The 50,675-nt window shown below is 60.7% G+C and carries 54 protein-coding genes and 2 pseudogenes; 28 read left to right on the top strand and 28 right to left on the bottom strand.

The window, feature by feature from the left end; genetic code table 11:
• The first annotated feature begins 343 nt into the window (after window positions 1–343).
• Window positions 344–1,234 carry an EamA family transporter RarD gene (rarD, locus tag AC3WQN_RS18385; protein WP_103401724.1) on the top strand — a complete coding sequence of 297 codons (891 nt, stop codon included), beginning with the start codon at window positions 344–346 and terminating at the stop codon, window positions 1,232–1,234.
• A 60-nt stretch (window positions 1,235–1,294) separates the two neighbouring features.
• Here rarD and hppD read toward each other — a convergent pair whose 3' ends face one another.
• Window positions 1,295–2,371 carry a 4-hydroxyphenylpyruvate dioxygenase gene (gene hppD, locus AC3WQN_RS18380; RefSeq protein WP_103401712.1) on the bottom strand — a complete coding sequence of 359 codons (1,077 nt, stop codon included), beginning with the start codon at window positions 2,369–2,371 and terminating at the stop codon, window positions 1,295–1,297.
• 250 nt (window positions 2,372–2,621) lie between these two features.
• The gene (locus AC3WQN_RS18375; protein WP_103401711.1) at window positions 2,622–3,572 is read right to left on the bottom strand and encodes a DMT family transporter; all 951 of its coding nucleotides are present in this window, start codon (window positions 3,570–3,572) and stop codon (window positions 2,622–2,624) included.
• 268 nt (window positions 3,573–3,840) lie between these two features.
• Here AC3WQN_RS18375 and AC3WQN_RS18370 point away from each other — a divergent pair, with 268 nt between their 5' ends.
• The 3 genes from AC3WQN_RS18370 (at window position 3,841) to AC3WQN_RS18360 (ending at window position 6,975) form a co-directional block, all read left to right on the top strand.
• Complete coding sequence (locus AC3WQN_RS18370) at window positions 3,841–4,713, top strand: LysR family transcriptional regulator (protein ID WP_103401710.1); 873 nt, start codon at window positions 3,841–3,843, stop codon at window positions 4,711–4,713.
• Between the two features lie 115 nt (window positions 4,714–4,828).
• Window positions 4,829–6,364, top strand: a complete 1,536-nt coding sequence (locus AC3WQN_RS18365) for an EAL domain-containing protein (RefSeq protein ID WP_103401709.1) — start codon at window positions 4,829–4,831, stop codon at window positions 6,362–6,364.
• A gap of 248 nt (window positions 6,365–6,612) precedes the next feature.
• Window positions 6,613–6,975 (top strand): histone-like nucleoid-structuring protein, MvaT/MvaU family, encoded by a 363-nt coding sequence (locus tag AC3WQN_RS18360; protein ID WP_095079200.1) that lies wholly within the window; start codon window positions 6,613–6,615, stop codon window positions 6,973–6,975.
• A gap of 178 nt (window positions 6,976–7,153) precedes the next feature.
• Here AC3WQN_RS18360 and AC3WQN_RS18355 read toward each other — a convergent pair whose 3' ends face one another.
• Window positions 7,154–7,690: a DUF4946 domain-containing protein gene (locus AC3WQN_RS18355; RefSeq protein ID WP_103401723.1), complete on the bottom strand. Its 537-nt coding sequence runs from the start codon at window positions 7,688–7,690 to the stop codon at window positions 7,154–7,156.
• 176 nt (window positions 7,691–7,866) lie between these two features.
• On the opposite strand from AC3WQN_RS18355, the gene gloA reads away from it, so the two are divergent.
• A complete protein-coding gene (gene gloA / locus AC3WQN_RS18350) occupies window positions 7,867–8,388 on the top strand; it encodes a lactoylglutathione lyase (protein WP_103401708.1) in 522 nt (173 codons plus the stop codon).
• A gap of 144 nt (window positions 8,389–8,532) precedes the next feature.
• On the opposite strand, the gene ahpF is transcribed toward gloA, so the two are convergent.
• The 4 genes from ahpF to galU all read right to left on the bottom strand — a co-directional run bounded on the left by ahpF (window position 8,533) and on the right by galU (window position 13,327).
• Window positions 8,533–10,095, bottom strand: coding sequence for an alkyl hydroperoxide reductase subunit F (gene ahpF / locus AC3WQN_RS18345; protein WP_103401707.1), 1,563 nt, complete (start codon window positions 10,093–10,095; stop codon window positions 8,533–8,535).
• Between the two features lie 122 nt (window positions 10,096–10,217).
• The gene (gene ahpC / locus AC3WQN_RS18340; protein WP_095079203.1) at window positions 10,218–10,781 is read right to left on the bottom strand and encodes an alkyl hydroperoxide reductase subunit C; all 564 of its coding nucleotides are present in this window, start codon (window positions 10,779–10,781) and stop codon (window positions 10,218–10,220) included.
• A 214-nt stretch (window positions 10,782–10,995) separates the two neighbouring features.
• Complete coding sequence (gene gorA / locus AC3WQN_RS18335) at window positions 10,996–12,354, bottom strand: glutathione-disulfide reductase (RefSeq protein ID WP_103401706.1); 1,359 nt, start codon at window positions 12,352–12,354, stop codon at window positions 10,996–10,998.
• A gap of 133 nt (window positions 12,355–12,487) precedes the next feature.
• Complete coding sequence (gene galU / locus AC3WQN_RS18330; protein ID WP_095143532.1) at window positions 12,488–13,327, bottom strand: UTP--glucose-1-phosphate uridylyltransferase GalU; 840 nt, start codon at window positions 13,325–13,327, stop codon at window positions 12,488–12,490.
• A gap of 239 nt (window positions 13,328–13,566) precedes the next feature.
• Between galU and AC3WQN_RS18325 the strand changes: the two genes are divergently transcribed.
• Entirely contained in the window at window positions 13,567–13,755 is a 189-nt protein-coding gene (locus AC3WQN_RS18325) for a hypothetical protein (RefSeq protein ID WP_095143531.1), read from the top strand.
• Between the two features lie 127 nt (window positions 13,756–13,882).
• Entirely contained in the window at window positions 13,883–14,164 is a 282-nt protein-coding gene (locus tag AC3WQN_RS18320; protein WP_095143530.1) for a putative periplasmic lipoprotein, read from the top strand.
• Window positions 14,165–14,185: 21 nt separating this feature from the next.
• Here the strand turns inward: AC3WQN_RS18320 and AC3WQN_RS18315 are convergent, their stop codons facing one another.
• From AC3WQN_RS18315 to AC3WQN_RS18300, 4 genes are all read right to left on the bottom strand, one after another.
• On the bottom strand, window positions 14,186–14,416 hold the full coding sequence (locus tag AC3WQN_RS18315) for a hypothetical protein (RefSeq protein ID WP_007935641.1): 231 nt from the start codon (window positions 14,414–14,416) through the stop codon (window positions 14,186–14,188).
• 291 nt (window positions 14,417–14,707) lie between these two features.
• The gene (locus tag AC3WQN_RS18310; protein WP_103401705.1) at window positions 14,708–15,631 is read right to left on the bottom strand and encodes a c-type cytochrome; all 924 of its coding nucleotides are present in this window, start codon (window positions 15,629–15,631) and stop codon (window positions 14,708–14,710) included.
• A complete protein-coding gene (locus AC3WQN_RS18305) occupies window positions 15,628–16,275 on the bottom strand; it encodes a c-type cytochrome (protein WP_256587338.1) in 648 nt (215 codons plus the stop codon). Before AC3WQN_RS18305 ends, AC3WQN_RS18310 begins: the two co-directional genes overlap by 4 nt.
• A gap of 178 nt (window positions 16,276–16,453) precedes the next feature.
• Entirely contained in the window at window positions 16,454–16,804 is a 351-nt protein-coding gene (locus AC3WQN_RS18300; RefSeq protein ID WP_103401703.1) for a hypothetical protein, read from the bottom strand.
• A gap of 210 nt (window positions 16,805–17,014) precedes the next feature.
• On the opposite strand from AC3WQN_RS18300, the gene AC3WQN_RS18295 reads away from it, so the two are divergent.
• The 5 genes from AC3WQN_RS18295 to ada all read left to right on the top strand — a co-directional run bounded on the left by AC3WQN_RS18295 (window position 17,015) and on the right by ada (window position 20,210).
• Window positions 17,015–17,317, top strand: a complete 303-nt coding sequence (locus AC3WQN_RS18295) for a DUF1883 domain-containing protein (protein ID WP_095079212.1) — start codon at window positions 17,015–17,017, stop codon at window positions 17,315–17,317.
• A gap of 34 nt (window positions 17,318–17,351) precedes the next feature.
• Window positions 17,352–17,522, top strand: coding sequence for a hypothetical protein (locus AC3WQN_RS18290; protein WP_095079213.1), 171 nt, complete (start codon window positions 17,352–17,354; stop codon window positions 17,520–17,522).
• 112 nt (window positions 17,523–17,634) lie between these two features.
• Window positions 17,635–18,396, top strand: a complete 762-nt coding sequence (locus AC3WQN_RS18285) for a 2OG-Fe(II) oxygenase (protein ID WP_103401702.1) — start codon at window positions 17,635–17,637, stop codon at window positions 18,394–18,396.
• Window positions 18,386–19,063, top strand: coding sequence for a DNA oxidative demethylase AlkB (alkB, locus tag AC3WQN_RS18280; RefSeq protein WP_103401701.1), 678 nt, complete (start codon window positions 18,386–18,388; stop codon window positions 19,061–19,063). Before AC3WQN_RS18285 ends, alkB begins: the two co-directional genes overlap by 11 nt.
• A gap of 85 nt (window positions 19,064–19,148) precedes the next feature.
• Entirely contained in the window at window positions 19,149–20,210 is a 1,062-nt protein-coding gene (gene ada / locus AC3WQN_RS18275) for a bifunctional DNA-binding transcriptional regulator/O6-methylguanine-DNA methyltransferase Ada (RefSeq protein ID WP_103401700.1), read from the top strand.
• On the opposite strand, the gene AC3WQN_RS18270 is transcribed toward ada, so the two are convergent.
• Window positions 20,207–20,665 (bottom strand): GyrI-like domain-containing protein, encoded by a 459-nt coding sequence (locus tag AC3WQN_RS18270; protein WP_103401699.1) that lies wholly within the window; start codon window positions 20,663–20,665, stop codon window positions 20,207–20,209. The genes ada and AC3WQN_RS18270 overlap by 4 nt on opposite strands.
• Window positions 20,666–20,682: 17 nt before the next feature.
• A complete protein-coding gene (gene acuI, locus AC3WQN_RS18265) occupies window positions 20,683–21,666 on the bottom strand; it encodes an acrylyl-CoA reductase (NADPH) (protein WP_103401698.1) in 984 nt (327 codons plus the stop codon).
• Between the two features lie 316 nt (window positions 21,667–21,982).
• Here acuI and AC3WQN_RS18260 point away from each other — a divergent pair, with 316 nt between their 5' ends.
• From AC3WQN_RS18260 to AC3WQN_RS18230, 7 genes are all read left to right on the top strand, one after another.
• Window positions 21,983–23,047 (top strand): NAD(P)H-dependent flavin oxidoreductase, encoded by a 1,065-nt coding sequence (locus tag AC3WQN_RS18260; RefSeq protein WP_103401697.1) that lies wholly within the window; start codon window positions 21,983–21,985, stop codon window positions 23,045–23,047.
• Between the two features lie 232 nt (window positions 23,048–23,279).
• Window positions 23,280–24,047, top strand: a complete 768-nt coding sequence (gene modA / locus AC3WQN_RS18255; RefSeq protein WP_103401696.1) for a molybdate ABC transporter substrate-binding protein — start codon at window positions 23,280–23,282, stop codon at window positions 24,045–24,047.
• Window positions 24,048–24,728 (top strand): molybdate ABC transporter permease subunit, encoded by a 681-nt coding sequence (gene modB / locus AC3WQN_RS18250; RefSeq protein WP_103401695.1) that lies wholly within the window; start codon window positions 24,048–24,050, stop codon window positions 24,726–24,728. It begins immediately after the preceding gene.
• A 3-nt stretch (window positions 24,729–24,731) separates the two neighbouring features.
• A complete protein-coding gene (gene modC / locus AC3WQN_RS18245) occupies window positions 24,732–25,820 on the top strand; it encodes a molybdenum ABC transporter ATP-binding protein (RefSeq protein ID WP_103401694.1) in 1,089 nt (362 codons plus the stop codon).
• Between the two features lie 187 nt (window positions 25,821–26,007).
• On the top strand, window positions 26,008–27,651 hold the full coding sequence (locus tag AC3WQN_RS18240) for an ABC-F family ATP-binding cassette domain-containing protein (RefSeq protein WP_103401693.1): 1,644 nt from the start codon (window positions 26,008–26,010) through the stop codon (window positions 27,649–27,651).
• 96 nt (window positions 27,652–27,747) lie between these two features.
• A complete protein-coding gene (locus tag AC3WQN_RS18235; RefSeq protein WP_103401692.1) occupies window positions 27,748–27,972 on the top strand; it encodes a hypothetical protein in 225 nt (74 codons plus the stop codon).
• A gap of 150 nt (window positions 27,973–28,122) precedes the next feature.
• Window positions 28,123–28,353 carry a hypothetical protein gene (locus tag AC3WQN_RS18230; RefSeq protein ID WP_095143514.1) on the top strand — a complete coding sequence of 77 codons (231 nt, stop codon included), beginning with the start codon at window positions 28,123–28,125 and terminating at the stop codon, window positions 28,351–28,353.
• Window positions 28,354–28,420: 67 nt separating this feature from the next.
• On the opposite strand, the gene AC3WQN_RS18225 is transcribed toward AC3WQN_RS18230, so the two are convergent.
• From AC3WQN_RS18225 to AC3WQN_RS18200, 6 genes are all read right to left on the bottom strand, one after another.
• On the bottom strand, window positions 28,421–29,392 hold the full coding sequence (locus AC3WQN_RS18225) for an XdhC family protein (RefSeq protein ID WP_103401691.1): 972 nt from the start codon (window positions 29,390–29,392) through the stop codon (window positions 28,421–28,423).
• Between the two features lies 1 nt (window position 29,393).
• Window positions 29,394–30,641, bottom strand: coding sequence for a c-type cytochrome (locus tag AC3WQN_RS18220; RefSeq protein ID WP_103401690.1), 1,248 nt, complete (start codon window positions 30,639–30,641; stop codon window positions 29,394–29,396).
• Window positions 30,642–30,643: 2 nt separating this feature from the next.
• Window positions 30,644–31,183 (bottom strand): (2Fe-2S)-binding protein, encoded by a 540-nt coding sequence (locus AC3WQN_RS18215; protein WP_095143511.1) that lies wholly within the window; start codon window positions 31,181–31,183, stop codon window positions 30,644–30,646.
• Window positions 31,176–34,007, bottom strand: coding sequence for a xanthine dehydrogenase family protein molybdopterin-binding subunit (locus tag AC3WQN_RS18210; RefSeq protein WP_103401689.1), 2,832 nt, complete (start codon window positions 34,005–34,007; stop codon window positions 31,176–31,178). The genes AC3WQN_RS18215 and AC3WQN_RS18210 overlap by 8 nt, the downstream gene beginning before the upstream one ends.
• A gap of 245 nt (window positions 34,008–34,252) precedes the next feature.
• Window positions 34,253–34,483: a hypothetical protein gene (locus AC3WQN_RS18205; protein WP_103401688.1), complete on the bottom strand. Its 231-nt coding sequence runs from the start codon at window positions 34,481–34,483 to the stop codon at window positions 34,253–34,255.
• 248 nt (window positions 34,484–34,731) lie between these two features.
• A complete protein-coding gene (locus AC3WQN_RS18200; RefSeq protein ID WP_103401687.1) occupies window positions 34,732–34,974 on the bottom strand; it encodes a DUF1652 domain-containing protein in 243 nt (80 codons plus the stop codon).
• Window positions 34,975–35,246: 272 nt separating this feature from the next.
• On the opposite strand from AC3WQN_RS18200, the gene AC3WQN_RS18195 reads away from it, so the two are divergent.
• Complete coding sequence (locus AC3WQN_RS18195) at window positions 35,247–35,999, top strand: carbonic anhydrase (RefSeq protein WP_103401686.1); 753 nt, start codon at window positions 35,247–35,249, stop codon at window positions 35,997–35,999.
• A gap of 31 nt (window positions 36,000–36,030) precedes the next feature.
• Here AC3WQN_RS18195 and AC3WQN_RS18190 read toward each other — a convergent pair whose 3' ends face one another.
• Window positions 36,031–36,267: a hypothetical protein gene (locus tag AC3WQN_RS18190; protein WP_103401685.1), complete on the bottom strand. Its 237-nt coding sequence runs from the start codon at window positions 36,265–36,267 to the stop codon at window positions 36,031–36,033.
• Between the two features lie 691 nt (window positions 36,268–36,958).
• Window positions 36,959–38,011, bottom strand: coding sequence for a GGDEF domain-containing protein (locus AC3WQN_RS18185; RefSeq protein WP_103401684.1), 1,053 nt, complete (start codon window positions 38,009–38,011; stop codon window positions 36,959–36,961).
• A 185-nt stretch (window positions 38,012–38,196) separates the two neighbouring features.
• Here AC3WQN_RS18185 and AC3WQN_RS18180 point away from each other — a divergent pair, with 185 nt between their 5' ends.
• Together AC3WQN_RS18180 and AC3WQN_RS18175 are read left to right on the top strand one after the other, a co-directional pair.
• Window positions 38,197–38,388: a hypothetical protein gene (locus AC3WQN_RS18180; RefSeq protein ID WP_103401683.1), complete on the top strand. Its 192-nt coding sequence runs from the start codon at window positions 38,197–38,199 to the stop codon at window positions 38,386–38,388.
• A 90-nt stretch (window positions 38,389–38,478) separates the two neighbouring features.
• Window positions 38,479–38,871 carry a hypothetical protein gene (locus AC3WQN_RS18175; protein WP_103401682.1) on the top strand — a complete coding sequence of 131 codons (393 nt, stop codon included), beginning with the start codon at window positions 38,479–38,481 and terminating at the stop codon, window positions 38,869–38,871.
• A gap of 216 nt (window positions 38,872–39,087) precedes the next feature.
• Here the strand turns inward: AC3WQN_RS18175 and AC3WQN_RS18170 are convergent, their stop codons facing one another.
• Together AC3WQN_RS18170 and AC3WQN_RS18165 are read right to left on the bottom strand one after the other, a co-directional pair.
• Window positions 39,088–40,266, bottom strand: coding sequence for a cystathionine gamma-synthase (locus tag AC3WQN_RS18170; RefSeq protein ID WP_103401681.1), 1,179 nt, complete (start codon window positions 40,264–40,266; stop codon window positions 39,088–39,090).
• A complete protein-coding gene (locus tag AC3WQN_RS18165; RefSeq protein WP_103401680.1) occupies window positions 40,263–41,639 on the bottom strand; it encodes a pyridoxal-phosphate dependent enzyme in 1,377 nt (458 codons plus the stop codon). The genes AC3WQN_RS18170 and AC3WQN_RS18165 overlap by 4 nt, the downstream gene beginning before the upstream one ends.
• Window positions 41,640–42,117: 478 nt before the next feature.
• Here AC3WQN_RS18165 and AC3WQN_RS18160 point away from each other — a divergent pair, with 478 nt between their 5' ends.
• The gene (locus AC3WQN_RS18160) at window positions 42,118–42,468 is read left to right on the top strand and encodes a hypothetical protein (RefSeq protein ID WP_103401679.1); all 351 of its coding nucleotides are present in this window, start codon (window positions 42,118–42,120) and stop codon (window positions 42,466–42,468) included.
• Between the two features lie 195 nt (window positions 42,469–42,663).
• Here AC3WQN_RS18160 and AC3WQN_RS18155 read toward each other — a convergent pair whose 3' ends face one another.
• Window positions 42,664–43,704, bottom strand: coding sequence for a sterol desaturase family protein (locus AC3WQN_RS18155; RefSeq protein WP_103401678.1), 1,041 nt, complete (start codon window positions 43,702–43,704; stop codon window positions 42,664–42,666).
• Window positions 43,705–43,919: 215 nt separating this feature from the next.
• Here AC3WQN_RS18155 and AC3WQN_RS18150 point away from each other — a divergent pair, with 215 nt between their 5' ends.
• Window positions 43,920–44,237 (top strand): DUF2388 domain-containing protein, encoded by a 318-nt coding sequence (locus AC3WQN_RS18150; RefSeq protein WP_103401677.1) that lies wholly within the window; start codon window positions 43,920–43,922, stop codon window positions 44,235–44,237.
• A 151-nt stretch (window positions 44,238–44,388) separates the two neighbouring features.
• Here the strand turns inward: AC3WQN_RS18150 and AC3WQN_RS18145 are convergent, their stop codons facing one another.
• Window positions 44,389–44,904, bottom strand: a complete 516-nt coding sequence (locus tag AC3WQN_RS18145) for a hypothetical protein (RefSeq protein WP_492589244.1) — start codon at window positions 44,902–44,904, stop codon at window positions 44,389–44,391.
• Between the two features lie 165 nt (window positions 44,905–45,069).
• Complete coding sequence (locus tag AC3WQN_RS18140; RefSeq protein ID WP_103402381.1) at window positions 45,070–45,540, bottom strand: anti-virulence regulator CigR family protein; 471 nt, start codon at window positions 45,538–45,540, stop codon at window positions 45,070–45,072.
• 437 nt (window positions 45,541–45,977) lie between these two features.
• Between AC3WQN_RS18140 and sorA the strand changes: the two genes are divergently transcribed.
• The 3 genes from sorA (at window position 45,978) to AC3WQN_RS18125 (ending at window position 49,725) form a co-directional block, all read left to right on the top strand.
• Complete coding sequence (sorA, locus tag AC3WQN_RS18135; RefSeq protein ID WP_103402382.1) at window positions 45,978–47,219, top strand: SorA family sulfite dehydrogenase catalytic subunit; 1,242 nt, start codon at window positions 45,978–45,980, stop codon at window positions 47,217–47,219.
• Between the two features lie 10 nt (window positions 47,220–47,229).
• Window positions 47,230–47,853 carry a SorB family sulfite dehydrogenase c-type cytochrome subunit gene (gene sorB, locus AC3WQN_RS18130; protein ID WP_103402383.1) on the top strand — a complete coding sequence of 208 codons (624 nt, stop codon included), beginning with the start codon at window positions 47,230–47,232 and terminating at the stop codon, window positions 47,851–47,853.
• Between the two features lie 939 nt (window positions 47,854–48,792).
• Window positions 48,793–49,725 (top strand): universal stress protein, encoded by a 933-nt coding sequence (locus AC3WQN_RS18125; protein WP_103402384.1) that lies wholly within the window; start codon window positions 48,793–48,795, stop codon window positions 49,723–49,725.
• Between the two features lie 175 nt (window positions 49,726–49,900).
• On the opposite strand, the pseudogene AC3WQN_RS18120 reads toward AC3WQN_RS18125, so the two are convergent.
• Window positions 49,901–50,026, bottom strand: a pseudogene (locus tag AC3WQN_RS18120) (lysis protein); the annotation flags it as partial.
• Window positions 50,027–50,241: 215 nt separating this feature from the next.
• Here AC3WQN_RS18120 and AC3WQN_RS18115 point away from each other — a divergent pair.
• Window positions 50,242–50,465: pseudogene (locus tag AC3WQN_RS18115) on the top strand (hypothetical protein).
• On the opposite strand, the gene AC3WQN_RS18110 reads toward AC3WQN_RS18115, so the two are convergent.
• The coding region (locus AC3WQN_RS18110) for a hypothetical protein (RefSeq protein ID WP_492606949.1) at window positions 50,361–50,675 on the bottom strand (315 nt) is incomplete at its 5' end. The pseudogene AC3WQN_RS18115 and the gene AC3WQN_RS18110 sit on opposite strands and share 105 nt — an antisense overlap.

Genomic DNA, 50,675 nt, shown 5'->3' with positions numbered 1-50,675 from the left:
CGGTTTTGGGGCTGCTACACAGCCCAGCGCGAGCAAGCTCGCTCGCCACAGGTTCAGCTCGCACATTTTGTGTTCCCTCTGATCAGCGCCAATACAGGGTCTGCACATCGCTCCATCAGCAGTGAACACCGCACCGTGGCGAGCGAGCTTGCTCGCGCTGGGGGGTGAAGCGCCCCCGACAAGACTATTGCGGGGGTTCAGATAAACCGGGTGACCGGTTTTGGGGCTGCTACACAGCCCAGCGCGAGCAAGCTCGCTCGCCACAGGTTCAGCGCACATCCGCCAGGCAATCCACGCTATCCTCTGCCCTCTTGAATTTCCCCCCGTGCTTGGCGAGGACTGCGTGTCTAAAGGTATCGCTCTATCGGTGTCAGCCTCGGTGCTGTTCGCCGTCATGTATTACTACACCTCCCTGCTGTCGCCACTGGACGGCGTGGAGATCTTTGGCTGGCGCATGCTGCTGACCGTGCCGTGCATGACGGTGTTCATGCTGGTGTCCGGCGAATGGAAACGGGTCGTCGAAATTCTGCGTCGGGTCGCCGGCAAACCGGCGCTGCTGGGTGGCTTGCTGCTGTCGTCGGCCTTGCTCGGCGTGCAGCTCTGGCTGTTCATGTGGGCACCGCTGAACGGCCACAGCCTGGACGTTTCGCTGGGCTACTTCCTGCTGCCCCTGACCATGGTACTGACCGGGCGCATGGTGTATGGCGAACGGCTGTCGTATCTGCAGAAAATTGCGGCGTTCCTGGCCACCCTCGGCGTGCTCAACGAGTTGTATCAGGTGGGCAGTTTTTCCTGGGCGACGCTGCTGGTGGCCATCGGATACCCCACCTATTTCGTGCTGCGCCGACGCCTGGCGGCGGACAACCTCGGCGGTCTGTGGCTGGACATGGCGCTGCTGCTGCCCGTGGCCTATTGGGTCGTGCACCATGGCGAACAAGGCTTTGGGGTGTTCGATCAGCACCCGTGGCTGTCGTTGCTGATTCCCGTACTCGGGATCATCAGTGCGTCGGCGCTGGTGGTGTACATCATCGCCAGCCGCCTGTTGCCATTCAGCCTGTTCGGGCTGCTCAGCTACGTCGAGCCGGTGTTGCTGCTGGGGGTTGCGCTACTGCTGGGAGAGAGCATCAAGGCGGGGGAATGGCTGACCTACATTCCGATCTGGTTGGCGGTACTGGTGCTGGTATTCGAGGGCTTCAAGCATCTGGTCCGGCAACAACGAAAATCGATGTCATAAACCAGAACGCCCGGTCAGGCTTGAAACCTGACCGGGCGTTTTTTTTACAGCGTCAGAACCTTACTCGGTGGCCAGCACACCACGGCGGACCTGATCGCGCTCGATCGATTCGAACAGCGCCTTGAAGTTGCCTTCGCCGAAACCATCGTCGCCTTTGCGCTGGATGAATTCGAAGAACACCGGCCCCATCAGGGTTTCCGAGAATATCTGCAGCAGCAGGCGCTTGTCGCCGTCCTCCGAAGAGCCATCCAGCAGAATCCCGCGCGCCTGCAGCTCGCCCACCGGCTCGCCGTGGTTCGGCAAGCGGCCTTCGAGCATTTCGTAGTAGGTCTCGGGCGGCGCGGTCATGAAGCGCATGCCGATGCTTTTCAGGTGATCCCAGGTCTTGATCAGGTCATCGGACAGGAACGCAACGTGCTGGATGCCCTCGCCGTTGAACTGCATCAGGAACTCTTCGATCTGCCCCGCGCCCTTGGACGACTCTTCGTTGAGCGGGATGCGGATCATGCCGTCCGGCGCGGTCATGGCCTTGGAGGTCAGGCCGGTGTATTCGCCCTTGATGTCGAAGTAGCGGATCTCGCGGAAGTTGAACAGCTTCTCGTAGAAGTTCGCCCAGTAGGCCATGCGGCCGCGGTACACGTTGTGGGTCAGGTGGTCGATGATCTTCAGGCCCGCGCCGACCGGGTTGCGGTCAACGCCCTCGATGAACACGAAATCGATGTCATAGATCGAGCTGCCTTCGCCAAAACGGTCGATCAGGTACAGCGGCGCGCCGCCGATGCCTTTGATCGCCGGCAGGTTCAGCTCCATCGGGCCGGTCTCGATGTGAATCGGCTGGGCGCCAAGCTCCAGTGCCCGCTTGTAGGCCTGTTGCGAGTCCTTGACGCGAAACGCCATGCCGCACACCGAAGGACCGTGTTCGGCCGCGAAGTACGAGGCCACGCTGTGGGGTTCGTTGTTAAGGATCAGGTTGATCGCGCCCTGGCGATACAGGTGCACGTCTTTGGAACGGTGGGTCGCGACCTTGGTGAACCCCATGATCTCGAAGATCGGCTCAAGGGTGTTCGGGGTTGGCGATGCCAGTTCGATGAACTCGAAGCCCATCAGGCCCATTGGGTTTTCGTATAAATCTGCCATGGTTGGCGCCTCATCATGCTTTTTATGGAATTAACGGATCGTTAGTTTCGAGCAATGCTGAGTGCGACAGGTGGCGCGCAGGAGATCCCTCGCACACTGCGGGCGAGAAAATCACCGTAGATCAATTGGAACCCAAATATCTTCATTGTCGACCCAAGGCTTTTACGGGCGAGGCTTCTGCTGCCAGAAGACGTTATTCTTATATGCGTAACCCGATTCTACACAGCGTAAAACAGTTTGTCCGCCTTCTCTATAAAATCCCCCTTTTTCGCGCCCGTGCAAAGGGTTTGTTGCACAGGTAGATGCCCAGCAGAATCACCCCACCGCCCAGGTACATCGCGCCGCTCATCTGCTCGTCGAGCAACAGCGCGCCCAGGATCACCGCGGTCAGCGGGTTCAACGCGATAAACACCCCGGAGCGGGTGGCGCCGATCTGGCGGATCCCGTCGTAGTAGCCGATATAGGCCAAAGCCGACCCCAGCATGCCCAGGTACAACAGGCTCGACCACTGCCCCACCTGCAGGTCGAGGAGCGCCTCAAGGCTCACCTCACCCCGCACGGCACTGGTCGCCCAGAGCATCAGGGTACCCAGCACAATGGAATAAGTGACCGTGTGCAGCGGCCCCAGCGCCTGATTCAGCCCCCTGGAACACAACGAATAGACGCCCCACCCCAGCACGCAACCGAGTATCAGCGCATCACCCAGCCAGGTACTTGCCGCCGACCCGTCAAGCGCCGAGGGATCGCGCCCGAGAATGACCACGCCGGCGCCGACCAGGCACAGTGCGATGCCGACGACCTGGATCCTGTTCAGCCGCTCCTTGAACAACAACCACGAGGCCAGGCCAATCACGGCCGGGTTGAGCGCCACGATCAGCGACGCCCGCGACGCATTGATCAACTGCAAACCGTAAAAGAAGCACAGGTTATAGAAGAAGATCCCGAAGAACCCCAGCAGCGCCAATTGCCGCCACTGCCTGAATGTCGGGCGTACCAGCGGGATCCGCGCCACGGCCATGAACAGCAGCAGTGCCAGGCTCGCCAGCAGGAACCGCAAGCTGGCGGCCAACAACGGCGTCAGCCCGTCCGCCAGGAACCGGCCGGCCACAAAGGTGCCGCCCCAGATCATCGTGACCGCGGCCAGTTTCAGGTAGACGGGCACATCCGACTCACGGGAACGGCTCTGGACAAGGCTTTTCATGAGACTCCTGAGAAAAAAGGCGCGCTGATGGCGCAATGATGTTCAGTTAAGGAGCACAGGTCGCATTTGTAGGAGCAGCCGGTCGACGCTCGAGTGCTCGCGATGGACGTTAACGATTACGCGTGCTTTCTGAGTAACCACGTTGCCCTTGAGTTCATCGCGAGCGCGCTCGCTCCTACAAAAGTCGGCGTTCACTTAACTCACTGGCATTGCGCTGATGGCGTATTCTTTACCTCATGATCGATCATCGTAAAATGAGCATTCACTCATGACACTGACCCAACTCGAGATATTTTCCCGGGTGGCCGAACTGCAAAGCTTCACCAGCGCGGCCAACCGCCTGGGCATCAGCCAATCGGCGGTGTCCCACGCCATCAAGTCACTGGAGCAGGAGTTGGGCGTCGAGTTACTCAGAAGGCATCCGTCCCGGGTTGAACTGAGCGACATCGGCCAGCCGTTGCTGCTGCGTGCCCGGGCCATGCTCGGCCTGGCCAGCACCTTGCGCCAGGAGGCGGCGGATGCCCGTGGCATGAAACGCGGCACGCTACGCATCGGCTCTTTCGGCCCGACCGCTTCGATCAAGCTGCTGCCAATGATATTGCAGCAGTACCGCGCCACCTGGCCCGGGATCGAGGTACACATTGATGAGGGGCCTGACCGACAGGTCATGCAGTGGCTGGAGGAGCGGCGCATTGATGTGGGCTTTGTGGTGCTGCCCGAGGAACGCTTCGACACCTTTGCCCTGGTCGAAGACCAGATGGTGGCACTGCTCCCGCAACACCACCCCCTCGCCCAACGTGACAGCCTGCGTTTGAGCGACCTGTGCCATGACCCGTTCATCCTCACCGAAGCCGGCTCGGCGGAACTGGTGTCGCGCTTGTTCAGTGCGGCCCGGCTGACACCGGATATCCGCTATCGCAGTTCGCAGTTGCTCAGCACCCTGGAAACCGTCAGTCGCGGTGACGCCCTGACGATCGTTGCCGAAGGCTCGCTGCCCGATACCCCACAGCCACGCTATGTGAAGCGGCCACTGTCACCCGAGGTCAAGCGCCAGGTCGGGCTGGCCGTACTGGACGAGCGCCAGGCATCACCGGCCACGCTGGCGTTCATCAAGCTGGCACGGCAGCTGGATTACCGTTGAAAAGCACAAACGCCAAGCGCCATCTATCATCCCCGGTACCAACGTTCTGCGGGGGACACATGCCCTTGCCACGCCTGCATTTGATTGCCCTACTCCATCGTCACAGGTTTCACCCATGCCGCTGACCCTCAAGCCCCGCCGCAAACCCGCCGTTCGCACTGTCATCACCTTGTTGGCCGGCCTGGTTCCCGTGCTGTTGGGCGCGATCATTCTGCACATGCAAGCCGAATTCCGGCTGACACAAAACACCCATCAGACCGCCGTCGAAGCTGTGCGCCAGTTCGACCTGATGCTCGACAACACCGCCCACGCGGCCCAGGTGCTGCTGCCCCTGGCCGGACAGCCCTGCGCCGATGTCACGCTGGCCTTGCGTGAACAAGTCACGCGCCGGCCTTTTGTGCGCTCGACCAATCTGGTGTGGGACAACACCCTTTATTGCAGTTCATTGTTTGGCGACTTCAAGGAAAAGGTCGATCCGGGCGAGTACACCCAAGGCAAGTTATGGTTGATGAACGGCAATCCGGTCACTCCCGACACCGCACTGCTGGTGTATCGCCTGAGCGAGGGCCGGCAAGGCGCCCTGACCACGCTGGATGGCTATCACCTGAGCAATGTCCTGCGCCTGATCGGTCGCCAGACCTTGTTGCGGCTGCAAGTCGGTGACAGCTGGTTGACGGTCGATGGCAAGGTCCACGAGACCCCGCCTCCCGAGTTGCCGGTCGCCCGCAGCAGTCTGCAGTCCTCACGGTATGCCTATGGCGTGGAAGCCGGCTTTCCAGAGGGTGAAGTCTGGCGTTACATGGCCAGTGAATACCCGCCACTGTTCAGCCTGCTGATTTTCTTTGGCGTGATCGCCGGCACCATCGCCCACTGGCTGCAAAAACGCGCGTCGTCGCCCAGCCTTGAATTGCAGCGCGCACTGGAGGCCGGCGAATTCGTCCCCTACTTTCAGCCTGTGGTGCATGGCGACAACAAACAATGGGCCGGGGTCGAAGTCCTGATGCGCTGGAAGCATCCGAAAGAAGGCGTGGTGCCTCCCGACCTGTTCATTCCATTCGCCGAGCATTCGGGCCTGATTGTTCCGATGACGCGCTCGCTGATGCGCCAGACCGCCGCCTTGCTTGCGCCCCATACCCAACACTTGAATGAATTGTTCCATATTGGCATCAACATCACCGCCAACCATTGCCAGGACCTGGCACTGGTCGACGACTGCCGGGAATTCCTCGCAGCCTTCTCGCCGGGCTCAGTGGCGCTGATTCTGGAGCTCACGGAACGCGAGCTCATTGTCCCTTCCCCCGTGACCCTTCAACTGTTCGAGCAACTGCATGAGCTGGGGGTGAAGATTGCAATCGACGACTTCGGCACCGGGCACTCCAGCCTGGGCTACTTGCGCCAGTTCAATGTGGACTTCCTGAAAATCGATCAGAGTTTCGTGGCGATGATAGGGGCCGATGCCTTGTCCGGGCATATATTGGAAAGCATCATTGAACTCTCCGGAAAACTCGATCTGGGTATCGTCGCCGAAGGCGTGGAAACGCTGCAGCAGAGTGACTATCTCGCCCAGCATGGGGTCAACTTCCTGCAAGGCTACCTGTATGGTCGCCCCATGCCCGGTGCAGACTTCATTATCGAGCTCAAGAATCACTAAGCCCTCGGTAAAACTGCCCTGGGAAGTAACCGACCCATGATTAGGCACACACCATTGCATCAAACCGTCAAGCAATCTTACATCTTGAAAAAGACATGATTTACTCCGAGCCCATTAACTACTACAATTTTTCCTGCCTGAGCAAGATTGGCAGGTGAGCCACTATCCCCCCGAGTCGCTACAAGGCTCTTGGCTTATAGCTTTGTTGGCGGTATGTATCAGCCAAACACACTATTGGAGTAAAGATATTGTCCAGACTCGCTGAATTTCGTGCAGCTGAAAAGGCCCTTCAAGAACAGCTCGCGCAGCTGGAATCGCTAAAGAACGACGCCGGGCTGAAGAAAGAAATCGAATTCGAAGAAAAGCTCCAGGGGCTGATGAAAACCTACGGCAAGAGCCTGCGCGACATTATCGCCATCCTCGACCCGAACCCTAAGTCCGGCCTGCAGCTGGCCGCCGCCCCCAAGACCCGCCGCGCGCGCGTGGTCAAGGTTTATCAGAACCCGCACACCGGTGAGCTGATCGAAACCAAGGGCGGCAATCACCGCGGCCTGAAAGCCTGGAAGGAACAATACGGCGCCAGCACCGTTGATTCCTGGCTTCGCGCTTAAGTCTTCGACGCCACGCCAAAAGCCCTGCACATGCAGGGCTTTTTCATGCCAGGCATGATCGTCGATCTAGTTGCAAAAGCCGATAAATCCCGAGGCGTCACGAGATAACTTTTTATATAGTCCATTTGGATAATCGCGCTGCGCCAAGCCGCTGAAACCACAGGCCCGGCGCCCCCCATCAAAGTTTCAAACTATTTCGAAAGTCCTGTATTTCATCCTGGCTTTTTGCATAAGCCTCAGCCTGGCCGGCATAGGAGAAAACATAGACCTTATCGCCATCTAGCGCAGCGACCACGGTTTGCGACAACAGGGCCTGACCATTACGGGTAACCGTGCAGGTGGTTTCCAGGGCCGATAACCGGCTCAATGTAGCGGAATGGATCTTGTTGCACACACTCTGATAGCCGCCTCGAAAAAAGTCCTTCTGTATCGACTTGCGCATTTCCAGCAAGACACCCTGCACATTGACTTCATGCCCGACTTCAACCTGGCTCATGGTCAACTCCATGACCAACACTGGATCACCATTTTCATCGATTTTTGTCGCACGTTGCCTGACGACCTGCGGCGAAGTGGCTGCGGATTCCGCCTCTTGCGTCAGTGCTTGCACCTGCCAGCCACTGGGCCAGGCGATCTCGGGAAGTGCCGGCTGTGCACTCGCGACAGCCGAAAACAGACAGGTGAATACGAACAGGGATTTATACAGTCGGATCATCACGCAGAACACTGGCGGGGCGAACGTCAAAGTCTGAGCCCAGGCGCTCGCCCAGGCAATAGCCCAAGGTTTTACTTTGGCGCAACCCGGTCCGTTGCGTATCATTGGCACACCGCAAGCCCAAGGACAGTTACTGTCCGCAGTGTCGTTTGCCCCACTTGTTTTCCGGAGGGCCCATGAGCCTGCACGAACTGAATACCTTCCCCGGCGTCACCGCCCAACCTGACACCGCCACCCAGCAATTCGTCTTCAACCACACCATGCTGCGGGTCAAGGACATCACCAAGTCCCTGGACTTCTACACGCGTGTCCTGGGCTTCACCCTGGTTGAAAAGCGTGACTTCCCGGAAGCCGAATTCAGCCTGTACTTCCTCGCGCTGGTCGACAAGCACCAGATCCCCGCCGACGCGGCGGCCCGCACCCAGTGGATGAAGTCGATCCCGGGCATCCTGGAGCTGACCCACAACCACGGCACCGAGCATGACGCGGATTTCGCTTACCACAACGGCAATACAGACCCACGCGGTTTCGGTCATATCTGCATTGCCGTCCCCGACATTCGCGCCGCGTGCGAGCGCTTCGAAGCCCTGGGCTGTGACTTCCAGAAACGCTTGAATGACGGCCGCATGAAGAGCCTGGCCTTCATCAAGGACCCGGATGCGTACTGGGTTGAAATCATTCAGCCGGCGCCGCTGTAACCCCCGCCACATTCCCTCTGTAGGAGCGAGCGTGCTCGCGATAAGCCTCAGACCGCCGCGGGGGGCCAGCCTTCCCGCGTGATCGTTGGCGACCATCGCGAGCACGCTCGCTCCTACAAGGTTTTGTGTTTTCGGCGCAGGCCTTTATGCAGGGGCCGAGGTGCGGATCAGGTGGTCGAAGGCACTCAGCGATGCCTTGGCACCCTCGCCCACCGCAATCACGATCTGCTTGTACGGCACGGTCGTCACGTCGCCAGCGGCGAACACACCCGGGATCGAGGTCTCCCCCCGGTTATCGACGATGATCTCGCCCCGCGGCGACAGTTCGACGGTGCCCTTGAGCCAATCGGTGTTGGGCAGCAAGCCGATCTGGACAAAGATCCCTTCCAGTTCCACATCCAAGGTCTCGCCTGACTGACGATCCTTGTAACGCAAGCCGTTGACCTTCTGACCGTCACCGGTGACTTCGGTGGTTTGTGCATTCGTGATCACGGTGACGTTCGGCAGGCTGTGCAGCTTGCGCTGCAGGACGGCGTCGGCGCGCAATTGCACATCGAACTCCAGCAGGGTCACGTGGGCGACGATACCGGCCAGGTCGATCGCCGCCTCAACGCCGGAGTTACCACCGCCAATCACCGCAACGCGCTTGCCTTTGAACAGCGGACCATCGCAGTGCGGGCAGTACGCCACGCCCTTGTTGCGGTATTGCTGCTCACCCGGCACGTTCATTTCACGCCAGCGCGCACCGGTGGCCAGAATCACGGTCCTGGCCTTGAGGCTGGCACCGCTGGCAAACCTCACTTCGTGCAACTCGCCCTGTTTGCCCGGCACCAGGGTGTCGGCGCGTTGCAGGTTCATGATGTCGACGTCGTACTGCTTGACGTGCTCTTCCAGCGCTACCGCCAGCTTCGGCCCTTCGGTCTCCTGCACGGAAATGAAGTTCTCGATGGCCATGGTGTCCAGCACCTGGCCGCCAAACCGCTCGGCGGCAACACCGGTGCGAATCCCCTTGCGGGCGGCGTAGATCGCCGCCGACGCACCGGCCGGGCCACCGCCGACCACCAGCACGTCAAAGGCCTCCTTGGCGCTGATTTTCTCGGCCTGGCGCTCGATGGCGCTGGTGTCGAGTTTGGCGACGATTTCTTCCAGGCCCATGCGACCCTGGCCGAAGTTGACGCCGTTCAGGTAAACGCTGGGCACCGCCATGATCTGGCGTTCAGTGACTTCGTCCTGGAACAGCGCACCGTCGATGGCAACGTGACGGATGTTCGGGTTGAGCACCGCCATCAGGTTCAGCGCCTGGACCACGTCCGGGCAGTTCTGACAGGACAGCGAGAAGTAGGTCTCAAAGTTGAACTCGCCTTTGAGCGAGCAGATCTGTTCGATCAGCTCACTGCTGGCCTTCGAAGGGTGACCGCCGACTTGCAGCAAGGCCAGCACCAGCGAAGTGAATTCGTGGCCCATGGGAATGCCGGCGAAACGCAGGCTGATATCGGCACCCGGGCGATTGATCGAGAACGACGGTTTGCGTGCATCGTTACCGTCGTCGCGCAAGGTAATCAGGCTGCAAAGACTGGCAACGTCTTTGAGCAGCGCGAGCATTTCCTGGGATTTCGCACCGTCGTCGAGGGAGGCGACGATCTCGATCGGCTGGGTGACCCGTTCCAGGTATGACTTCAACTGGGCTTTAAGATTGGCGTCCAACATACGGGCGATCTCCTTTATTCGGTTCTTGAAAAAACAACGCCCGGGCAGATTCGCCCAGGCGTTTTTTGGGGCGATGCGGTTTACGTGCTCAAGAGCTCATCGCCCCCGATCGACTCACAGACTCAGATCTTTCCGACCAGGTCCAGGGACGGCGCCAGCGTGGCTTCGCCTTCTTTCCACTTGGCTGGGCAAACCTGGCCCGGGTGAGCAGCAACGTACTGGGCAGCCTTGATTTTGCGCAGCAGTTCGGAGGCGTCACGACCCACACCACCGTCGTTCAGTTCGACGATCTTGATCTGGCCTTCAGGGTTGATCACGAAGGTGCCACGGTCCGCCAGGCCGGCTTCTTCGATCAGCACGTCGAAGTTGCGGGAGATGACGTGGGTCGGGTCGCCGATCATGGTGTACTGGATTTTGCCGATGGCCGGCGAGGTGTTGTGCCAGGCCGCGTGGGCAAAGTGAGTGTCGGTGGACACGCTGTAGATCTCGACGCCCAGCTTCTGGAACTCGGCGTAGTTGTCCGCCAGGTCTTCCAGCTCGGTCGGGCAAACGAAGGTGAAGTCGGCCGGGTAGAAGAACACGACAGACCACTTGCCTTTCAGGTCAGCGTCCGACACTTGAACGAAGTCGCCATTTTTGTAGGCGGTCGCTTTGAACGGTTTAACTTGGCTGTTGATGATAGGCATCGTTGACTCTCCGTCAGTGGTTAAAAACTTGATGGGAGAATCCTAACCAATGAGTCCGATGATGGCTCATTGGATAACCTGATGCTGCTGATTGGTTTTGGCTATTAGCCGGCAGTATTAATAGAAGAAAAAAGTATCTGCATAAAAAAACGCTGGCTCTGGCAGGCACACTTCATGCACCGCCAGACACAGCGTCAGGTACCGCGAAAGGCGCTTAACCCGCTACTGGGGTGCGCATCGTGACAAACTCTTCAGCGGCCGTAGGATGCACGCCGATGGTCTCGTCGAAGTCACGTTTGGTCGCGCCGGCCTTGAGGGCAATTGCCAGCCCCTGGACGATCTCGCCGGCTTCCGGCCCGACCATGTGGCAACCCAGCACTTTATCGGTCCTGGCATCCACCACCAGTTTCATCAGGGTGCGCTCCTGGCACTCGGTCAGGGTCAGCTTCATTGGCCGGAAACGGCTTTCGAACAGTTGCACCTCATGCCCCGCTTCCCGGGCTTGCTCTTCAGTCAGGCCAACGGTGCCGATGTTCGGCAAGCTGAACACCGCCGTCGGGATCATGGTGTAATCGACCGGACGATACTGTTCCGGCTTGAACAGGCGACGCGCAACGGCCATGCCTTCGGCCAGGGCGACCGGCGTCAGTTGCACGCGGCCGATCACATCGCCAATGGCCAGGATCGACGGTTCCGCGGTCTGGTACAGCTCATCGACTTCGACAAAACCTTTGTTGTCGAACGTGACCCGGGTGTTTTCCAGGCCCAGGTTGTCCAGCATCGGACGCCGCCCGGTGGCATAGAACACGCAGTCGGCCTGCAGTTGGCGGCCATCCTTGAGGGTCACGTTCAGGCTGCCATCGGCCTGCTTGTCGATACGCTCGATGTCGGCGTTGAATTGCAGGTCCATCCCGCGCCGGGTCAGTTCTTCCTGCAAATGCTTGCGCACCGAACCGTCAAAGCCACGCAGGAACAACTCACCGCGATACAGCAAGGTGGTCTCGGCACCCAGGCCGTGGAAGATCCCGGCAAACTCGACGGCGATGTAGCCACCGCCCACCACCAGCACGCGCTTGGGCAGCGTTTTGAGGAAAAACGCTTCGTTGGAGCTGATGGCGTGCTCGCGCCCCGGAATCTCCGGGATCTGCGGCCAGCCGCCGGTGGCGACCAGAATGGTTGTGGCGGTAAACCGCTGGCCGTTGACCTCGACCGTATTCGGGTCCAGCAACTTGGCATGGCCTTCGTGCAGGGTCACGCCGCTGTTGACCAGCAGGTTGCGGTAGATGCCATTCAGGCGATTGATCTCGCGATCCTTGTTGGCGATCAGCGTCGCCCAGTCGAAGTCGGCCTCGTCCAACGACCAGCCAAAGCCCCGGGACTGTTCGAAGTCTTCGGAAAAATGCGCGCCGTACACCAGCAGCTTCTTGGGAACGCAGCCCACGTTGACGCAGGTCCCCCCCAGATAACGGCTCTCGGCCACGGCCACTTTTGCACCGAAGCCCGCAGCAAAGCGCGCCGCGCGTACACCACCGGAACCGGCGCCAATCACATAAAGGTCAAAATCGTAAGCCATTTCACTCTCCTCGGCAGGCCACCAGCATACCTGCAGACGTCCGCCGGGCAAGCACGGCGATCTGTTTGTTGAGGCCAAAAAATGAAAAAGCCACCCGAAGGTGGCTTTTCAGTACAGGACGGTGACTCAGCTATCAGTAAGCCTTGCCCGTCTTGTAGAAGTGCTCGAAGCAGAAGTTGGTCGCCTCGATGTAGCCTTCAGCGCCACCGCAGTCGAAACGCTTGCCCTTGAACTTGTAGGCAATCACGCAACCGTCTTGCGCCTGCTTCATCAGGGCGTCGGTGATCTGGATCTCGCCGCCTTTGCCTGGCTCGGTTTCTTCGATCAGTTTGAAGATGTCCGGTGTCAGGATGTAGCGACCGATGATGGCCAGGTTGGACGGGGCATCTTCAGGCTTTGGCTTCTCGACCATGTTGCGCACGCGGTACAGGTCATCACCGATCAGGTCGCCGGCGATCACACCGTACTTCTGGGTTTCCTGAGGGTCTACTTCCTGGATTGCGACGATGGTGCAGCGGTACTGCTTGTACAGCTTGACCATCTGGGTCAGCACGCCGTCGCCTTCCAGGTTGACGCACAAGTCGTCCGCCAGTACCACGGCGAAGGGTTCGTCACCGATCAGTGGGCGACCGGTCAGGATCGCGTGGCCCAGGCCCTTCATTTCGGTTTGACGGGTATAGGAGAACGAGCACTCGTCCAGCAGCTTGCGGATGCCGACCAGGTATTTCTCTTTGTCAGTGCCCTTGATCTGGTTTTCCAGCTCGTAGCTGATGTCGAAGTGGTCTTCCAGGGCGCGCTTGCCACGGCCGGTGACAATGGAGATTTCGGTCAAGCCGGCATCCAGTGCTTCTTCGACGCCGTACTGGATCAGTGGCTTGTTCACCACCGGCAGCATTTCTTTGGGCATGGCTTTAGTCGCTGGCAGGAAGCGAGTACCGTAACCGGCTGCTGGGAACAAGCATTTCTTGATCATAAAAGTCCTTGAAAGGGCTGTGTATACGAGTTTCGGCGCAGTCTAATCAGACGGCGGGCACCTTACAATGCCCCGCACTGGCTAACCGGTGCCATCATAGAGAAAAATTCCGCGAGATAGTTCCGCAAGCGCATTGCGCAACCCCACGAGGGCTTCACTTTAGACCAGGGAACTGGCTCGGACACGTTTGCTGCTATCGGCTATCATTGCGCTATTGAACCAGCCAACGAGGCAGATAGATGTCGGCAGCAAAAAGTGTGAACGGTTACCTGATCAACCAGGCCAAAGATGGCCAGTGGTGGGTCGACAGCGCCAGTGGCGAAAACATCGCCGGGCCTTTCCCCTCGCAAGCCATGGCGATTGAAGTGGCCTCCGTGCTGCAGGATACCCCGCCGGCACCCAAGCGCCGTGGCGCCAAGCCTGAGTAACAACTTACCTGCGCCAAAAAACCTGCCGCCCGCAGGTTTTTTTGTGCGTGTCTGTAGCCTGATCGCCATGGGCTGTAGCATTCTTGCCCAGGGCAACTGCGCCCCTTCTGACTGATGGCTGCCACCCATGAAAAAATACCTGACGCTGATGGCGGTACTGCTCCTGGGCGGATGCGCCAGCACCTCAAAAATCTACCTGGACGATGGCCAGCAAGGCCTGGCGATTGACTGTTCGGGCGAAGCCAATTCCTGGGCCAAATGCTACGAGAAAGCCGATGCATCCTGTGCCGGCACCGGCTACCGGATAGTGGGCACGGAGGGTACGCCGGCCCTCGACGAAAGTGAAAAGACCCTCGGTGCTGACGTCGGCAACTTCAAAAGCCGCAGTGTCGTGGTGGTGTGCAAGTAGCCTGCAAAGCGCGTTGACTCATCACATGTGTATTTCGGCGAACTTGATCCCGAGGCCGCGCACGGTCTCAATCAGGTCATCCAGCCGACTGAAGGACTCGACCTCGTCATTGTCATCCACCAGGAAAAAACTGCGCCCTGCGCTTTTCTTGAAAAAAACGATCCATTCCCCCGGGTTCGCCGGATTCTGAATCACATGGGTGGCAGAGATGTGACCCTCTGCATGCCGCTCTCTGACTTGCTCGCGTTTCATTGACTGCTCCAGAAATGACAATGCCGCTCAAGAGCGCAATGCTGTTCAGTTAGGGATAGGGTTGCTCAATACATCCCCCGTGGCGAGCGAGCTTGCTCGCGCTGGGCTGCACAGCAGCCCCAAAAACGATCGCCGAGTTCGTTCTGAAAGACCGCAGTCGCTTTGCTGGGGGGCGCTTCGCGCCCCCCAGCGCGAGCAAGCTCGCTCGCCACGGGTCTCTCACTCGCTTCAAACGTTTCTTAACTGAACAGCATTACGTCCAAGAGCGGCATTGTGTCGATAGACGACAGTTTATCGGATCCCTTGCCCGATCAGCACCCCATCCACCGTTTGCCCGTAGAGATTGACCCCATCGTTGGCATGGAACTTCACGCGGGTTTTCTCGATGGAGCCATCGACCAGGCGCGGATCCTGCGGCCGCTCATGGCTGTTGATGAACGCCGCTACATCCCAGGCCTGCTGATCGCTCAGGCTCTTTCCCTTGCCCAATGGCATGTTGTATTGAATGAACGACGCCGCGGTATTGATGCGGTGCATGCCAGCCCCCCAGTTGTAGGAGTCCTTGCCCCACAGGGGCGGCATGACATAGTCCTCGCCGACTTTCTGTCCTTGCCCGGTATCGCCATGGCAAATCGCACACTGCGCCTTGTAGACCTGCGCCCCTTGGGCGAGGTCATAGCCCTTGGCTGGCTGGGCGACCTCAGGGTAGCCGCGCCCCGGTGACTCGACACCGAGCGGCGCCTTGGTTGCCAGCCAGTAGGCATAGGCCGACAACGCGGTAATCTCCGGCCCGTCGGCCGGTGGCGGCTTGCCGTTCATGCTGAACTGGAAGCACCCCTGCAGGCGCTCGGCAAAGGTGTTGACCTTGTCGTTCTTCTTCCGATACGCCGGGTACATCGGATAGGCCCCCCACAGTGGCGCGGAGTTGGGCAAGCGTCCCTGGTCAAGGTGACAGTTGCTGCAATTGAGGCCATTGCCGACATACGCCGGTGCCTGGCGCCGGGTGTCGACAAACAGACTGTGGCCCTGGCGCACCAGTTTGCCAAAGGCGTTGTCCGGCAACTCGTGTTCGGCCGGCGGTTGGAAATAGGAGGTATTGCCGGCATCCGCTGCCGGGGTTTTCAGCTCGGACTGGTCGTCCATGACCGTCTGCGCGGCGTACAGGTTGGCGCTCATCAACGCCAGGGACAGTGGCACGAAAGAAAGGAATTTCATGGCTTGGCCTCCTGGCTGCCCAAGGTCGCGAAATAATCGGCGACTGCGGTGATCTCGTCCGGTGTCAAGGCTTTGGCAATGTGACCCATCAAGTCATTCGGGTCGTTGTGCCGGGTGCCATCGCGCCAGGCGTTCAATTGCGCCACCAGATAGCTCGCCGATTGCCCGGCCAATGGCGGGAAGGCGCTACCGACGCCGACGCCACCCGGGCCATGGCACATCACGCATTCGGGAATCTGCCGGCCCCAGGCACCGCGCAGCGCCAGGGTTTGCCCCACGTTTTTCGGCACGGCATCGCGCGTGGCCAAGGGAGTTTCAGGCGCTGGCATGGCCGCCAACGCGTTGGAAACGGCCTGGATCTCATCGTCGGTCAGGGCTTTGGCCAAAGGCTGCATCACCGCGCTGCCCCGCGAACCACCGCGAAAATCATTCAGTTGCTTGCGCAGGTACTCCGCGGGCAACCCTGCCAATCGAGGAAAGCCGGCTGCCGGCATTCCCATACCATCCGCGCCATGGCAGGCAAAACAGGCGGTTGCCCCCGGCTGTGCGCCGCCCTGGGTGAAAATTTTCTGACCATCGGCAGCCATGGCACCGCTGGCCGCCATGAGCATCAGGCTGCTCAACATCATCCGGTTGAATAGCATCTCGAACTCCATTCTTCTAGTTATATGCTTAGGCCTACATTGCATAAGCGTATAAAGAGTAGGTGATTGATCCGCCCATCACAACGCGGACGTGGGTTCGAGCAGGTCAGAAATGAAAAAGCCCGGCCCCGCACCTTCTACGGTGGCGGGGCCGGGCTTGGGTAATAGACGGTGCGGGCTAGCCGGAAATGCACTCGTTGGCCGCCTTGCCGATATCGCCAGGGCGCATCGGCACGTTGGACAGGCTCTCATGGAGCTTGATGCTGCTGCCGCCGGAGCGCGCGTCGATATCAAACACCGCGGCCGGATCGGCGGAGAGTTTTCCAGGCACGATGACCTGCACGCCATCCTTGTGCGGTTCGATCTGCACCGCGCCACGGCTGGTGGCCAGTTTGTCGGCAACACAGGCGGCATATTCTTGTGGTTTCTTTCCTGAAATCACATTCATGGTGGGCAGCGTCTGATTGATGTCCGAGACTGTCGCACAACCACTCATCGCCAATGCCAGCAACAAAACGCCCCGCTTCATACAAATCCTCCAATAAAGACCCTCCGACAGCACAAATACCGAATTTCTCCGGAGTGCAGCGCTTTATTGCGTAATTAATCACGGATAACCGTTTTTAATTGTCAAACCCGGGCCCAAGAGCCCGCTTTTCGGGCGTCGAGGCTGATAAACTGCGTCATCGCCCATGCTATCGTTTTGATTTTGTAGAAAAAGCCCTTCTGGAGGCGCCCCATGAAATTTATCCACCAGCGCGAGCACCTCAACGAAGATGACATCGTCGTCATCCAATGCTCCCAAACCTGCAATATCCGCCTGATGAACGACGCCAACTTTCGCAGTTTCAAAAATGGCGGACGCCACACCTACCACGGTGGCGCATTCGACACTTTCCCGGCGAAAATCACCGCGCCGAGCACCGGTTTCTGGAACATCACCATCGACACGGTCAACCGCCGGCCGATCAGTGTGACCCGCAAGCCGACGCTGACGCACTCGATCAAGATCATTCGTCGGTCCAGCTCGAAACTCAGCTGATCCCCTATATACACTGTGACACACAGGTACGCTCGTGACTCAAACCACCAAGTACGTCATCAAGTACAAACTCAACGGCGAGCGCCGGTTCGAGTTCGCCCAACTGGTCAAGGGCACTGAAGACGAAGCCAGGGCCGCATTGGCCGCCATCCATGGCGACAGCGCAGACGTCATCACCGACATCAGTGTGAGCAAGGCGCTGTAAGGTCGCCGACCGGCCTGGCAAGCACTCCGGAGTTCGACCGCAAGCACCGGAGTGTCACCTGCACTTGAGCCGTCCAGACTGGTAATCCTCGACCCGGGTTCAGGAAACAGTCATGTCCACTTCCCCGCGCCACCACGACCGCCACGCCGCCCCTGCGACAGCCGGGCCGTCGCTGGTCGAGCGTATCGCTACTCTCCCCTGGCCCGCCCTCGAGCACACCCTCGACCAGGACGGCTGCGCCATCCTCAAGAGCCTGCTCACGGCCCGGCAATGCCGGGACCTCGCATTGCTGTACGCCGAGCCAATGCATTTCCGCGCTCACGTGGTGATGGCCAGGCACGGTTTCGGGCGTGGCGAGTACCATTACTTCAGCTACCCCCTGCCCGCACTCGTCGAGCAATTACGCGGGGCGCTGTACACCCGGCTGGTGCCATTGGCCAATCGCTGGCATGAACGCATGGGCCTGCCCGGCCGCTTTCCCACGGCGCACAGCGCGTTCTTGCAGCGCTGCCATGCTGCGGGCCAGCAGCGTCCTACGCCTTTATTGCTGCAATACGGTCCGGGGGACTACAACTGCCTGCATCAGGACCTGTACGGTGAGCAGGTGTTTCCCCTGCAGGTGGCGATTCTGTTGTCAGTACCCGGTGTAGACTTCACGGGTGGCGAGTTCGTGCTCACCGAGCAGCGCCCCAGGATGCAATCACGGCCCATGGTGATGAGCCTTGAACAGGGCGATGCACTGATATTTGCGGTGAGCCAGCGCCCGGTGCAGGGCGTTCGTGGCGACTACCGGGTGAACATGCGCCATGGCGTCAGTCGCCTGCACAGCGGTGAGCGGCATACCCTTGGAGTGATTTTCCACGATGCACAGTGATCACAGCCTCCCTTCGACCCTCGACCTGTTTGCCGGCGAAGACCGCCAACCGGCGCGGACCGAGCAGATTGGCGAACAGTCATACGTACTGCGTGGCTTTGCCTTGCCCTGGGTGGCGCGTTTACTTCCCGCACTGGAGCCTGTGCTGCTGCAAGCACCGTTTCGAAACATGGCCACACCGGGTGGTTTCACCATGTCGGTTGCCTTGAGCAGTTGCGGCACGCTGGGCTGGACCACCGATCGCAGTGGCTACCGCTATACCCGCCTCGACCCGCTCAGCGACCAGCCTTGGCCAGAAATGCCTGCGGTCTTCCGGGAACTGGCGCAGGCCGCAGCGATGGCAGCCGGCTTCAGCGACTTTATGCCCGATGCCTGCCTGATCAACCGATACCTGCCCGGTGCGAAAATGTCCTTGCACCAGGACAAAGACGAACGGTCCTATGCTGCGCCTATCGTGTCGGTCTCCCTGGGTCTGCCGGCGATCTTTCTGTTCGGTGGTTTAAAACGCAGTGACAAAAGCCGGCGAGTGCCACTGTTTCACGGGGACATCGTGGTCTGGGGCGGCGTGGACCGCTTGCGCTATCACGGCGTGTTGCCGCTCAACGAGGGGCATCATCCACAACTGGGCGCACAGCGGATCAACTTCACCTTCCGCCGCGCGGGCTGATGCCTGGAATTCGACCGCAAGCCGCGGAGTGCCTTCGGCCTTCAGACCGGGCAAGCTGGCCTGAATCTTCAAAAGGTAACGCACCATGACCACCGCCAGGCACGCCACCGAACAAGACCCCCGCTGGGCCGCCGTCCTGGCTCGCGACCCGCGCGCCGACGGTCAGTTTGTCTATGGGGTAAAAACCACCGGCATCTATTGCCGCCCCAGTAGCCTGGCGCGCTTGCCGAAACCGCAGAACGTAGTGTTCTTCGACACCGAGGAGCAAGCCCTGGCCGCGGGTTATCGCCCCAGCAAACGCGCTGCGGCGGATCAAACCCTGGTTGCCAGCCAGCACGCCACCCTGGTCGCCGCGGCCTGCCGACAGATAGAATCCGCCGACACGGTGCCCAGCCTCGGCGAACTGGCACACAACGCGCGCATGAGTCCCTTTCATTTCCACCGCGTGTTCAAGGCCGTGACCGGCCTGACGCCCAAGGGCTATGCCACGGCCCAGCGCTCCCGCCGGGTTCGCGAACGGCTCGAGGTGGCGGGCTCGGTGACGGATGCGCTGTACGACGCCGGGTTCAACTCCAACAGTCGCTTCTACGAGTCCGCCGATCAGATGCTCGGCATGACCCCTGGCACTTACCGCGCCGCGGGCCAGAACACTGACATTCGCTTTGCCGTCGGCCAATGCTCGCTCGGGGCGATCGTGGTGGCACAGAGCGAGCGCGGGGTGTGCGCGATTCTCCTTGGCGACGATCCCGGCGTCCTGGTTCGCGACCTGCAAGACAAGTTCCGGCAAGCCAACCTGATCGGCGCGGACCCGGATTTCGAGCAACTGATTGCCAAGGTGGTGGGTTTCATCGAAGCCCCCGCCCTGGGCCTGGACCTGCCGCTGGATGTGCGTGGCACAGCATTTCAGGAGCGGGTCTGGAGGGCGTTGCGGGAGATCCCGGTGGGCAGCACTGCCAGTTACGCCGAGATTGCCCGGCGTATCGGTGCGCCCAAGGCGTTCCGCGCCGTGGCCCAGGCGTGCGGGGCCAACAACCTGGCGGTGGCGATACCGTGCCACCGGGTAGTACGCAGCGATGGCGACCTGTCGGGCTATCGCTGGGGGGTGGAGCGCAAGCGTCAGTTGCTGGCGCGGGAAAGCCAGCCTTAGAAAATGCCGATGTGCACGGCCACGCTGTCGGGACCGGTGTAGGCCTCGAAGTCGGTGGTAAACCGGCGCTGAACCTGCGGATGCTCATCGAAATACGCCCACACCCGCCCCCAGGCCTCGATCACACTGCCTGGCATCGGCCCCTTGGCATCGAACACCAGGTACTGGCCACCCTGCACTTCAAGGCTGTGGTAATCGGCCGGGGCTTCACTGACGGCCACTCCCGCCAGCACGTCAAACGCCCCGCCCGCGTCCGACTCATATTGGCTGTACACGCCATACACCCACGAATCCGCCGTCTTGCCGGCGATCTTGTCGTACAGGCCTTCGCTGAAAAAGCGTTGCCACATCGGGCCGATCCTGGCGGTTGACGCCTGTTGCTCTGCCGCATTGAGCGTACGCACGCGCAATCCGGCCACACGAAACGGCTGTACTTCCAGTTGTTTGACGCCCATGAACACCTCCTCCTTGATTAACGATTCACATCCACCACCACGCGCCCGCGCACCTCACCGGCCAGCAGCCGTGGCGCAAGGTCGATGGCGTCGCTGAGGGCGATTTCGTGACTGATCAGTGACAGCAACCCCAGGTCCAGGTCCCTGGCCAGTCGGTCCCAGGCTTCAATGCGCCGGGCCTTGGGCTGAGTCACGCTGTTGATTCCGGCCAGGGTAATGCCGCGCAGGATAAAGGGCGCGACGGAGCCCGGAAAGTCCATGCCCTGGGCCAGTCCGCACGCCGCCACCGTACCATTGGCCCGGGTGCTGGCACAGGCATTGGCCAGAGTATGACTGCCCACCGAGTCGACCACCGCCGCCCAACGCTCCTTGGCCAGCGGCTTGCCGGGGCCCGACAGGCTGGCGCGGTCGATGATCTCGCGGGCGCCCAACTGCTTGAGGTAGGCATGCTCCGAGGGGCGACCGGTGCAAGCGACCACCTGGTAGCCCAGCGCGGACAACAGGGCGATGGCGAAACTGCCGACACCACCGTTGGCCCCGGTCACCAATACTTCACCCTGGTCCGGGGTCACGCCGTTGCGTTCCAGCGCCAGGATGCACAACATCGCGGTATAGCCGGCCGTACCAATGGCCATGGCCTGGGCTTCGGTGAAGGCACGCGGCAAGGGAATCAACCAGTCACCCGCAAGCCGTGCCTTCTGTGCCAGCCCACCCCAGTGCCCTTCCCCCACGCCCCAGCCATTGAGCAGTACTTTGTCGCCAACCTTGAAGTCCGGATGCTCGCTGACCTCCACCGTGCCGGCCAGGTCGATCCCGGGAACCATCGGAAATCTGCGCACCACAGGGCTTGAACCGGTAATCGCCAGCCCATCCTTGAAGTTCAGGGTGCTGTACGCCACACGCACCGTGACATTGCCCTCGGGCAACTGATCGTCGTCGATCTCTCGCAAATTGGCCTGGTACGCGCCGTTATCGTTCTCAATCAAAATGCCTTTGAACATCACTGTCTCCTGATTGGATGGGTCGCCGTGGGGTGAGTCCAGATCAGCACCTTCGCAGCCACGGCAGAAAAAAGCCATGACCGATGGCACATGCCAGGGCTATGATTTTTGCCTTCTGGGCCAGAGTCGCCGACGCCTGCACGGTCATCCTTGATAGTGGCTGAGCCACCGCTATCGCGGACAAGCGGCGCGTCGCCCGGCCCGTTTGAACGACATCGATGCCCTCTCAGAGGGTGACAGCTCTCATCGCTGACGAACCGATTGAACCGCAACCGCCGCCCCCCATTCACCTTTTCCATGCAGGAGCACACTGCTGATGAGCCAATGGCCTGACACCCGTATTGTTGATCTGCTCGGCATCGAGTTGCCGATCATCCAGGCGCCCATGGCCGGCGCGACCGGCCCGGACATGGTGATTGCAGCCTGCAACGCCGGGGCCCTGGGCTCGATGCCCGCGGCCATGCTGAGCACCGGGCAGTTACGCGAGGCGCTCACCACGATACGCCAACACAGCACGCATCCATTGAATGTGAACTTCTTCTGCCATCAGCCACCCGTTGCCGACGAGTCGCGCACCCGCCAATGGAAGCAGCTACTGGAACCCTACTACCGTGAACTGGGTGCTGATTTCGAGGCGCCGACACCGGTGTCCAACCGGGCACCGTTCGATGAGGCCGCCTGCGAGGTGGTCGAGGAATTTCGCCCCGAAGTGGTGAGCTTCCACTTCGGCCTGCCGGAAAAATCCCTGCTCGACCGGGTCAAGGCCACCGGCGCCAAGGTGCTGTCGTCCGCGACGACAGTGGCTGAGGCCGTCTGGCTTGAGCAACATGGCTGCGATGCGATCATCGCCATGGGTTACGAGGCCGGCGGCCATCGCGGGATGTTTCTCAGCGATGACTTGAGCACTCAGGTCGGCACCTTTGCCCTGGTGCCGCAAGTCGTCGATGCCGTCCGCGTGCCCGTTATCGCCGCCGGTGGTATTGGCGATGCACGGGGGATCGCCGCCGCGTTCGCCCTGGGCGCCTCGGCGGTGCAACTGGGCACCGCGTACCTGTTCACGCCGCAAGCCCAGGTCAGCGCCTCGCACCACCGGGCCTTGCGCAGCGCCAGGGAGAGCGAAACGGCAGTCACCAACATTTTCACCGGGCGCCCGGCGCGGGGGATCATCAATCGGATCATGCGCGAGCTCGGCCCGATTTGTCCGCAGGCTCCGGCGTTCCCGTTGGCTGGCGGTGCCTTGCTGCCGCTGCGCGCCAAGGACGAGGCAGACTTCAGCACCCTGTGGGCCGGGCAGGCGCTACGCCTGGGTGTGGAGCTGTCCGCTGGCGAACTGACCCGACGCCTGGCGGATGAAGCCCTAGCCTTGCTGGGGCGCCGCTGAACTCGGCGCCTCGATGATCGTTCCCGGACGGGAACGATCACCCCTTCTGCAGATGCCGTTGAAAGTCCCCCCGTCAGAAAACTGTATACAATTTTTCACTCATGAGCCGTTGACGAGTTCCGCTCGCAGTTCTTTCGCTGTATATTTTTATATATAGCGTTAAGCCTCAGCCCCAGCGCAGTCGAATCACAACCACACACTGCCCACCTCTCTCGTCCTTCGGAGCCGCTTCATGACTATTCGTGTCTCAGGTTTTGCCTCGGTTTGCCTGGCCTCCTTGCTCGCCGTGTTCACCTTGAACTCGGCCCAGGCCAACGAAGTCCAGGTCGCCGTCGCCGCGAACTTCACCGCGCCGATCCAGGCCATTGCCGCCGACTTCGAAAAAGATACCGGGCATAAATTGGTCGCCGCCTATGGCGCCACGGGGCAGTTCTACACCCAGATCAAGAATGGCGCGCCGTTCGAAGTGTTCCTCTCGGCAGACGACAGCACCCCGCAAAAACTTGAGCAGGAAGGCGATATCGTCAAAGGCTCGCGCTTCACCTACGCCATCGGCACCCTGGCGTTGTGGTCGGCCAAGGACGGTTATGTCGACGCCAAGGGCAACGTGCTGACCAGCAACCAGTACCAACACCTGTCCATCGCCAACCCGAAAGCCGCCCCTTACGGCCTCGCCGCTACGCAAGTGCTGGCCAGGCTGGGCCTGACCGACAAGGTCAAGGACAAGATTGTCGAAGGCCAGAGCATCACCCAGGCCTTTCAGTTCGTCTCCACCGGTAACGCCGAAGTGGGCTTCGTCGCCTTGTCGCAGATCTATAAAGACGGCAAAGTCACCGGCGGCTCGGCGTGGATCGTGCCCGCCGACATGCACGACCCGATCAAGCAGGACGCGGTGATCCTCAACAAAGGCAAGGACAACCCGGCCGCCAAGGCACTGGTTGACTACCTCAAGGGTCCGAAAGCCGCTGCCATTATCAAATCCTACGGTTATCAACTTTAAATGACGCTATCGAGTGCCGACCTTGCCGCGATCTGGCTGACCTTCAAGCTCGCGTCCCTGACCACGGTGATTTTGCTGATCATCGGTACTCCGATTGCGTTGTGGCTGTCGCGCACCCGGTCCTGGCTGCGCGGCCCCATCGGGGCGATCGTCGCCCTGCCCCTGGTGCTGCCGCCGACGGTGATCGGCTTCTACCTGCTGCTGACCCTCGGCCCCAACGGGTTCATTGGCCAGCTCACCCAGTCGCTGGGGCTGGGCACCTTGACCTTCAGCTTTACCGGGCTGGTGATCGGCTCGGTGATTTACTCGATGCCCTTTGTCGTCCAGCCGTTGCAAAACGCCTTCTCGGCCATCGGCCCCCGGCCCCTGGAAGTGGCCGCCACCTTGCGCGCCAATCCCTGGGACACCTTTTTCAGTGTGGTCCTGCCCTTGGCCCGGCCTGGTTTTGTCACCGCGGCCATTCTCGGCTTCGCCCACACCGTCGGAGAATTTGGCGTGGTGCTGATGATCGGCGGCAACATCCCCGACAAGACCCGCGTGGTCTCGGTACAGATCTACGACCACGTCGAAGCCATGGAATACACCCAGGCCCACTGGCTGGCCGGGGCGATGCTGGTGTTTTCATTCCTGGTGCTGCTGGCACTGTATTCAAGCCGCAAAACCAAGGCCGGCTGGAGCTGATCGATGACTGCTGGGATTCACGCGCGACTGTATCTTCGCTACCCGGACTTCACCCTGGACGTCGACCTGGACCTGCCCGGCCGTGGCGTCACGGCGCTGTACGGTCATTCCGGCTCGGGCAAGACCACCTGCCTGCGCTGCATCGCCGGCCTGGAACGAGCCGAGCATGGCTTTATCCAGATCAACGACGAGGTCTGGCAGGACAGTCGCAAGAAGCACTTTGTGGCCCCCCACAAACGGGCGCTGGGCTACGTGTTTCAGGAAGCCAGCCTGTTTCCCCATCTGTCGGTCCGGGCCAACCTGGAGTTTGGCCTGCGGCGAATTTCACGCCAGCAACGGCACGTCGACCTGCACCACGCCACCGAACTATTGGGCATCGGCCATCTGCTCGATCGCCATCCGCAGCACCTCTCCGGCGGGGAGCGGCAACGCGTCGGTATCGCCCGCGCGTTGCTCACCAGCCCCCGGTTACTGTTGATGGACGAGCCCCTGGCCGCGCTGGACTCACAGCGCAAAAGCGAGATCCTGCCGTACCTCGAACGGTTGCACGACGAACTGGAAATACCGGTGTTGTACGTCAGCCATTCCCAGGACGAAGTCGCGCGCCTGGCCGATCACATTGTGCTGCTGAGCGCCGGCAAGGCCCTGGCCAGCGGACCGGTCGGCGAAACCCTGGCGCGGCTCGACCTGCCACTGGCACAGGGCGACGACGCGGGCGTGGTGATCGACGGCCAGGTGACTGACTACAACGTCGACTACCAACTGTTGACCCTGCAACTGCCCCGTAGCCTGTTGAATGTGCGCGTGGCCCACCTGCCCCTGGCCGTGGGCAAACAGCTGCGCTTCAAGGTGCAGGCCCGGGATGTCAGCCTGAGCCTTGCGGGTGGCGAACAGAGCAGCATCCTCAATCGCTTGCCGGTCACGGTCATCAGTGAAATTGCCGCCGACAACACCGCCCATGTCCTGGTGCGCCTGGACGCTGGCGGCACGCCGTTGCTGGCGCGTATCACCCGGTATTCGCGCGATCACTTGCAGGTGCATCCCGGGCAGCAGCTCTGGGCGCAGATCAAGGCCGTGGCGGTGCTGGCCTGATCCTGCACCGGACAATAGACCTGTAGCTTGTAAGGGCATCCGCGCCTGGGATAGGCTATGCACCTTTCCTCTTCCCGGGACGATCGTTCGACGTGAACAACTAAGCCTTTCAAAAATGTATTCGCAGCACGCGGCCCTATGCAGCCCAGGTCCCGTGCTGGTCTTTCCGACATTTTCTGGAGGTGCCATGACTCACGTCACGCATCCACCTGCGCTGGTCATCCTGAACCGGCTCACCTATCAATTTGCCAATGGCCAGACCCTGTTCGACGCCCTCACCCTGCGCCTGGATCAGTGCCCCACCGGCATCGTCGGTCGTAATGGCAGTGGCAAATCCGTGCTGGCCCGATTGATTGCCGGTGAGTTGCAACCCACCTCGGGAAACCTCATTCGTCACGCCAGCGTTGCCTATGTGGCACAAGAGCCACGTGTCATGGCTGAGCAAAACGTCGCTCAGGCAGCGGGCGTCGCGCAGGTACTCGATGCCCTCGAGCGGCTGGCCGACGGCACGGCCGACGCGCGGGACCTTGAACAGGTGGCCGAGCGCTGGGACATGCACGATCGTCTACGTGCAATGCTCGATGAAGCCGGTCTGTCCGTGCTGACCCCACAACACCCCGTGAACACCTTGAGCGGTGGTCAACGTGCGCGCATCGCGCTGATCGGCGCACTCCTCAGCCAGGCCGAGATGCTGGTGCTGGATGAGCCGACCAACCACCTGGACGCGGACGGTCGCCGCTGGCTGATGGGCCGCTTGGCTGCCTGGCGCGGTGGCTTGATTGTGATCAGCCATGACCGAACCCTGCTCAACAGCCTTGAACGCATCGTCGAACTCAGTGAACGGGGGGTGCAGGTGTTTGGCGGCAACCATGAGGCGTATCTCACGCAGCGGGACATCGAGCAAGACGCGGCGCGATCAGCCCTTGATCACGCCCGCGCACTGCGCAGTCGTGAGCAAAAACGCTTGCAGCGCGAGCACGACACCCTTCAACGGCGCGCCGCCGGATCACGCAGAAACGCCGACACCGCCAACGTCTCACGCTTTGAACGTGCCACGATGAAAGGCTCGGCCACCGAGTTCATGGGCAATGTGCACAAGGCACATCAGGCCTGTAAAAGCGCGATGGATGCTCAGGTACGCGAAGCCCGTACACGGGTTGCGCCCGCCGAACCTGTGCTGATTCCTCTGCCCGCAAGCGCCATACCGACCGGCAGGCAAGTACTCACACTGGTCGATGCGCAATTGCCATGGCTGCCAGCCAAGGCGCCGGGCACCTGGCTCACACTTTCACTCGCCGGCCCTGTGCGCGTTGCCGTCAGCGGGCCGAACGGTTGTGGAAAATCCACCCTGCTGAAAATGCTCGCGGCCCACTGCAAGCCTGTCAGCGGGCAGTGCCTGACCCACGTGCCGAGTGCCTATCTGGATCAACACCTTGAACAACTGGACCCACAACGCTCTGTGATCGAGCAGTTAAACCTGCAGGACACGCCATTGTCAGAGGGCGCGGTGCGCAGCCGCCTGGCCCACCTGCAACTGGACGCTGTGCGCGTGACCATACCGACCCGCTTGCTCAGCGGTGGCGAGCGACTCAAGGCCGCCCTTGCCGTTGCGGCATGGCGCGAGAACCCGGCGCAGTTGCTGTTGCTCGATGAGCCGACCAACCACCTGGACCTTGCTTCGGTACAGGCCCTTGAGCAGGCCCTGCGCGGGTTTTCCGGTGCGATCATCGCCGTCTCCCATGACGCCGGATTCATCAACGCACTCCAGCCCTCCCATACCCTGGCCTGGACACCTGACGGGTGGTGCCTGCACAACGTCCACCAGCCGTGACTGTCGTGACCCATGCGACGAACGACACGCGTTGTTTTTGCACCTTGGCCACCGCGATCTATAGTTGATGGGAATACAAATCACCCCGGTGACGCCATGGAAGACATTTTCGTTGTGAAGCGCTGCAACAAGATCATCGTCCAGGGGCGCCGAGCCGGGGAAGTGCCCCATCCGCCTCCGGTTGCGGAGGTCTGGTACAGGATTGCCGATACCCGTACTCGCGGCGGGTTCATCGGCGACGGCTATGATCGCCAGGAAGACGCCCTGAACGAGTGCCGGCGCCTCAACCGGGTCAGCTCGCGGGTCGCGCGCCAAGGCTGAAACGTAGGCCCCGGGCAATGTGACCGACGTTCAATGGCAGGGGCTATAATGAACTGAGCTGAAGGATCGGCGCCTTGACCGGCGGCAGGCTCGCAGGCACGGGCCTGTCATCGAACCCTTGCAACCTTCTCGACTATGGAGGTGTTTGTCATGTCCGAAAAAGAGTCCATCACCACCTTGCTGACCCTGCTCGACTCACGCCAGACGCGCCTGACCGCTGCCTGCAAGGAAATTGCCGACTGGGTAGACAAACATGACGGCCACCCGACCGCCGTGAGAATCCGCGACCGTCTGCTGGATATCGAGAAAGACACGCCGCTGATCCAGAGCGCCTTGACCTCGCTCAAACCCGTTGAGCGCCCACTGCCAAGGTTCCGCTAAGCGTTCCGACCTGAAGCTTCAGGCCGGAACTCACCAGGGGTCGATCACTGCGCGTCAACACCTGGCGTCAGAGCCGGTCCCGGGCAATACCGCTGCGAATCCGCACAATATCGGCGAGCACCGCCAAGGCGATCTCCGCGGGCGTCTTGCTGCCCAGGTTAAGCCCGATGGGCGCGTGAATGCGCGCCAGTTCAGCGTCCCCCAGACCACCGATGCGGCGCAGACGCTCGAAGCGTTTCTGCGAGGTTTGCAGGGAGCCCATCACACCGATGTAGAACGCGTCGGTGCGCACGGCTTCCATCATGGCCAGGTCGTCGATACGCGGATCGTGGGTCAGCGCCACCACCGCCGTGTCGCTGTGGCAGCCGCCGTCGGCAATGAACACCGAGGGCAGTTGACGGCGAATCTCGACGTTCTCCAGGACCACCCCTTCGAGCACCTCATCGCGCGGGTCGCACAGAATCACTTCGAAACCCAGGCCCACCCCGAACTCGGCACAGGCCTGCGCCACGCTGGAATAACCGGCGAGCAACAGCCGTTGAGCCGCACCGACGCGCAACCGTACACGGTCGATTTCACGTTCGATACGCGGCCCATGCTCGCGGTCAACCAGCAGGCTGCGAGCGCCGCTGTGCAAGTGGACCTCACGAATCAAGCGACGTTGCCCCAGCAGCGCGGACTCCAGTTCGCGCAGATGAGCCTGCACCTCACAGTCCGGCTCAAGCTTCTCCACCAGCACATCGAGCAGCCCGCCACAGGGCAGTCTCACCTGGGAGCGCGGGTCATCCGTCTCGCCGTAGCGCACCACCGCGACGGCGTCGTTGAACAGCCCTTCGGCCATGCGTTCCAGAAAGTCGTCCTCGACGCAGCCACCCGACAGCGAGCCAATCCAATGACCGCTGTCGTTGACCGCCAGCATCGAGCCCGGCGCACGGGGCGCCGAGCCATAGGTACCGAGGACGCTGCACAACCACACGCACTGGCCCGCGCTGGACCAGGCCAGCGCGCGCCGTATCACCTGCAGGTCAAGATGCTGCATGTCAGTGCGCCTTGTGCTCTGGCGGAGCCTCAGCCTTGAGTTGCTCGATCTGGCTGATCACCAGGTCTGCCGGTTGACCGCCCCAGGCCTGACGCAGGTAGTTGATCAGATCGGTGGTCTGTTGCACGCTCAACTTGTCGACAAAACCCGGCATCGGCTGCATGCGCTCGAAACCCGAGAACTGCTGCTCGCCAATCCCGTCGTCGATGACGCGCAACAGGTTGCGCGGGTCTTCCAGGCGCAGGGTGGTGTTGCCCTGCATGGCCACGGCGATGTGCGGCTTGCCTTCGCCCTCGACACCGTGGCAACCGGCGCAGACGTTCAGGTAGCTTTGACGGCCGCGCTGGGCGCTTTCGGTCATCTTGTCCAATGCCACCGTGGTCAGCACCTTGGCCTGGGGAGGCTGGTCGCCCAGCAGGAAGGTGGCCATGGCCGCCAGGTCCGGATCACTGAGGTTCTGGGTGCTGTTGTGGAACACCGGGAACATCTCGTTGAACATCGTGCCCTGGGCGCTCATGCCATGCTTGAGGAACGAGCTCAGGTCCTGATGGGTCCAGCCACGGGCCGCCAGGTCATTGGCCAGCAGGCTGGGCGCCAAGTAGCCATTGAGCAGGCCGCCGGTCATGCGTTTGTCCTGCTGCATGGCGCCAGGCAAGCCACGCGGCGTGTGGCATTCACCACAGTGACCGAGCACATCGACCATGTACTGCCCGCGCTTGAACGCCTCGCTTTTACCTTCAGTCGACTCAAGCTTCACGTCCTTGCCGTAGAGCATGTTCCAGCCGGTCAGGCCCAGACGCACGTTGAACGGGAAACTCAGGCTGGTGACCGGTGCGGCACGGTTGATCGGCTCGAAAGTCTGCAGATAAGCATGAATCGCATCGGAGTCGGCACGGGGCATCAAGTGATACGAGGTGTACGGCATCGCCGGGTACAGGTTGGCGCCATCACGACGCTTGCCTTCCGTCAGCGCGGCGAAGAACTCGTCATCGCTGTACAGGCCGATGCCGTGCTCCTTGTCCGGGGTGATGTTGGTGCCGTAGATGGTGCCGAACGGCGACACGATGGGCAGGCCACCGGCATAGGGTGCGCCACCGGGCGCGGTGTGGCAGGCCATGCAATCGGCTGCCCGCGCCAGGTATTCACCCTGCTTGATCTGCTGCTGATCGGCCGCCTGGGCCTGCTGGATCGCCATCAGCGAAACCGCAAGACCCACGGCGGTACCCAGGCCGGAAAGTAGTCGCTTCATGCTTAACCCTCCTTGACCAGGCCGAGATCGGTCAGCACGTTGCGCGTGGCGCTGTAGTAACGCACGTACCCGGTGCAGCGGCAGATATGGTGACCGAGGCTGTCCTCGATCACCGCTTCCAGCTGGCTCTTCTTGATCGGCTGGCGCTGCAGTTTTTCCACCAGCACGGTCGCCGCGTTGACGAAACCTGGTGCGCAGTAGCTGCACTGGAAGGCGAACTCGTCGACAAAGCGTTGCTGAATCGGGTTCAGTTCGGTGACCTTGCCCGCTTCATCGCGGCTCGCGTGGCCCTCGATGGTGCGGATTTTCTTGCCTTCGAAGTAGTGGGCGCCGGTGATGCAGGTGCGCACTTCCTCGCTGGTGCCGTCGGGGTTGTCGACGATCACCACACAGGCGTGACAGATGCCCTGGCCACAGCCCAGGCGTGAACCGGTGAGGTTACGGTATTCGTGCAGGTAGTCGATCATCGGCAGATCTTCAGGGACCTCGACGGGACCGACGGTTTGACCATTGAGGGTCATTTGAAGCGGACGGTTAGCCATTGAGGGCCTCCTTGATGCGCGCTGGAGTGATAGGCAGGTCACGGACACGTTTGCCGATAGCGTGAGCCACGGCGTTGGCGATAGCGCCCACCACCGGAATCATCACCACCTCGGCAATGCCCTTGGACGGGTCGCTTGGCGACAGGGGCGGGAGAATCTCCGACGTCTGCGTCCAGACCGCGACATCCTTGGCCATGGGCAAGCGATAGCGGTTGAAGTTCCAGTCACCCTCCCCCGGCCCGCCTTCGTACAGCGGCATCTCTTCCAGCAACGCGTGGCCGATGCCCATGGCGACCCCGCCTTCGATCTGGCCCTTGACCAGCTCAGGCACCAGCACCCGGCCACATTCGAGCCAGGAATGGTGGTTGAGGACGCGCACCTCGCCCGACCCCTTGTTCACTTTCAGTTCCACCAAAGTGGCAACGGGGCTGTAGTAGGTCACGGCCGCGTTGTTCAACTGCGTCGCCGGATACGCGACGTTCTGCCGGTCCAGCAGGTGGAAGCCGGCGCTGGTCATCTGCGCCAGCTTGGCCTTCGGCGCACCGGTACCGTATTTCACGGCCAGGGCATCCAGCGGCAGGCGCTCGCGCACGCCGTTGATGCTGAACTCGGCCTCGGCCCAACTCCAGCGATTGAAGCCGTGCACGGTCGCACCGGTCACCAGGCCACGCTCGTGGGCATGCTTGGCCAGCACGGCGAACGGCAGCGGTTCCATGCCATTGGCGGTCAGCTTGCCATCGACCCAGTGGGCGTCTTCACGACGGACCACATAAGGGTTGGCCTGGCCGCCGAACGGGCCCTGGCGCCAGATTTCCATGGCCGCCGGCCACAGGCCGTGGTTGAACAGCACGCGGGCCGCTTCACGGGTGGCGTGGCTGAAGTAGTAAGCCGAGTTGGTGGCCGAGGACGCCGAGGCGATCTTGCCGACCCAGCGCGGGTTGCGCAGCACAGTGTCCTGCTCGGCCTGACTCATGATGTAGGGGTTGCCGCTGCTGGTCAGCTGCAACTCTTTCCACTCGGTCTCACCGGTCTTCACTTCACTGGCCGGGTTGCCGAGGAAGTCGGCGACCACCAGGGCCTGGGACGTGGACATGCCGGTGCCGATCTCGATACCGATATGGCGCAGGGTGACATGACCTTCAGCGGTGAACTCGACGCTGGCCATCGGCGCTTCGGAGCCTGTGCCGAAGTCTTTCTGGCAGATGGCGAAACCCACCCCGTACCAGTTATCCGGGTCCTTGGCGTCTTCCTGCTTTTTCAGCGCGTGACGGTTTTTCCAGAGCTCATTGCCCGCCGCCTTTTCGAGAATCTCGTTCAGGCGCAAGGCACCGGCCGGCACCGCGCCCTGGGTGTTTTTCATCCCCGACAGCAGCACGTTTTTCTTGCGCAGGTCGATGGCATCGATTCCCAGGCGATCGGCAATTTCATCCACCATCATCTCGGTGGCCGCCATGCTTTGCAGGGTGCCATAACCACGCATGGAACCGGCCTCGACAGCACGGGAGTGATACGCGGTGACCTGCAGGTCGTTCTGCGGCATGTAGTAGATCGACTGCGCGGCGGTGGCGCCCACGGCGGCCACCGACGGGCTGTAGTTGATCCGGCCACCGCCGTCGACGGTCATGTCGGCACGGAAGATCTTGAAGCTGTGATCCTTTTTGTCCACCGCCAACTGGTAGCGGATGTCGAACGGGTGACGCTTGATGCCGCTCTGGAACTGCTCGTAGCGATCGTTGGCCAGGCGTACCGGCACACCGGCGCCGTACAACGCCGCCAGGGCTGCGTAGTAGACAAAGATGTTGTGGTCCTTGGAGCCGTAACCGACGGTGTAGCCCGGGTGCATGTTCAGCGTGCTCAGGCCGAAACGCGACGGTGCGATCATCTTCGCCGTTTCACTCGCAGTCTCCAGTGGGCACTGGGTGGCCACCACGAAATGCAGGGTCTTGGTCGCCGGGTCGTACCAGCCGTTGCCGTTGTCCGGCTCCAGCGCGGCCGGCTCGATGGACGGCGTCTTGTAGCGCTCGTCAAACACCATCCAGCCTTCCGGTGGGGTTTCCAACTGCTGCTTCATGCGGTCGGCATAAAACAGGCCGCGCTCGGTCAGGTTGCCATGCAGATTGGGTTGGGCGTTCCAGACCGGACGCCGCTCGCGAATCATCGGGAACAGGATCGAGTCTTTCAGGCTGGCGAATTCGTCTTCATCGGCCGAGGTCGCCCCGCCCACGCGCACGTAGCGGAAACTGCCGTAGGGGTCACGGGTATACAGAGGAGCCTGGGCGCCGTAACGGATGGCCTTGTCGTTGAACTTGAGCGTGTTCTTGGCCTGGCGGTAACGTTCGAAATCGTTCCAGATCAGGATCGCCACCGGGTGGCCGATGAACATCGGTACCTGGCCGGGCGGCAGCAGCGGATCGGGGGCGTGTTCTTCCGGAAATACGATGCCGTCCTTGTCCAGGTCCTGCGCAGTGACGATGCGGTCAGGCTGCAATTCGGCGCCCAGCAACGACAGGTCGAAACCTTCGTAGATGCGGTCGGCACGAATAGTCTTGAGCAGCATCGCGTGGCCTTGCTGTTGCGGCCAGCCCGGCATGTCCTTGGCGCGGATGTCGCGGGCAAATACCTTGCTGCCGCACACCTTGGACAGTGAGTCATTGCGCATGCGTGCCTTGCCGTTGTTGCCAAGCCATTGCTCGGACGGGACGGTCACGCTGTTTTCCATCAGGGCGGCCAATGCCTGGGTGCTGAGCGGAGTCAGCGTCACGCTGACGCCAGCGATCAATCCGCCCTGCAGGAAGGAGCGCCGGGATATATCACGGTTGGACATGGATCATCCTCTGGACGGCTATGAAATCCGTCCATGTCATTATGGTGTTCTGGGAAATCTCAGGTCATACAGAAACCCTTCCTGACGATGCGAAGGGCTGACAAGCTGAAAAAAGTTGACCTGATGGTTAACTTTATCGAATTTGTCCGGCCTCGGCAAAAGTAATAGTAGTTCGAAGGTGATTTTCTGCGGGCGCGGGCGGGCCCGCGATGGCGTCGAGGGTGACTACTGCCGACCGCCCGGACCTACTTGAGGCTGATTTTGTGCGCCTTGACCTCACCGGCGAAACTGCCCAATCGCGCGTCGGTGCGCTCGAACAACTCGCACATCCGCAGCAACGCCTGGGCGTCAACCGAATTGCCGGACTCGTTGAGTCGCGCGGCAATGGCTTTCATCTCCACGGCGGACCAGCGCAACTCGGACGCAATGTCCTGGAGATCCTGCCGCAGTTCCTGCTCGGGTTTATTGAGTGACATGGCGATTGCCTCCCATTCAGAATGCCGAAAGTGCCACTCCCTTGATAACGCCGCCACTCGCAGGATGCAACCGTCGGCACCAGGTGCCTGACAAACGCCGTGCGGGCAGACTACAGCCGGGACAGCAGACAGGGCTGAAACCCAGGTTCAAGAGAATATAGACAACCCTGCCCCACGCCGGAGCGGGTGCTCAGGGTCGAACGGTTCGAGAAATGGCGCGGCGGTGAAGTGCTTGTGGCCTGCACGACTCAACCGGCAAAGGCTCTACGCCCCGCTCTCAATTCGGTTCGCAACTCACCCACGAAGTTGGAGACATCGCGAACACTGGTCAGGCGTGCCGTCGACACCCCGGTGAGCAGGAGTTCGATACGCCCGGATCGGGGTTCAAAGACGGTGATCTTCAACGCCCCGTCGGAATTGGCGGTGCAGGTGCAAGAGAGCGGGTGAAAGCCTGACTCCAGGATGTGACGAAGCTCGCTGAGAGAAAGCATGAGATGGCTCCACAGGTCCGTTTATGGGGTTCTGACTCACTCAGACAGCGTAGCCGAAGCTGACACAGGCGAAAGAATTAAACGCAAAGTGATAGCGGCATCGCATTTTTTGAGCGGGTTCTGCCTCACCACATCGCCGTTGATCGCCCAATCGCCGGGGCGCAATGCTAACCCGGCAAACCCTCTAGACTTGCACATGGCGGTACCCGGGGCTCAGGGCAGTACTTGCCCCTGTGCCAGTCATTCTTCCCCATGAACCGAGTCCATATGCCATGTGCCCATCCCCTGAATCAACGCCTGGCCCCAACACCCACGATCGCCGCCATTTTCTGAGGCTCGCAGGTCTGGGCGCAGGTGCCCTGCTGCTGGCCGGCGCCCTCCCCGCCAGGCTGGCCAAGGGCGCAGAAGAAAACGTCGCGCCACCCAAGCCGCAAAACGCCCTCAGCCCCGACCAGGCCCTGCAACGCCTGATGGAAGGTAACGAGCGATACATTCGCGGTGCCTCCACCACCCACGACTTCAAGGCGGAGCGCGAAGCCCTGGTGTCCGGCCAGAACCCGTTCGTTGCAGTCCTGAGTTGCGCAGATTCGCGCATCGCCCCCGAATACGCATTCGATACGGCCCGCGGCGATCTGTTTGCCGTTCGGGTCGCCGGCAACTTTGTCACCGACGAAGGACTGGCCAGCCTTGAGTACTCGGTACTGGCGCTGGGCGCGCCGTTGATTCTGGTGTTGGGCCACGAGAGTTGCGGGGCCATGATCGCCGGGATCAAAACCGCCAAAGACCACACGGTATACCCCGGCAAGATTCAGACACTGACACTCGCCCTCCAGCCCACGATCAACAAAGTCCTGAAAGAACCGGGCGACCTGCTGCACAACGCAACCGTGCAAAACGTCAAGGACTCGGTCGACCAACTGAAAAGCACATCGGCCGTGCTCGGTGACGCCCTCGCCAGTGGCAAGTTGAAAATCGTGGGCGGGATCTACCGCTTGGCGAGCGGCAAGGTTGACCTGATCGCCTGAGCGAAAAATCGTAATCCGCACGTTTGAGCGATCAAGCGTGCGCCTGGATCCGGTAATCCTTGAACAGCTCTTCCTTGATGATCATCACGGCATCGTCGTAGTAACGCTCGCCACGGGCCTCGCTGAGGGGCACCGACCTGATGCTCATGGCACCCTCGCGCGGGGTGTGTTCACAGGTGAGAAAAAACTCCGCCGTGTGCGGGTTGAACTCCAGGTAATAGAACAACTCCCGACCGTCCCGATTCCAGTAACCAATTTCTCTGCGCATCTGCCGCCACCGCCTCATTGTCCAGTGGGGGCATTCTAACGGGCACAATTCATCCCGCCCCATGCAATAAGCGATGGCGTGTCGGATTTTGGAGGTTGCGGGAGAAAAAGTGATCAATGAGCCCTATGCACGGTTGCGCGAGCAGTTGGCCAGAGGCGCAGCAATTGACCCAGAGGGCGGCATCAGACTCATTGATCGTTGCCCAGCTCAATGTTGGGCGGTTCCATTTAAGCAAATGGAGATGCAGTGCACGTTGTGACTCAACCCGCTTCATGCTGATTGAATGCCGTGCACTTTCTTTTTTAGCATTGCCCTGCCGAGGGGTCTAATAACGTTTTGTGTCGCCCTTATGGCCTGGGGAAATAACCGGGCGGCGATGGACACTGAACGCCGACAGCAGAAAACCTGCAGGCCCAGGGGTCAAATTGCGGGCAAAAAAAAGCCCAAGTAGCTGATGGAAACTTGGGGCTTAAAAATGCATAAACCGTGGTGGTGAACGCAGGACGATAATACCTAACCCATTGACTTGTAACAAGATATTTACAGGTTAATTTTATACCGTTTATCCGCTAAGCCCTTAAATAACCACACTTTTTTCGCGCCATACCGCTCATCGACACTGAGCCTCTGAAGGAAAATCCGTGGATACCGCGCGACGATTTTCAGCGGCTCGCCTGCAGGCTTGCGAGGGTCACGTCGAGGCCGACCGATGGACCTGGTTTCGGCCATTGCGTTTAGCCTGGCACAGCGCGTCGTCGGCGCGCGTCAGCAAGCTCTCAAGGGTGTCATCCGGTTTGGCGAGGGCGACACCGAAGGACGCCGTGACCCTGTCCAGCACCTGGTCGGTACCGCGCGCCTTGATCCGCAAGGCCTGCACCTTCAGGCGCAGTTGCTCGGCAAAATCCCCGGCGTTATCGAGGTCTCTGCATGCGTGCAACATGACGCAGAACTCTTCACCGCCATAGCGCGCCACCGTGACATTCGGGCTGATTGCATTGCGCAGCACCTCGCCGACATGCTGGAGCACCCGGTCGCCCAACGGGTGGCCGTACTGGTCGTTGAACTGCTTGAAGTGATCGATATCCAGCATGATCAATGCCACACCCGCCTGACCGGCGCCCAACGCCTGCTCCAGTAAACGGGTGAACGTCGTTCGGTTGAGCACCTGGGTCAAGCCATCGAGAGTCGCGGCCAACTGGGCGCGCTCAAGCTTGTCGCGCAGGCTCTTGATCTCGTTTTGCGCCGAGTGCAACTGGGAAAGGAACAACTCTTGCTGGCCTTGCATCAGCCGGGTGCTCTGCTGCAGTTCACTCAGAAGGGTTGGCAAGCGTTCGCCAGTCGGCTCCTCCAGCATGTCCAGGCAATGCCCGAGGCGGTCCTGGAAGTGCTGGCTGCCTCTGACGCTTCGCGAGATGTCGCGCTCCATGCCGTCCACCAGGTTGATCGCCTGCTGCTGGCCGCTGCGAGCGTCCTCCAGTTCATCGCGGATGATGTACTCACGAAACAGCCGGGCAGCAGACTCTGCCGGGACCCCCTCGAAGTCCCTGACCATCCTGTCCAGGTGACGATTGAGCTCTGGCTCCCGGCCTTTGCTGTAGGTGTACCAGAGCGCGTAATGCACCGGATTGGGTGGAATGTTGTGACGCACCATCAAGGGCACGGCCTGCTTGAGCAGCGCCGCTGCTTCGCGGGAATCCTCGGGATACAGCGCTAAGGCAGTCGCACGCGTCTCTGGTTGGCTCATAACGTCACTGTGGTTGATTATTGTTAACGAATGAAAACCCACAGAGCATAACCACAGGCCGGACAAACGGCCATCCCGACATAATGCCCCGGCGCGCACAGTTCATCGGATACCCCTGAAGCGCGCTTGCGGTGGCGGCTTATTGCCTCTATTGCTTAACATCCGCCAGGCAAGAGGACAGGGAAATGATCCCCCGATTCGTTGTGGTTCCTGCGATCCCCATCAAGACCGCATCCGGCCGTAGAGGTATTCGGCTACACACCGGGCTGGCCCCGATGGGTTTCAACCTCTACGACAATCAGGACAAACAGCGGATGAAAGCCCACTATGGGACCCGCCTGGAAGCCCAGGCCGAATGCGAAAAGCTCAATATCTGAGGCCTGAATCCCACGCCTGTCGCCCGGTCATTGACTCGCCCTTTTTTGGGGCGTGAAATGTCCACGAGGTCGATATCAGGAGGTGTCCACATGGCTAACATCCAGATTCTGGCCGGTGATTTTCTTTATGGTGTCGGGACCTGCGGACCGGGTGTACTCAACGTCGAGACCGCGCTCTATCCCTGGCCGGGCCTCAACGTCCCGGTGACGGACATCAAGGATTTCACCCTGTTGAACCAGGCCCCGCAATCACTCACGCAGAACCCTGCCGGCATGGGCCTGGCCGCGACCCTGGCGCTGGCGCCCCTCTGCGCCGTCACCGACACCGCCTTGAGCCACGATGAGGCTCAGGTGACGTTCTGGGTTGAACTCAAGGATGGCAGGAAACTGCTGTGCCTGACGGATGCCGACACCTATAAGCACCTGGAGGTCAGCACAGGTCGGCACGCATCCTTGAACATTTTTTCTGCCTTATCGGGCTAACCCCTGTTACCCCGAAACCGCAGGTTTATCCGGAACCCGCCAAGGGAGATGAAACCGAATTTGTAGGAGCAGCCGGTCGACGTTCGAGTGCTCGCGATGAACTCAAGAACAACGCGATTACTCAGAAAACACGTGTAATCGTTAACGTCCATCGCGAGCGCGCTCGCTCCTACAGAACGCATTACCAAGGCTTCTGGATTGTTCATGGCGACGGGCTCAGATCCGCGCCAGCGCCTGGGCCAGGTCGGCGCGCAGGTCTTCGACCGCCTCCACCCCCACGGACAAACGCACCAGCGCATCGCCGATGCCGAGTTGCGCGCGGGTCTGCGCCGGGATGCTGGCGTGGGTCATGATCGCCGGGTGCTCGATCAGGCTTTCCACCCCGCCCAGGCTCTCGGCCAGGGCAAAGATCCGCACCGCCTCGAGGAAGCGCCTGGCACCGGCCAGGTCGCTGTTCAGGTCCAGGGAAATCATTCCGCCGAACCCGCGCATTTGCCGCCGCGCCAACTCGTGCTGCGGGTGCGAGGGCAGGCCCGGGTAATAGACCCGCGCGACCTGCGGCTGACGCTCCAGCCATTGCGCCAGTTCCAGCGCGTTGCTGCAATGGCGCTCCATGCGCAGTGCCAGGGTCTTCACCCCGCGCAAGGTCAGAAACGCATCGAACGGCCCGGCGATCGCACCCACCGCGTTCTGCAGGAAACCCAGGCGCTCGGCCAGTTCGGCGTTCTGCCCGACCACCGCAATGCCGCCAATCACGTCGGAGTGACCGTTCAGGTACTTGGTGGTCGAGTGCAGCACGATATCGAAACCCAACTCCAGTGGCCGCTGTATCCACGGACTGGCAAAGGTGTTGTCGGCCACACAGAGAATGCCTCGCTCGCGACACAGGCGCGCAACCGCGGCCAGGTCGGTGAGGCTCAGCAAGGGATTGCTCGGTGTCTCGACCCAGACCATCCGCGTGTCTGGCTGCAGCGACGCTTCGAAGGTCGCCAGGTCCGTCAGGTCGACGAAGCTGAAGCGATGGCCAGCGCTGCGTTGGCGCACCCGCTCGAACAGTCGGAACGTACCGCCGTACAGGTCGTTGCCGGAGACCACATGCGCACCGGCGTCGAGCAGTTCGAGTACGGTGGCGATGGCCGCCAGCCCGGAGGCGAAAGCGAAGGCCCGGGTCCCGCCTTCCAGGTCCGCGACACAGCGCTCCAGCGCCCAGCGCGTGGGGTTGTGCGAGCGCCCGTAGTCGAGCCCCTTGTGCACACCGGGGCTCTGTTGCGCATAGGTGGAGTTGGCGTAGATCGGCGGCATCAGCGCCCCGGTGGAAGGGTCCGGCACCTGCCCGGCATGGATCACCCGGGTGGCAAAGTCACGTGGCGCGACGGTTTCATCGTGCTGGCTCATGCAAGGGATCTCCGCAAGTGGTTGAGCATGTCGACCCGGGTAATCAGGCCGTGAAAGCCCGAGGCGTCCTGGATGATCGCCACCAGCCCACGGTCGAGTTCCGCCTCCAGTTCCGCCAGACTGGCACCCGGCGGCAGGGTTTCCACCTTGTCGGTCATGGCGCTGGCCACGGGCATCCGAAAGTGCGACGCGTCCTGGTGCACGCCCAGCAGAATGTCGGACTCGTCGATCACCCCGACCAGCCGCTGCCCGTCCACCAGCACCGGCAGTTGTGAAACATCCGCCAGGCGCATGCGCTGGAAAGCGGTGAGCAAGGTGTCGTCCGGGCCTACGCTGATCACCCGGTCATCCTCGAAACGGCGCGCAATCAGGTCGCGCAGGTCGCCGTAATGCTTGCGCTGCAACAGGCCCTGGTCGTTCATCCACTGGTCGTTGTAGACCTTGGACAGGTAGCGGGTGCCGGTGTCGCAGACGAAACTGACCACACGCTTGGGCTCGGTCTGCTCGCGGCAATAACGCAGTGCCGCCGCCAGCAAGGTGCCGGTCGAGGAGCCGCCGAGAATGCCTTCGGCGCGCAGCAGTTGGCGGGCATGATCGAAGCTTTCCTCGTCGCTGATCGAATAGGCCTGGCGCACACTGGAAAGGTCGGCAATCGATGGAATGAAGTCTTCGCCGATGCCCTCCACGGCCCAGGAACCGGGCGTGCCGAGGGTGCCGCTGCGGCTGTATTCGGCGACCACCGAGCCCAGTGGATCGGCCAGCACCATCGCCAGGTTCGGCTGCACGCGGCGAAAGAAGCGGGTCAGCCCGGTCAGCGTGCCGGCCGATCCGACACCGACAACGATGGCATCCACGTCATGCTGGGTCTGCGCCCAGATCTCGGGCGCGGTGCTGCACTCGTGGGCCAGCGGGTTGGCCGGATTATTGAACTGATCGGCGAAGAAGGCATCGGGGATCTCCTGCGCCAACCGCCCGGCGACATCCTGATAGTAATCGGGGTGGCCCTTGCCGACATCGGACCGCGTGATGTGCACCTCGGCGCCCATCGCCTTGAGGTGCAAGACCTTCTCGGTGGACATCTTGTCCGGCACCACCAACACCACCCGGTAGCCCTTGGCGCGCCCCACCAGGGCCAGGCCCAGGCCGGTATTGCCGGCGGTGGCCTCGACAATGGTGCCGCCAGGACGCAAGCGGCCGTCGCGCTCGGCGGCATCGATCATCGCCAGGCCGATGCGGTCCTTGATCGAGCCACCGGGGTTCTGTGATTCGAGTTTGAGGAACAGCGTGCACGGGCCGGTATCGAAGCGACTGATACGCACCAGCGGCGTATTGCCGATCAGTTCGAGCACGGCGGGACGGGAATTGTTCGGCATGTCATCACCTCTCTGCGGCAACCCGCACTGGATGGACAGCAACCTGCTGCGAGTCGTCACGCGACGCTCGCAGCTCAAGCATCGCTTGGAACATAGGCCGGGATTGCCTCACCCGCAACCGCTCGCAGCCAGCCGGTAGCGCCGGCGCGTGAATGACAACCCACCAAAGGGCTGATTGAACGCTGCCTGCGTGGCGAGGGCGCTTGCTTGCGCTGGGCCGGACTGGTGCTCCAGCGCGAAGCGTGCCCTGACAGGTCTATTGCACACTTACGGATAAAATCCGGGGACCGGTTTCGGGGCTGCGGCGCAGCCCAGCGCGAGCAAGCTCGCTCGCCACGGGCATGTGTTCGGTGCCCCTCTCCTTGCGTTATTCGGCCATGGCAAGACCAACGGAGCTGCAGCTCATCGCCATGACGTTGACGCCCATCGTCCATAGGTACGAAATGATGAGTCAACACGACTGCCAGAGGACGAAAAAATGGCAACGATCAGCGTACTTGCTGGCGACTTCCTGCCAGGAGACGCCAACTATCAATCAGGCGTCTTTACCCTGCAATCGCTCCTCGGTCGTCCCGTCAGGATCCCCGTCGCGTCGTTTGAAACTCTTGAAGCCGCCTGTGTGGAATCGGTGAAGAACACCCGGGATGCCATCGGTCTTGGAATCGCCGGAGCGGTGCTGCTGGGTCCGATAGGCGCGGTGGCCGGGTACCTGATAGCGGGCGAAGAGACAGAAGTCACGGTCATCGCAACGCTCAAGGACGGTAAGAAGCTGTTGGCGGTGTTGAAGGACGATACTTTTCAGGAGATCACCGCTCGCATGCCCGATTGAGCCCTCCGGGCCTTTACAGCGAACACCCTTTTAGCAATTCCATGACGTCCTTTTCACGAATTGATCACACCCTGGGGCGCAGAGTCTTCCCACTCCTTTGAAAAGCTCCCTTTTAGTCCGCGAACGCGGACTTTTTTATGCGCCCGTGAAAGCCTGGCGGCGCAGGCAGGATTCCCGGCCCAACACCGTCGCCCACTACACAGAGGGTGTTTCTGAGGCGCCGGGTGCACGCACCCTGGGGCGTTTGGCCAGGAACAGCCTGCGGGCCGTGTCCACAAAGGGCGTGACGATCAGGCTGTAGACCGTCAGGTACCGCTCGTGATCCTGCGCCCCGGTACCGAACCGGACCGGCTCGGGTGCCGAGGTGGTGACATAGAGTGTGCCGAACATCCAGTCCCAGAGTGACAGGTTGGTACCGAAGTTCTTGTTGAAGTGCTGGCGCGCATCGCTGTGGTGAATCTGGTGCTGGGCCGGGCTGTTGAGCACGTGCTCGATGACAGGACCGAACGAAAGCCAGACATGGCTGTGGCGCAGGTTGGCCGCCAGGCCATTGAGGATCAACACCAGGTAGGTGACGCCGAACAAAGTATAGCGGCCGATGACGCCGCCACAGGCGTACCAGAAGATACCGGCATAGGCGCCAAGGACAACCGCAGTGCTCAGCTTTTCGACAATCTTTTCAACGAAGTGCACCCGGCTTGCCGTCGCAGGCACCAGAACGGGGGCCGAATGGTGGACCTTGTGGAACGCCCACAACCACCGGCAATGAAACGCCCGATGGGCCCAGTAATGGATGAAGTCCTTGAGCAGAAACACCCCCAGCCCATAGAGCAGGGATAACCCGAGGTGCTCCCCCACCTGCGTCCGCGCCCCCCAAAGGCGGGTGAAAAAGCCGATATAGTCCCCGGAGCGCAGGATGTAGGGGTCAACCAGACCGACGATGGGCAGCACCAGCGCGACTTTCAGGATCGCCCGCACGAAGTAGTACCGGTAATCGAGCAAGGCCGAACGATGGAAATGCACGCGACGGCCGCCGATGAACTGCACGAACGAGCGCGCGTCGGTCAGCCCTCGCCGCTTGCGGTACAGGAACAGGCTGTAGGCGATGGCATAGGACGTGAAGAGGAACGCCAGACCGAGGCGGCCATTGAGATCGAACAGGCCGAGAAACTGCTCGGTGACCGGCTCAAGCACCCACCGGCTCAAGTAGTCATGCAATAAAACGAGAACATCCACCCAAGTCCGCCCCCATCAAAGGAACGGCATTGTAAATCATTTCGTATTGGCACGGTGGCCTACAGCCAGTGACCTGAGTGCCTGGGAAACCTGGGGCCTCACCCTTCAACCCTGTCCAGTCTCAAGCCGCTTTCATGGGGGAACTCCCGGCGGACACCGCGCCTCATAAAAGTAAGGCTAGCCCCTTCAGGCTACGTGATTTGGGAGAACACACCATGCGTTCCTTACTGCTCATTCCTGCGCTTTTGCTTTGCCTGCCCGTGGGCTCGGCCATGGCCGATGTGGACGCGAGCGATGTCGCGACCTCTGCCGGGGTTTCCGCGTCGCTGTACTCAACGTTCAAGGACGACAAGATCGTGACGCCCGCCCGCGATGACCTTTCCAGCTTCGTCGCCAGTGGCGGTGCCATTCGGGGGGTTTATCTGGAGTCGGTGCTCAGGCAGATTCGCCAGGATCATCCAGGCCTCAAGGCCAGCGATGAAGACCTGGCCAGGGCGCTGCTCATACGGAATGAACAACCGGCCGGCGAGTAGCGTCACGACACCTTTGCAGAGGACTGAAAAGGTGTCGCGCAGACTCGCTGAAGAACGTCAGGCGAGATCCGGGTGACCTGCCCGCGCCTTCCTGCCGGATTGACTGCACAGGCCTGGCTCCCGAGAGAGCGGCTTGCTCAGTCCTTTACGCTCAATGGGACTTCTTTGAAACCGATGGCTTTGAATCCGACGGCCCGGCATTACTCAAGCCTTTGGTGTTGTGATCGCCCGGAGTCGTCGCCGAGATCGCCGTGGCTTTGGCGACGCCGCGCGTATCCCTGGACTGGGCAATGCCTGAAGTCGTGCTGCCATGGCCGCTATCATCATTGCGATCACTGCCATAGTGGTTGCCGCTGAGACCGTGGTCGCGAGTAGCCTTGCCGGCATGATCGCTGCTCAGTCCTTTACCGTGGCCATTGCTGCTGGAACCATCGGCATGACCCGAACCGCTGTGACCGCCACCCGTACCGCCACCGTGACCACCGCCGTGGCCGCCACCGTTTCCGCCACCGTGGCCACCACCACCACCACCACCACCACCACCACCACCACCTTCCTTCGCGTAGGCGGAGTTCATGATGGACAGGTCAGCAGGGAGTAACGGGGCGGCTGCAAGCATCAGGGCGCATGACATTACAGCAACGAGACTCTTGTTTTTTAAAAGCATGATAGCTTCCGTGAGGGTTGTTATGGCGTTAGGTATGACGCCTGAAGCCCCCGACAGTTCAAGTCTCGCGACAGACGGAAGGCCGTGTGCCCTGAGTCAGACAGGCACACCGCCCCATGAGACTTCAACAACGCGCATGCTGGATGCGCCTTGTCAGCCAGTCCGTCAATCGAAGGCGCCGTTGAGCACTTCATAAATGAGCCCGGTTGCGAGCGCGACCAGTATCAGGTCGGTCCCTGCTTGCTGCCATTCGTAGCCATCGTAGTGAGGCAGCCTGCCGATCAACCGACCATCCAGTTTCTTGGCGATCCCCGGCGGTAGAGGTTTGCCTCGCGCCAGGTTCTTTTGAATGCCGGGCGGCAAGGAAGCCCCGGGGCTCCAGTAGTCCTGATAGCCCCCAATAATGCCAAGCACGGCGCCGCGATTGATGCTCGGGCCATTATCCCAATCGCCGCCGTCTGAGTTTTTGCCTTTGTTGCCATGGCCTCCCTGGTTGTCATAGTCCTGGCTGTATTGCGGATTGCCCTTGCCATTCCCTTGCCCCTTCCCGTTTCCCGGGTCGGCTGATGCTGTGGCTGAGCCGCAGGCCAACGCAAGGCATGTAACCGCTGTAATCAACGAGCGAGATCTGAACATATCCGTCCTCTCAGAAAGGGAGTACTCCCTGGAATGTAGACGCCATGGCCGGTGTTAGTTCCATGACCGGCCCCATTGTCGCATCCGTACACAGTGGCAGGCACCCGCCTGGCAATCAATTGTGACCGAGCGACCACATCCAGGCGCTCAATACACAGAGAAGTACGAAGGCGAGCGCGCTCGGCCACAGGTGCATGAGGTTGAAATCCGATTCATTGAGCTGATCCATTCGCGACATGCAGGTGTCATCAAATGCAAAGTCATTGACGTTCAATGAAAAGCCGTCGGCTTGCGCATGACAATACTGGCTTGTTCACCAAAGCCGAACAGTCAAGCGAAACTCCATCTGCACATTAAACCTGATGCCTCTCCATCCCGACGGGGGCTTTCAGTGACAGCTCAGCAAAACAATCATAAAAAGCTAAGGAGAGCCAAGAATGAAGTTCAATTTTGTAGAAACCAGCCAGCCGAACCGCCGGCGCGTGCTACGTGATGCCTTGGTCCTGGCGTTGACGGCTTCTGCGCTGGCCCGCGTCGCCAAGGCCGGAGACGAAACCGCTGAAGAAATCACCTTTGCCGCCGGTCCGCGACCCTTGGTGCAATACCCGCAAAAACGGCCGTTGACCCTGGTGACCACCCGCCCGCCACACCTTGAGACCCCGTTCCCCATCTTCAACGAAGGGCCTATCACGCCAAATGATGCCTTTTTTGTGCGCTACCACCTGGCCAATTTCCCGACCAGCATTGATCCGGACAGTTACCGCTTGACGATCAAGGGCTCGGTCAACACACCGCTGTCACTTTCCCTCGCGGAACTCAAGGCCCTGGCCGAACCGGTAGAGGTGGTGGCCGTCAATCAGTGCTCCGGCAACAGCCGTGGGTTCTCGATGCCGCGCGTGTTCGGCGCGCAATTGGGCAATGGCTCAATGGGCAATGCCCGCTGGGTGGGCGTCCCGCTCAAGGCGGTGCTGGAAAAGGCGGGTGTGAAAGCCGACGCCAGGCAAGTGACGTTCCGTGGGCTCGACAAGCCAGTACTGCCGAGCACACCGGAGTACATCAAGGCGCTGGACATCAGCCATGCCATGGACGGTGAACCCATGATCGCCTGGTCGATGAACGGCACCGACCTGCCCTTCCTCAACGGCTACCCAATACGCCTGGTCGTGCCAGGCTACTTCGGCACCTATTGGATCAAGCATCTGAGTGAGATCGAAGTCGTCGACCACACCTACGACGGCTTCTTCATGGCTAAAGGCTACCGCGTCCCAGACAACGATTGCCTCTGCATCGCCCCCGGCACGACAGCAGCACAAACGCGGCCGATTTCCAGGTTGCCGGTACGCAGCTTCATCACCAGCGTCAAACACGGCGATGTGTTGCCACTGAAAAAGAGCGTGGAGCTAAAGGGTATTGCATTTGATGGCGGTGTCGGGATCAACAAGGTGGAAGTCTCGATCGACAGCGGAAACAGTTGGCGCGAAGCCCGGCTCGGAGAGGATCTTGGGCGCTACTCTTTTCGCCAGTGGACGCTGCCCATCACCTTTGCCCGCAAGGGCGCCACACAGCTGATGGTACGGGCCAGCAACAGTGCGGGCGAGACACAACCGTTGCAAGCCGACTGGAACCCCGGTGGCTACCGCCGCCACGTCGTAGAAACCAGCCACGTGATCGTCGCCTGAGGAGCCTTGTATGAAACCCATGACCACCCTGCTGTGCGCGGCTCAGGTTTGTTTGGCGACCTTGGTGAACGCAGCGCCACTCGCCATCACGTTGCCGCCCGAAACGGCGGTACTCAACCCCAGTGCACTGCCCGGATACCCACTGGCGCAGCACAAGTGCTCCACTTGCCATTCTGCCGATTACATCAACTTCCAGCCTCCCGGCATGAGCCTGGCGCAATGGACCGCAGAAGCCAGAAAGATGCAGCAGGTGTACGGTGCTCCCATCAGCGACCAGGAGGTGAACATCATCGGTGCCTACCTTGCGGTGACCTACGGCAGTGTCCGGGCGGGCGATGCCGATGTGCAGGCTGTCTCAAGCCCGGTGGCACCCGTCGCCAAAGTCGACGACGCCATGGCATTGCTCCAGGGCAATGCCTGCCTGTCTTGCCACGCCATCGATCACAAAGTCGTAGGCCCGGCCTACCACGAGGTGGCGGCCAAATACGCCAACGATCCGCAGGCGCTGGCCAAGATAATGTCCAGTATTCAAAACGGTGGAACCGGCAAATGGGGAAGCATCCCGATGCCGCCTTTTGCGCAGTTAAGCCCGGACGAGCTGAAAACCCTGGCGACGTTCGTGCTGCATCAGTGATATCGACACTGTATTGATCGCGGATTCCAGGTTCGCTGCGCCTTGTGCACAGGGCCGCGAACCTGGCTGGACGTGCAGGGAGCATCTGCGGGGACGGCGGCGCCGGAGTGATGCCCACTCCGGTCGCCTGGCCTTCCATGGCAAGACAATCAATAGATCTCGTGACAGATGCACTCAGGAATCGCTCGCGACAAGTCTGCTTGAATTATCCGGCATACTTGCCATCGCAAAAGCGAATTTGCTTCAGGTGTCTCGATCAGCGGGCAAGGTGTTACTTCATCAGATCGAATAAGGTTTGTTTAGAGTTTACTTAGGTAAAAATCAACTAACTCAGTCGAATAACCACCTAAACATCAAGCAGAATAACCATCATACTTAGCCATTGAGTTGTGCGAGCAAAAATGCTCGCCGGAGAGCAACTCGATTCGATCATCACTACAGGATCTGGGTATCCACGTGGGGTGTAGTACTTGTGCGGGCGGATAGGCGTAGGTATGCGAGGCATTGAAGGCGGCAGATGCTATCGCGTTTCCTGTGTCATTAGCGCAATTAACAAGAAATAACGTGATTCCTCCAGCACCAACAAGTGTACCTACAGCGTTACAACTAGCGTCAAGTGTACCGGCCGCGTTACAACTTACCCTGCATCACTATAGATGCAATGGAACAACGGCGCCAGTGCTGGAGATTCATATTGCGTAGTTGCATAAGCGATCAGCAGCAGTTTCATAATCATCCATACCCGCTCGATTTAAGCATCACGATCAGACTGAGCGGGCGAGATTGGATTTTAGCTGTCGCGTGCAGGGTATTGGCAAATGAACTTCCGGTTAACAGGTAGGCAAGGGTTGGCCAGTACGCGTACATCCGGCCGAAAGGATATAGGCCAAGAGTGCCCGCCATCCACATGAACGCTGTACTCAGCACAGGAACACGCTCATGCACACCATTCGCAACACGTTGGTGGTGGTGGATCCGCAACAGTCCAGGGATCAGATCCTGAACAGAGCCAAAATGATTGCCGGCGCTACCCGGTCGCACCTGCATCTGCTGGCCTGCGACAAGGGAAACCACCATGACTCCTACCTGAACGACATTCAAGGCGAATTGGTCCAGGAGGGTTACAGCGTCAGTGCCCAGCAAGCCTGGCACGGGAGTTCACACAAGACCATCATCGCCGCCCAACAGGCGGAGGGCTGTGGCCTGGTGATCAAGCAGCACCTGCCCCACACATCACTGATGAAGGCCCTCCTCACCCCCGAGGACTGGAAGCTGCTGCGATACTGCCCCAGCCCGGTGCTGATAGTAAAAACCGCAAGACCCTGGACCGGTGGCAACATTCTCGCGGCCATTGATGCCGGTAACAGTGACGTGGAGCATCGCGTCCTGCATTCCGGCATCGTCAGCCACGGCTACGACATCGCCACATTGGCGGGCGGCACTCTGCACATGATGAGCGCCCACCCCTACCCCCTGTTCTCGGCAGCCAACCCCGTACTCCAACTCAAGGAGAGCATTCAGGCTCTTTATCGCGAACTATGCAAGACGTTCCAGGCCGAATTCGACATCAGCGACGAACGCCTGCATATCGAGGAAGGCTCAGCCGATGTGCTGATCCCATACATCGCGCACAAGCTCGAAGCGGCGCTCACAGTGATCGGTAGCGTGGCCCGTACCGGACTGTCCGGCGCATTGATCGGCAACACTGCCGAAATGATTCTGGACACCCTGGACAGCGACGTACTGGTGCTCAAGCCGGACGACATCATCACCCACCTGGAAGAGCTGGCCGCCCCACCACCGAGCCCATCGGCCGATACTGCGACAACTTCTTGGCCGTATCACCACCACAACCATCGACCACGTACTTAGGAGCGAATAAGACCTGCCGCTCCTCCAGTCAGCGCCAGGAAGAAGGCAAGGCCGGCCCGCACCGGAGTCTGCTAACAAACACGTCTAAAGGACGAATCGCGTGCGTTTCGTTGGTGCTGGTGATCGTTGACGTTGACGTTGACGTTGACGTTGAGTCGACTGCAGTCATTCAACTTCAGCGCGAAACCTCACGCCCATAGGCCTGACAAGCAGTCAACGCGATCAGTCCTTGGTCACCGTCGCTGGTGATACTGATAATTCGTTGAGCATGCGCCGAGTCGAGTCGGGCGCGTGCGGCTCCACCTGGGACATACCACAATCGGCATGACAGAGCAGCACATCAGATCGCGCAAGGGGATGAGGGTCACACCGGCAAAGTGACCGATTGCGGAACACTTCAAAAATTGCGGAAAGTTTTTCCTGTCAATTCCTCAATCACACACCCTCACACTACAACCTGCAGCAGGTATCTGTAGTGGGTAATGTCGCTGCTATGCTTGGATTTTCTCGAAAGAAATCGAAGCAACGCCAAACAACTATTCGCTACCTGATGTCCTAGAAAAATGTACGAGAACCAGCTCGCCCTCGAAGCCGCTCTCATGGAGCTGACATTATTGGCAGAGCAGCAAGGCTCGTTAGAGGTTGGTGTCAATGTGCGTGGGGCGCTTCACGCGCTTGGTGAAAACGCAGGCCATATCAAGCAGGGGCTTGCTAGGTTGAAGGGAGGAAGCTCGACATAGCGCAACACTGTTGAGCCATGGAGGATCAGTATTCAGGCTGGCCACCGCCCCGTAACGATGCCCAATGCAAACTGGTTCGATAGGCAGCTTTTTGCCATGACTGGCTTCAGCTACCCCAAGCCTGGGGATATTATGTAGTGGTCTAATGAAACCGGACACCCATTTAGGCGAGAATGCTCGCCAGATCGAGGTGTCAGATGACCAAACAAC

Source organism: Pseudomonas sp. FW300-N1A1 (assembly GCF_058789115.1).
The sequence above is the reverse complement of the archived record's forward strand: the minus strand, read 5'-3'. Positions and strand labels throughout refer to the sequence as shown.

What these genes read in the sequence shown, in the direction of transcription:
- hppD (WP_103401712.1), bottom strand. Translation starts at nt 2,371, where the DNA reads ATGGCAGATTTATACGAAAACCCAATGGGCCTGATGGGCTTCGAGTTC.
- AC3WQN_RS18375 (WP_103401711.1), bottom strand. Translation starts at nt 3,572, where the DNA reads ATGAAAAGCCTTGTCCAGAGCCGTTCCCGTGAGTCGGATGTGCCCGTC.
- AC3WQN_RS18370 (WP_103401710.1), top strand. Translation starts at nt 3,841, where the DNA reads ATGACACTGACCCAACTCGAGATATTTTCCCGGGTGGCCGAACTGCAA.
- AC3WQN_RS18365 (WP_103401709.1), top strand. Translation starts at nt 4,829, where the DNA reads ATGCCGCTGACCCTCAAGCCCCGCCGCAAACCCGCCGTTCGCACTGTC.
- AC3WQN_RS18355 (WP_103401723.1), bottom strand. Translation starts at nt 7,690, where the DNA reads ATGATCCGACTGTATAAATCCCTGTTCGTATTCACCTGTCTGTTTTCG.
- gloA (WP_103401708.1), top strand. Translation starts at nt 7,867, where the DNA reads ATGAGCCTGCACGAACTGAATACCTTCCCCGGCGTCACCGCCCAACCT.
- ahpF (WP_103401707.1), bottom strand. Translation starts at nt 10,095, where the DNA reads ATGTTGGACGCCAATCTTAAAGCCCAGTTGAAGTCATACCTGGAACGG.
- ahpC (WP_095079203.1), bottom strand. Translation starts at nt 10,781, where the DNA reads ATGCCTATCATCAACAGCCAAGTTAAACCGTTCAAAGCGACCGCCTAC.
- gorA (WP_103401706.1), bottom strand. Translation starts at nt 12,354, where the DNA reads ATGGCTTACGATTTTGACCTTTATGTGATTGGCGCCGGTTCCGGTGGT.
- galU (WP_095143532.1), bottom strand. Translation starts at nt 13,327, where the DNA reads ATGATCAAGAAATGCTTGTTCCCAGCAGCCGGTTACGGTACTCGCTTC.
- AC3WQN_RS18325 (WP_095143531.1), top strand. Translation starts at nt 13,567, where the DNA reads ATGTCGGCAGCAAAAAGTGTGAACGGTTACCTGATCAACCAGGCCAAA.
- AC3WQN_RS18320 (WP_095143530.1), top strand. Translation starts at nt 13,883, where the DNA reads ATGAAAAAATACCTGACGCTGATGGCGGTACTGCTCCTGGGCGGATGC.
- AC3WQN_RS18315 (WP_007935641.1), bottom strand. Translation starts at nt 14,416, where the DNA reads ATGAAACGCGAGCAAGTCAGAGAGCGGCATGCAGAGGGTCACATCTCT.
- AC3WQN_RS18310 (WP_103401705.1), bottom strand. Translation starts at nt 15,631, where the DNA reads ATGAAATTCCTTTCTTTCGTGCCACTGTCCCTGGCGTTGATGAGCGCC.
- AC3WQN_RS18305 (WP_256587338.1), bottom strand. Translation starts at nt 16,275, where the DNA reads ATGCTATTCAACCGGATGATGTTGAGCAGCCTGATGCTCATGGCGGCC.
- AC3WQN_RS18300 (WP_103401703.1), bottom strand. Translation starts at nt 16,804, where the DNA reads ATGAAGCGGGGCGTTTTGTTGCTGGCATTGGCGATGAGTGGTTGTGCG.
- AC3WQN_RS18295 (WP_095079212.1), top strand. Translation starts at nt 17,015, where the DNA reads ATGAAATTTATCCACCAGCGCGAGCACCTCAACGAAGATGACATCGTC.
- AC3WQN_RS18285 (WP_103401702.1), top strand. Translation starts at nt 17,635, where the DNA reads ATGTCCACTTCCCCGCGCCACCACGACCGCCACGCCGCCCCTGCGACA.
- alkB (WP_103401701.1), top strand. Translation starts at nt 18,386, where the DNA reads ATGCACAGTGATCACAGCCTCCCTTCGACCCTCGACCTGTTTGCCGGC.
- ada (WP_103401700.1), top strand. Translation starts at nt 19,149, where the DNA reads ATGACCACCGCCAGGCACGCCACCGAACAAGACCCCCGCTGGGCCGCC.
- AC3WQN_RS18270 (WP_103401699.1), bottom strand. Translation starts at nt 20,665, where the DNA reads ATGGGCGTCAAACAACTGGAAGTACAGCCGTTTCGTGTGGCCGGATTG.
- acuI (WP_103401698.1), bottom strand. Translation starts at nt 21,666, where the DNA reads ATGTTCAAAGGCATTTTGATTGAGAACGATAACGGCGCGTACCAGGCC.
- AC3WQN_RS18260 (WP_103401697.1), top strand. Translation starts at nt 21,983, where the DNA reads ATGAGCCAATGGCCTGACACCCGTATTGTTGATCTGCTCGGCATCGAG.
- modA (WP_103401696.1), top strand. Translation starts at nt 23,280, where the DNA reads ATGACTATTCGTGTCTCAGGTTTTGCCTCGGTTTGCCTGGCCTCCTTG.
- modB (WP_103401695.1), top strand. Translation starts at nt 24,048, where the DNA reads ATGACGCTATCGAGTGCCGACCTTGCCGCGATCTGGCTGACCTTCAAG.
- modC (WP_103401694.1), top strand. Translation starts at nt 24,732, where the DNA reads ATGACTGCTGGGATTCACGCGCGACTGTATCTTCGCTACCCGGACTTC.
- AC3WQN_RS18240 (WP_103401693.1), top strand. Translation starts at nt 26,008, where the DNA reads ATGACTCACGTCACGCATCCACCTGCGCTGGTCATCCTGAACCGGCTC.
- AC3WQN_RS18235 (WP_103401692.1), top strand. Translation starts at nt 27,748, where the DNA reads ATGGAAGACATTTTCGTTGTGAAGCGCTGCAACAAGATCATCGTCCAG.
- AC3WQN_RS18230 (WP_095143514.1), top strand. Translation starts at nt 28,123, where the DNA reads ATGTCCGAAAAAGAGTCCATCACCACCTTGCTGACCCTGCTCGACTCA.
- AC3WQN_RS18225 (WP_103401691.1), bottom strand. Translation starts at nt 29,392, where the DNA reads ATGCAGCATCTTGACCTGCAGGTGATACGGCGCGCGCTGGCCTGGTCC.
- AC3WQN_RS18220 (WP_103401690.1), bottom strand. Translation starts at nt 30,641, where the DNA reads ATGAAGCGACTACTTTCCGGCCTGGGTACCGCCGTGGGTCTTGCGGTT.
- AC3WQN_RS18215 (WP_095143511.1), bottom strand. Translation starts at nt 31,183, where the DNA reads ATGGCTAACCGTCCGCTTCAAATGACCCTCAATGGTCAAACCGTCGGT.
- AC3WQN_RS18210 (WP_103401689.1), bottom strand. Translation starts at nt 34,007, where the DNA reads ATGTCCAACCGTGATATATCCCGGCGCTCCTTCCTGCAGGGCGGATTG.
- AC3WQN_RS18205 (WP_103401688.1), bottom strand. Translation starts at nt 34,483, where the DNA reads ATGTCACTCAATAAACCCGAGCAGGAACTGCGGCAGGATCTCCAGGAC.
- AC3WQN_RS18200 (WP_103401687.1), bottom strand. Translation starts at nt 34,974, where the DNA reads ATGCTTTCTCTCAGCGAGCTTCGTCACATCCTGGAGTCAGGCTTTCAC.
- AC3WQN_RS18195 (WP_103401686.1), top strand. Translation starts at nt 35,247, where the DNA reads ATGTGCCCATCCCCTGAATCAACGCCTGGCCCCAACACCCACGATCGC.
- AC3WQN_RS18190 (WP_103401685.1), bottom strand. Translation starts at nt 36,267, where the DNA reads ATGCGCAGAGAAATTGGTTACTGGAATCGGGACGGTCGGGAGTTGTTC.
- AC3WQN_RS18185 (WP_103401684.1), bottom strand. Translation starts at nt 38,011, where the DNA reads ATGAGCCAACCAGAGACGCGTGCGACTGCCTTAGCGCTGTATCCCGAG.
- AC3WQN_RS18180 (WP_103401683.1), top strand. Translation starts at nt 38,197, where the DNA reads ATGATCCCCCGATTCGTTGTGGTTCCTGCGATCCCCATCAAGACCGCA.
- AC3WQN_RS18175 (WP_103401682.1), top strand. Translation starts at nt 38,479, where the DNA reads ATGGCTAACATCCAGATTCTGGCCGGTGATTTTCTTTATGGTGTCGGG.
- AC3WQN_RS18170 (WP_103401681.1), bottom strand. Translation starts at nt 40,266, where the DNA reads ATGAGCCAGCACGATGAAACCGTCGCGCCACGTGACTTTGCCACCCGG.
- AC3WQN_RS18165 (WP_103401680.1), bottom strand. Translation starts at nt 41,639, where the DNA reads ATGCCGAACAATTCCCGTCCCGCCGTGCTCGAACTGATCGGCAATACG.
- AC3WQN_RS18160 (WP_103401679.1), top strand. Translation starts at nt 42,118, where the DNA reads ATGGCAACGATCAGCGTACTTGCTGGCGACTTCCTGCCAGGAGACGCC.
- AC3WQN_RS18150 (WP_103401677.1), top strand. Translation starts at nt 43,920, where the DNA reads ATGCGTTCCTTACTGCTCATTCCTGCGCTTTTGCTTTGCCTGCCCGTG.
- AC3WQN_RS18145 (WP_492589244.1), bottom strand. Translation starts at nt 44,904, where the DNA reads ATGCTTTTAAAAAACAAGAGTCTCGTTGCTGTAATGTCATGCGCCCTG.
- AC3WQN_RS18140 (WP_103402381.1), bottom strand. Translation starts at nt 45,540, where the DNA reads ATGTTCAGATCTCGCTCGTTGATTACAGCGGTTACATGCCTTGCGTTG.
- sorA (WP_103402382.1), top strand. Translation starts at nt 45,978, where the DNA reads ATGAAGTTCAATTTTGTAGAAACCAGCCAGCCGAACCGCCGGCGCGTG.
- sorB (WP_103402383.1), top strand. Translation starts at nt 47,230, where the DNA reads ATGAAACCCATGACCACCCTGCTGTGCGCGGCTCAGGTTTGTTTGGCG.
- AC3WQN_RS18125 (WP_103402384.1), top strand. Translation starts at nt 48,793, where the DNA reads ATGCACACCATTCGCAACACGTTGGTGGTGGTGGATCCGCAACAGTCC.